This is a genomic window from Nonomuraea sp. NPDC049695 (genome assembly GCF_040674955.1).
Classification (GTDB): domain Bacteria; phylum Actinomycetota; class Actinomycetes; order Streptosporangiales; family Streptosporangiaceae; genus Nonomuraea; species Nonomuraea helvata.
The window spans coordinates 55,269-111,824 of sequence record NZ_JBFANV010000004.1; the positions used below are offsets into that span (position 1 = coordinate 55,269).

Below are 56,556 nucleotides of genomic sequence, written 5' to 3' on the forward strand. Positions count from 1 at the left end.
GCTGCGTCACGGGTCGCCCGAGGTGGTGCCGGTGGGCCGCGCCTGGATGGGCCGGTCCGACTGGCGGCGCTCGTGGCTGCCCTGGCTGCGCGGCACCGCGCTGGGCTTCCCGTTCGGCGCGCTGCCCGGGGGCGGGGCGGAGATCCCCACGTTCCTGTCGTACGCGGCCGAGCAGCGGCTGGCGCGCGGGGTCGCCAAGGAGGAGTTCGGCAAGGGGGCCATCGAGGGCGTCGCCGGGCCCGAGGCGGCCAACAACGCCTCGGCGGCGGGCACCCTGGTCCCGCTGCTCACGCTGGGCCTGCCCACGTCGGCGACGGCCGCGATCATGCTGGCCGCCTTCCAGCAGTACGGGCTCCAGCCGGGCCCGCAGCTGTTCGACCACAACCCGGCGCTGGTGTGGGGCATGATCGCGTCGCTGTTCATCGGCAACGCGATGCTGCTGGTGCTCAACCTGCCCCTGGCGCCTCTGTGGGCCCGCGTCCTGCGCATCGAGCGCCCGTACCTGTATGCCGGGATTGTCCTGTTCGCCGCCCTGGGCGTCTACGCCCTGAACGGCACCGTGGTCGACCTCGTCGTCCTGTACATCCTGGGCCTCCTGGGCTACGCCATGCGCCGCTTCGGCCTCCCCGTGGCCCCGGCGGTGATCGGCATGATCCTGGGGCCGATGGCGGAGATCCAGCTCCGCAGGGCGCTGGCCATCGGGGCGGGCGACGTGACGGTGCTGGTGAAGAGCCCCGTGGCCGTCGGGCTGCTGGTCCTGGCGGTCCTGGCCCTGCTCGCGCCGGTGTTCAGGAAGCTGTCGGCCCGCGGGCGCGCGGTCACACCGGTCGAGTGAGCGACGTCGGAGAGGGTTCCGCCGGCACGGCGGAACCGCTCTTCGTGGACCGTGGGGCGATCGCCAGCCCGGCGAGCGCCATGACGAACGCGGCGGCGAACACCGCCCAGTAGCCCGACCCGGCGGCCGCGAACAGCGCGCCGGTGACGGCCACCGCCACCACCGAGAACACCGACTCGCCCACCTGCAGCGCCGAGCTGTTCTTGCCCTGCTCGCCGGGCGCCGACAGCTCCAGCGTGAGGACCGACAGCGTCGGGTACACGAGCCCGATCCCGAACCCGGTGACGATCCACGCCGGGTACGCCAGCGCCACCGGCACCGCGGTGAACGTCACCGCGCCCATCAGCAGGATGCCGAGCGCGATCGCGGCCGAGCCCAGCCGCAGGTTCGTCATCTGGCTGAAGATCTCGCGGCCCTGCAGCCACGACGCGAACGACCACGTCAGGGAGCCGCCCATGAGGGCGAACCCGGCGGTCAGCGCGGACAGGCCGCGCTGCTCGATCAGCATGAGCGGCACCATCACCTCGGCCGCGAAGAACGCCCCGGCGGCCAGGCCGCGCAGCCCCACCACGGCGGGCAGCCCGCGAACGGCACGCAGCGTGCCGGCGGGCAGCAGCCTGGGCAGCGCCACGGCCAGCACGACCAGGCCCGCGATCAGGAGAGGCAGCCGCCCGTCGCTGCCGTACTGCATGAGCCCCGCCCCGACGGCGGTCACGGCCGCCCAGGCGACCTTGCCGGGCAGGCCGGGCGCAGGCTCGGCCTGCCCGCCGCTCAGCGGCTGCCCGGCCAGCCCGCGCAGCAGCACCAGGCCGCCGGCCACAGTCAAGATCGGCACCATCAGGAACACCCAGCGCCAGCCGAGCGTGTCGGTGACCACGCCCACGATGGCCGGCCCCACCATCGAGGGCACCACCCACGCCGTCGCGAACAGCGAGAAGATCTTGGGGTGCAGGCTCTCGGGATAGACCCGGGCGACCACCACGTACATCGCCACGCTGATCAGCGCACCGCCGAACCCCTGCAGGAACCGTCCGGCGATCAGCACCTCCATGCTCGGCGCCAGCCCCGCCACCGTCAGTCCGCCGACGAACCCGGCGACGCCGGTCCACAGGGGAGCCAGAGGGCCGCGCACGTCGGCCCACCGGCCGCCGAGCACGGTCCCGACCACACTGGCGGCCATCGCGCCGCTGAACGCCAGCCCGTACAGCTCCAGCCCGCCGAGGTCCTTGGCCACGACCGGCATGGCGATGGCGACCGCCATGTACTCGAAAGCCACCAGCGACACCATCGCCACCAGGCCCGCCGTCAACGCGCTCCTCGTCATGCGGCGAACCTACGGCCACCGGCCTCTGCCCACATCCAGCGGGGGCCCTACTTCGCCACCGGCAATTGGACCTAGGACCCCCATGGGGGGTGCGTCCGCCGTCCGGCACAGCACGAAGGCCCCGCCACCCATGGCGGCGGGGCCTTCCTGCGACAGCGGCGACTACTCGGAGACGCCCAGCTTCTCCAGGATCAGCTGACGGGCGCGGGCCGCGTCGGCCTTGCCCTTGCTGGCCCTCATGACGCCGCCCACCAGGGCGCCCGCCGCGGCGATCTTGCCGGATCTGACCTTCTCGGCCGCGTCGGCGTTGTCGGCCAGGACCTGGTCGATGATCGCCAGCAGCTCGCCCTCGTCGCTGACGATCTGCAGCCCGCGCTTCTCGACCACCTCGTCGGGCGTGCCCTCACCGGCCAGCACGCCTTCGAGCACCTCGCGCGCCAGCTTGTCGTTGAGCGCGCCCGAGGCCACCAGCTCGGTCACCCTGGCGATCTGGGCCGGGGTGATGGGCAGGTCGGCCAGCGGGGTGCCGGTCTCGTTGGAGCGCCTGGCCAGCTCGCCCATCCACCACTTGCGCGCGTCCGCCGCCGGGGCGCCCGCCGCGACCGTGGCCTCGACCAGCTCGATGGCGTCGGCGTTGTGCATGGCCTGCATGTCGAGGTCGGACAGCCCCCACTCGGCCTGCAGCCGCTTGCGCTTGACCGACGGCAGCTCGGGCAGCGCCGCCTTCAGCTCGGCCACCCAGGCGGGGTCGGGCTCGATCGGCACCAGGTCGGGCTCGGGGAAGTAGCGGTAGTCCTGCGCCTCCTCCTTGGACCGGCCGGACGTGGTGGTGCCGGTGTCCTCGTGGAAGTGCCTGGTCTCCTGGATGATCTTCCCGCCGTCGGCCAGGACGGCCGCCTGCCGCTCGATCTCGCTCCGCACGGCCCGCTCGACGCTGCGCAGCGAGTTGACGTTCTTGGTCTCCGTACGGGTGCCCCACTCGGACGAGCCGCGCGGCATGAGCGACACGTTGACGTCGCAGCGCAGCGAGCCCTCCTCCATGCGCACGTCGGAGACGCCGAGCGAGCGCATGATCTCGCGCAGCTCGGTGACGTACGCCTTGGCCACCTCGGGCGCGAGCCGGTCGGTGCCCGGGATGGGCTTGGTCACGATCTCGACCAGCGGGATGCCGGCGCGGTTGTAGTCGACGATCGAGTAGTCGGCCCCGTGGATGCGCCCGGTCGCGCCGCCCATGTGGGTGGACTTGCCGGTGTCCTCCTCCAGGTGGACCCGCTCGATCTCGATCCGCACGGTCTCGCCCTGGACCTCGACGTCGATGTAACCGTCGAAGCAGAGCGGCTCGTCGTACTGCGAGATCTGGTAGTTCTTCGGCATGTCCGGATAGAAGTAGTTCTTCCGGGCGAAGCGGCACCACTCGGCGATCGAGCAGTTCAGCGCCAGGCCGATGCGGATGGTCGACTCGATGGCCATGGCGTTGGCCACCGGCAGCGATCCGGGCAGCGCCAGGCAGGTCGGGCAGACCTGCGTGTTGGGCGGCGCGCCGAAGGCGGTCCTGCACCCGCAGAACATCTTCGACGTGGTGCCCAGCTCGACGTGCGTCTCCAGGCCGAGCACCGGCTCGAACCGGTCGAGCGCTTCGTCATAGACCATGGTCATAGCGACGGGGCCTCCTTCAGCAGCGGGCCGCCCCAGCGGCTCTCCAGGGCCTTCTCGACGGCGGCGCCGACGCGGTAGCAGCGGTCGTCGGCCAGGACCGGCGCCATGATCTGCAGGCCGACCGGCAGGTTGTCCTCGTCGGCCAGGCCGACCGGCACCGACATGGCCGCGTTGCCGGCGAGGTTGGACGGGATGGTGCACAGGTCGGCGAGGTACATCGCGATCGGGTCGTCGGCGCGCTCGCCGATCGAGAACGCCGTGGTCGGCGTGGTCGGCGACACCAGGACGTCCACCTGCTGGTAGGCGGCCTCGAACTCCCGGGAGATGACCGTGCGGACCTTCTGTGCCTGGCCGTAGTAGGCGTCGTAGTAGCCGCTCGACAGCGCGTACGTGCCGAGCATGATGCGCCGCTTGACCTCGGCGCCGAACCCGGCGGCCCTGGTCAGCGCCATGACCTCCTCGGCGCTGCGGGTGCCGTCGTCGCCGACGCGCAGGCCGTAGCGCATGGCGTCGAAGCGCGCCAGGTTGGACGAGCACTCCGACGGCGCGATCAGGTAGTACGCGGGCAGCGCGGTCGTGAACGACGGGCAGGAGACCTCGACGACCTTGGCCCCGAGCGACTCGAGGAGCTGGACGGCCTCGTGGTAGCGGGCCAGCACGCCGGCCTGGTAGCCCTCGCCGGCGAACTCCTTGACGACGCCGATCCGCATGCCGGCGACGTCGGCGTGCTTCGCGGCCTCGACCACGCTCGGCACGGGCGCGTCGACCGAGGTGGAGTCCATCGGGTCGTGCCCGGAGAACGCCTCGTGCAGCAGCGCCGCGTCGAGCACGTTACGGGCGAACGGGCCCGGCGTGTCGAGCGAGCTGGCGAACGCGATGAGCCCGTAACGGGACGAGCCACCGTACGTCGGCTTCATGCCCACGATCCCGGTCACCGAGGCGGGCTGGCGGATGGAGCCGCCCGTGTCGGTGCCCGTGGACAGCGGCGCCTCGTACGCGGCCACGGCGGCGCTCGAGCCGCCCGACGAGCCGCCCGGCACCTTGGACAGGTCCCACGGGTTGCGGGTGATCTGGTAGGCGGAGTTTTCCGTGGAGGAGCCCATGGCGAACTCGTCCAGGTTCGTCTTGCCGAGGAAGACCAGCCCGGCCTCGCGCAGCCGCGCGGTGACGGTCGCGTCGTACGGCGGGCGCCAGCCCTCGAGGATCTTGGACGCGGCCGTCGTGGGCATGTCGCGCGTGGCGAAGATGTCCTTGTGCGCGATCGGCACGCCGGCCAGCGGCCCGAGCTTCTCGCCCGCCCGCAGCCTGGCGTCGACGGCCCGCGCCTGCTCCAGCGTCGTCTCGCGATCGACGTGGAGGAACGCCTGGATCTTGGGCTCCACCTCGGCCATGCGGTCGAGGTGCGCCTCGGCCACCTCGACGGCCGACACCTCGCCACCGGCGATCATCGATCCCAGCTCGGCGGCGGTCTTGCGAATCAAACTCATGCCTCCTCCCCGAGGATGCGCGGCACCCGGAAGCGGTCGTCCTCGACGGCGGGCGCGCCGGAGAGCGCCTGTTCGGGCGTCAGGGACTGTCGCACCTCGTCGGCACGGAAGACATTGGTCAGCGGAAGCGCGTGCGACGAAGGCGGCACATCCTCGGCGGCGACCTCAGCCACCTTCGCGACCGCCTCGATGATGGCATCGAGTTGGGTGGCGTAGTGGTCGAGCTCGTCGTCGGTGAGCGCCAGCCTGGACAACCGGGCCAGGTGTGCGACCTCGTCGCGGGTTATGGCGGACATGAGTCGGTTAACCCGTTTCGTGGATGGAGTCTTTGGACACTGCCATCCTAGGGGGCTTGACGTAGCGCGCCCGAACCATTAACCCCTCTTAGGGCAGCCCCCGCGTCAGGCCGAGCGGCTGACCTCCGGCCGGTAGCTGTACTCGATGCCGGGTCCCGCGCCCGCGTGCTCCCTGAGCCAGACCGTGGCGTCGGCGGCGGGCATGGGCCGGCCGAACAGCCACCCCTGCCCCATGTCGCACCCCATTTCCGCCAGCCTCATCGCCACCTCGTCCGACTCCACGCCCTCCGCGACCGAGCGCAGGCCGAGCGAGCGGACCAGGTCGACGATCGAGCGGACGATCCGGTCGTCGTCCTCCGACTCGGCGATCCGGCGTACGAACGAGGCGTCGATCTTGACCTCGGACACCGCCAGGCGCTGGAGCCTGATGAGCGACGAGTAGCCGGTGCCGAAGTCGTCGAGCGCCAGCGGCACGCCCAGCGTGGCCAGGGCCTTGATCGTCTCCTGGGTGTACGCCTGGTCGCCGGTCAGGATGCGCTCCGTCACCTCCAGCTGGATGGCCCCGGGCGGCAGCCCGTAGTTGGCCAGGCCCTCTTCCAGCCGCTCCGGCAGTGCCGAGTCGAGCAGGTCGCGGGCCGAGATGTTGACGGAGATCGGCACCCGCATCCCCTGGTGCCACCAGCGGGCGCCCTGCTCGAGCGCCTCCTCGATGACGTACGCCGTGAGCGGCCGCATCAGGTATGACTGCTCGGCCAGCGGCACGAACTCCGACGGAGCGATCGGCCCGCGCACCGGGTGGTGCCAGCGCAGCAGGGCCTCGACCCCCTGGACGGCGCCCGTCTCCAGGCTGACCTTGGGCTGGAAGTGCAGGCGCAGCTCGCGGCTGTCGATCGCGCGGCGCAGGTCGCCGAGCAGGTTGAGGCGCTCCGGCGAGTTGCGGTCCTTGTCCGGCTGGTAGAGCTCCACGCCGCTGCGCCCCTCCTTCGCCAGGTACATGGCCACGTCGGCCCGCTGCAGGAGCAGCTCGAAATCGGGGGCGTGGTCCGGATAGAGGGCGATCCCCACGGAGCCGTCCACGTCGAAGGTCATGCCCTCCAGCCGGACCGGCTCGGTCAGCGCCGCACGCAGCCGGGCCGCGACCTCCCTGGCCGCGTGCGCGTCCCTGATCGAGGGCAGCAGCACCGCGAACTCGTCGCCGCCCAGCCGTGCCACGACGTCGCCCGGCCGTACGGAATGGGTGAGCCGGTGCGCGACCATCTGCAGCAACCGGTCGCCCACCGGATGCCCCATCGTGTCGTTGACCTCCTTGAACCGGTCGAGGTCGAGCAGGAACAGACCGACCCGGTCCTCCTGCCTGGCCTCGGCCAGCGCCTCCTCCGTGCTGACGATGAGCATCTTGCGGTTGGGCAGGCCGGTCAGCTCGTCGTGCAGGGCCTGATGGTCGCGGCGCATGGAGAGCGTGGCGGTGAAGTAGACGGCGGTGAGCGGGGCGACGAACAGGGGCACCAGGCCGGGCGAGTGCTCCATGACCACGACGACCAGAGGCGCCAGGCCGAGCAGCCCGGCGTACACGAGAGCCTGTGGGCCCACCGTGGCCTTGAGCACGCGGGCGATCGAACGCCGCTCGTGCAGCGCGACCGCGCCGCACACGAGGGTGGCCCTGGTGGCGAAGTACGCGACCCCGGCCAGCGCGATGGCCGGCAGGTCGCCGCCGCCCGGCACCCAGGGCACGGCCGGGCTCGGCACGATGCCGAACAGCCCCAGCACCACGGCCGCCGCGGTGAGCGCGAGCGTCGATTGCGCGATGTTGAACATGACCCGATGCCACGACTTGCGCGTCACCACCCCGTTCATGGCGACGGCGACGGCCTGCATCAGCACCGCGACGGGCAGCCCGTAATGCAGCAGCACGGCGAAGGTGAACATCGTGGACGGGTACGTGCCGCCCACGGCGGTGGCCGAGGACACCATCACGGGCCTCAGCTCGCCCAGGATGGTCAGCACCGACAGCATCCAGAACAGCGACGTGCGGGCAAGCCCCAGCAGCCCGGCTGCGTCCAGCCTGAGCATGGCCACCACGAGCGCGGTGAAGCCGATCACGGTTATGCCCGCGAGGAACGCCCACAGCGGCGTGCCGACGCGTGGTCCGGTGTCGCGGGTGTCGGTTGGGCCAGTCATCGGTAACAGAACCCCCATTAGGTCACTATGGGAGGGTACGACCTTCACCCCACTTCGCGAAACCAAGCGCGTACGTTCCGTCACTTCTCCTTTCCGACATATACCCAAAAACCACCCTAAGTAGCAAGCCGCACACGCTGCCGTCACGGCGCGGCCCTTCGAACCGCGCCACCCCGGCCGTACTTCGCCACGGCCGCCGCCGCCGCTACATGGACGCGGCACCACGCCGCCGCTCACCCGACGCCGGGCCTCTGGCGCCGCACCTTCACTCCCGGGGCGCCGCGCTCACTGCCGGCGCCGCACACCATGCACCGGCGAAGCGCCGCACACCAGCGCCGGACTGCGCACACGCCATTCACCGCACACCAGCGCCGGGAAAGGGAATCTCGGCCGCCGGCACCGGCGGCCGAGGGTCAGGCCTCCGGGGTGATCGCGGCCGCGGCCGCCGCCTCCGGGCCGTCCTTCAGCAGGAGCTCGAACCCGGCCCCGTCCAGGATCGGCACCCCGAGGCTCACCGCCTTGTCGTACTTCGACCCCGCGTTCTCCCCCGCCACCAGGAACGACGTCTTCTTGGACACCGACCCCGACACCTTCCCGCCCTGGCTGGTGAGCGCGTCGGAGGCCGAGTCGCGGGTGTAGCCCTCGAGCGTCCCCGTCACCACGAACGTCAGCCCCGCGAGGGTCTGCGGCCCCTTCTCCGGCGCGGGCTCGTCCTCCATGCGCACTCCGGCGGCCCGCCACCGTTCGATGATCTCGCGGTGCCAGTCGACGGAGAACCACTCCCGGACCGTGGCCGCGACCCGGGGCCCGATGCCCTCGACGGCGGCCAGCTCCTCTTCCGAGGCGTTCATGATGCGGTCGATCGACCGCATCTCGTCGGCCAGCGCACGCGCGGTGGGCGGGCCGATGTGGCGGATGGAGAGGGCGACCAGCAACTGCGCGAGCGGCACCTGCTTGGCCCGCTCCAGCTCCTCCATGAGCTGCAGCGCGTTCTGGCTGGGCTTGCCGTCGATGTTGGAGAAGAAGGTGACGACCTTCTCCTCCCCCGTCTTGGGATCGAGCTTGGGCAGGCCGGTGTCCTGGTCGCGCACCACCGACTTGATCGGCAGCAGCTGCTCCAGCGTCAGGTCGAACAGGTCGGCCTCGGTGCGGACCACGGGCTCCTGGGGCGGCAGCGGCTGGGTGAGCGCGGTGGCCGCGACGTAGCCGAGCCCGTCGATGTCGAGCGCGCGCCGACCGGCCGCGAAGAAGATGCGCTCGCGGATCTGGGCGGGGCAGCCGCGCGCGTTGGGACAGCGCAGGTCGGCGTCGCCCTCCTTCTCGTACGCCAGCAAGGTGCCGCACTCCGGGCAGTGGGTCGGCATGACGAACTCGCGCTCCGACCCGTCGCGCAGCGCCGTCACCGGCCCGACGATCTCGGGGATGACGTCGCCCGCCTTGCGCAGCACCACGGTGTCGCCGATGAGCACCCCCTTCTTGACCACGATGGCGGCGTTGTGGAGGGTGGCCCGCTCGACGGTCGAGCCCGACACCGACACGGGCTCCATCACCGCGTACGGCGTCACGCGCCCCGTGCGGCCGACACCCACCTGGATGTCGAGCAGCTTGGTGTTGACCTCTTCCGGCGGGTACTTGTACGCGATCGCCCACCGCGGCGCCCGCGACGTGGAGCCCAGCTCCCGCTGCGTGCGGAAGTCGTCGACCTTCACCACCACGCCGTCGATCTCGTACGCGGGATCGTGCCGGTGCACCCGGTAGTGCTCGATGAACTCGTTGATCCCGGTCAAGTCCGGCAGCACCTTGTAGAGGTCGCTGACCGGCAGCCCGAACTCCCGCAGCCGGTCATAGACCTCGGACTGCGCCTTCGGCACGGGCGAGCCCTCCCAGATGCCGATGCCGTGCACCAGCATCCGCAGCGGGCGCTGGGCCGTGATGCGCGGGTCCTTCTGCCGCAGCGTGCCCGCCGCGGAGTTGCGCGGGTTGGCGAACGGCGGCTTGCCCTGCTCGATGAGCTGCTCGTTGAGCTTCTTGAAGTCCTCGACCGGGATGTAGACCTCGCCGCGCACCTCGACCAGGCTGGGGATGTCGTCGCCCTTGAGCCGATGGGGGACGCCCTTGATCGTGCGGACGTTGGCCGTCACGTCGTCGCCCGTGCGCCCGTCGCCACGGGTCGCGCCCCGCTCCAGCTTGCCGTCGCGGTAGACCAGCGCGATCGCCAGCCCGTCGATCTTCAGCTCGCAGAGGTACGGCCCCGGGTCGCCCTCGGCCAGCCGCTCGGCCCGTTGCATCCAGGCGGCCATGTCGGCCTCGTTGAAGGCGTTGTCGAGGCTCTCCATCCGGTTGAGGTGCTGCACCTTGGCGAAATCGCCCGACACCGGCGCGCCCACCTTCTGTGTGGGCGAGTCGGGCGTCTGGAGCGTGGGATGTGCCTCCTCCAGCGCCAGCAGCTCCTTGAACCACCCGTCGAACTGGGCGTCGCTGACCGTGGGCTGGTCGAGCACGTAATAGCGCCAGCGAGCGTCCTCGACCAGCTCGCTCAGCTCGGCATGCCGCTTGAGCGCGGCCACCGGCACGCCCGCAACCTCGGCGCCAGGCTCACTCACGCGCCCTCCTCCGTCGGTCGCGTGAGTGAATCACTGCTGCGTCTGATTGTTCGCTCGCTACGCTCACTCACGAGGGTCTCCTCTCGTCCAACGCCCCTGAGCAAACGCTACCGCCGAGCACCGACAAGCTCAGCCTCCCTGGGCCCAGACTCCTTCCCAGGTCGAGCACTTGCCGGTGGCCTTCGTGGACGTGCCACGGCACACCTTGCCCTCGATGGAGAGCATGTATCCGGTCGGGAAGGAGAACTCCAGCGGCTTCGTTCCCGAGCAGTTGTGGTACGTCTTGTACCCCTTGCCGCCCTTCTCCTTGACCCACCGGAACGTCAGCCAGGAGCACCCCTTACGGCCCGGGAAGTCGTACAGCTTCCCGTTCACCACGAACCCCGGCCGGTCGTGCATCACCTTCCCCTTGGCCTTGCCCGCCCGGTCGGCCGAGTAGATGGACCCCCAGTTCCACACTTCCGGGTTCGCCAGGGCGGGCGACGCGGATGCCATCAGAACGGCGGCGGCCACCGCCACAGTGCGAAGAATCATGTACCGGAGGCTACTCAGCCGCCTTGCATCCCACTTGCAGGATCGTCCCTGAGCACCAGGGCCGCTCTCCGGCAGGCCGCCAGCGCCGCACGGGCGTACCGCGGCGACGCCCCGGCCAGCCCGCACGAGGGAGTCAGCACGACCTGCTCGGCCAGCCGGTCGGGCGCGAACCCGAGCCGCCGCCAGAGCTCCAGCGCCGGCTTGGCGACCACCCCGACGTCCGGCAGGCGGGTGTCCGTGCCGGGCACGACCCCCAGCAGGAACGTCAGGCCCGCCTCGACGCACTCCCCGAGAGCCTCCTCGTCCCTGCGCCGCAGCAGCGAGGCGTCCACCGACACCCCGCGCACCCCGGCCCTGCGCAGCAGGTCGAACGGCACGGACGGCGCGCAGCAGTGCACGATCGGGCTGTCGAAGGACCGCAGCGACTCCTCGACCCGCCACTCCTCGACGGCGGCCAGCCGCCCGAACCCCGACGCGGTCGGCACCGTCCCCGCCAGCACCCCGGGCAGCCTGGGCTCGTCGAGCTGCAGCACGATCTCCGTCACCCCGGGCAGCCGCCGCCGCACCTCGGCGCAGTGGTCGGCCACCCCCTGCGCCAGCGAGGCGGTCACATCGCGTACGGCCCCCGCGTCGGAGAGCACCTTGTCCCCGTGCTTCAGCTCGATCGACGCGGCCAGCGTCCACGGCCCGCAGACCTGCAGCTTGAGCGGCCCCGCGTAGTCGTGCCCGATCTCCTCGAGCCCGTCGAGATCCCGCCGCAGATGATCGACGGCCCGCTGGTGATCGCGCCCCGGCCGGTCGGTCAGCCGCCACCCGGAGGGCTGCACCTCGACGGGCAGCTCGACGAGCATCCCGGCCGTCCTGCCGATCATGTCGGCGCCGACGCCCCTGGCCGGCAGCTCCGGCAGGTACGGCAGCGCGGGCACCTCGCCGAACACGACCCTGATCGCCTCGAGATGATCCTCGCCCGGATGCGACCCGACCCCGGTTGCTTCCCACGTAGACATGGGCACAAGCGTAGGCTCTGTCCAATGGAGTTGACGAAGTACGACCACGCCTGCGTACGCGTGGAGAAGAACGGCAAGGTCCTGGTCATCGACCCGGGGACGTTCACGAAGAATCCGGTGCTCGACGGCGCCGACATCGTGCTGATCACCCATGAGCACGCCGACCACGTGGACGAGGAGAAGCTGAAGACCCTCTCGCCCGGCGTGGAGATCTACACGTGCGAGGGCGTCGCCGCCGGGCTGGCGGACGTCGCGGCGAAGGTCCAGGTGGTACGGCACGGCGACAGCTGGGAGGCGGCCGGTTTCCGCGTGCGGGCCTTCGGCGAGTGGCACGCCAAGAACCATCCCGACGTGCCCGTCGTCCAGAACATCGGCTTCCTTGTCGACGACGAGATCTTCTACCCGGGCGACGCGTTGACCGTCCCGGAGGCGGAGGTGGCGACCCTGCTGGTCCCGACCGGCGGGCCGTGGCTGAAGCTCGGCGAGATGGTGACGTATCTCCGCACGATCCGTCCCGCCAGGGCGTTCTCCACCCATGACGGCCTCTACAACGAGATCGGCCTCGGCCTGGTGGACAACTGGCTGAGAGGGGAGGCGGAAGAGCTGAAGGCCGACGTCCGCCGCCTGGCGGTCGGCGAGTCGGTGACGATCAGCTAGCGGAGACGATCGTGGCCGACCCGATCACCGTGTCGCCGGAGTAGAGCACCGCCGCCTGGCCCGCCGCCACCCCGGTGGCCGGGCGGTCGAGCTCGATGCGGAGGCCCCCAGCCAGATGCTCGCCGATCTCCTCGAAGCGGCACGCGTACACCTCTCCGTGGGCCCGCAGCTGCACGGTCAGGTCGTCGGACGCGGACGGGCCGTTCCAGACCGGGGTGCCGCACGTGATCGAGGTGACCTCGAGCGCGGAGCGCGGGCCGACCGTGACCGTGTTGGAGACCGGCTCGATCGACAGCACGTAGCGGGGCCTGCCGTCGGGCGCGGGGCGGTCGATGTGCAGGCCCTTGCGCTGCCCGATCGTGAAGCCGTGGGCGCCCTGGTGGCTGCCGACGACCTCGCCGCCCTGGTCGACGATGGGCCCCTCGGCCGAGCCGAGCCGCTTGGCCAGGAAGCCCCGCGTGTCGCCGTCGGCGATGAAGCAGATGTCGTGGCTGTCGGGCTTGTCGGCGACGGTCAGGCCGCGCCTGGCGGCCTCCTCGCGCACCTCGGCCTTGGTCGAGCCGCCCAGCGGGAAGATCGCGTGGCTGAGCTGCTCGCGGGTGAGCACGCCCAGCACGTACGACTGGTCCTTGCCCTGGTCGACGCTCCTGGACAGCACCCCGTCGACCAGCTTGGCGTGGTGGCCGGTGGCGACCGCGTCGAAGCCCAGGGCCAGCGCCCGGTCGAGCACCGCCGAGAACTTGATCTTCTCGTTGCACCGCAGGCACGGGTTGGGCGTGCGGCCCGCGGCGTATTCGGCCACGAAGTCCTCGACGACGTCACGCTGGAAGCGCTCGGCCATGTCCCAGATGTAGAACGGGATGCCGATCACGTCGGCGGCGCGGCGCGCGTCGCGTGAATCCTCGATCGTGCAGCAGCCCCTCGCCCCCGTGCGATGGGATTGGGGGTTGGCCGACAGCGCAAGGTGGACACCAGTGACGTCGTGACCGGCCTCGGCGATCCGAGCGGCGGCCACGGCGGAGTCGACGCCGCCCGACATGGCGGCAAGCACACGCAGTCCCATGACCTTTCCAGCGTACTGTCCTGCCGGGGGTGCGCGACCATGGCCGGCATCTGCGAGGATTCAGCCCATGCGACTGTTCGGGCGCAAGGACGCGGACGACGAAGAGACCGGCGACGGGATCGCCGAGTTCTGGGCGTGGTGGCAGGAGGCCAGGCCGGGGCTCGACTCCCTGGTCGCGGAGGGCGAGGCCGAGGGGCTGGAGGAGCGGCTCGCCCCGGCGGTCGCCGCGATCCATCCGGGTCTGGTCTGGGAGGTGGCCCCGGGCAAGGGCGCCGCGCACGCCCTGGTGGTCACCGCCGCGGGCGATCCCGAGCTGCGCTCGCTCGCGCACCGCTGGGCCAAGGCGGCGCCGCCGTCGGACCTGCTGTGGGAGTTCCATCCGTCGCGGCAGGCCAATCCGCAGGCGATGGAGCTGACCCTCGACGTGGGCGGCTACGAGTTCGCGCTCGACAAGGTGATGCTGGGCCTGCGGGTGCCGAGGGACCAGCCGCGCGTCGACGTGACCGCGTACCACCCGATCTTCGGCGAGCTCGACGACGACACCAGGATGGAGGCCACGCTGCTGGCCCTCGACTGGCTGCTCGGCGAGGACGACGTGGCCAGGTGGGTCGGGGAGATCACGCCCGCCACGTTCCAGCCGATCGACTCGGTGGCCGCCGCCCACCTGCCCGCCGTGGTCGCCGACCTGGCCTCGGGCTACACCGAGGAGGAGTGGGTGCTGCTGGAGGGGCAGACGGCGAGCGGCGCGCCGCTGGTCGCCACGGCCCGCCATCCGCTGCGGCCGGTGGACTATCCGCTGTTCGACCAGCACATCGCGATCACGCTGCCGTACGCGCACCGCGATGAGAACGGCCTGCCGGTCGGCGACTCGCTGACGGCGCTGCGCGACTTCGAGGAGCGTCTGGCCGCGCGGCTGCTCAAGCTGCGTGACGACGCGGTGCTCGCGGCGCACCTGAGCGCTGAGGGGCACCGGATCATCCACGTGTACGCCGACCCGACCGGCGACGCGGCGATCCACGCCAAGGAGCTGATCGTGAGCTGGGAGGAGGGCGAGCCCCGGGTGGACGTGGCCTCCGACCCCGCCTGGACCGCCGTGGTGGCCTTCCTCACCTGAGCCCGGCCCCGCCTGCCGGACCTCACCTGAGCCCGGCCCCGCCTGCCGGACCAGGACCTCAGCTGAGGCCGGCTCGCCTGGCGCGCTCGACGGCGGCGGGCAGCACCTCGATCAGGCGGTCGACGTCGTCGCGGGTCGAGGTGTGCCCCAGCGTGAACCTGAGCGAGCCCCGCGCCGCCGCCGCGTCGGCGCCCATGGCCAGCAGCACGTGGGACGGCTGCGCCACGCCCGCCGAGCAGGCCGAGCCCGTCGAGCACTCCACGCCCTTGGCGTCGAGCAGCATGAGCAGCGCGTCGCCCTCGCAGCCGGGGAACGAGAAGTGGGCGTTGCCGGGCAGCCGGTCGTCGGGGTCGCCGTTGAGCACCACGTCGGGGACGGCCTCGCGGACGCGCTGGATGAGCTCGTCGCGCAGCGACGTCAGGCGGCGGCTCAGGGCCTCCTGCTCCTTGACGGCCGTGGCGACGGCGGCGGCCAGCCCGGCGATGGACGGCGCGTCGAGCGTGCCCGAGCGCACGTCGCGCTCCTGCCCCCCGCCGTGCTGGACGGAGACCGGCGTCAGCCCTCTGGCCAGCAGCAGCGCGCCGACCCCCATCGGGCCGCCGATCTTGTGCCCGGTCATCGTGAGCGCGTCGACCCCCGAGGCGGAGAACGACACAGGCAGCTGCCCCACCGCCTGGACCGCATCGGTGTGGAGCGGGATGCCGTGGTCGTGGGCGATCGCGGCCAGCACGCGAACGGGCTGGACCGTGCCGACCTCGTTGTTGGCCCACATGACGCTGACCAGGGCCACGCTGCCGGGATCGCGCTCGATGGCCTCGCGTAGACTGTCGGGCTGGACCCGGCCGTACGCGTCCACGTCGAGCAGCTCCACCTCCGCGCCCTGGCTGTCGGCCAGCCACCGGGCGGGGTCGAGCGCGGCGTGGTGCTCCACGGAGCTGATCAGGATGCGCCGCCTCGGACGGCGCGACCAGTAGAGGCCCTTGATCGCGAGATTGTCGGCCTCGGTGCCGCCCGAGGTGAACACGACCTCACTGGGGCGCGCGCCGAGCGCGTCGGCGATCGTCTCGCGTGACTCCTCGACCACTCTGCGCGTACGGCGGCCCGCGGCGTGCAGCGACGAGGCGTTGCCGACACGTTGGAGCTGCTCCGTCATGGCCTCGATCGCCTCGGGCAGCATGGGCGTCGTCGCCGCATGATCAAGATAGGCCGACGGTCTGGTCACCCGATCAGCGTATCTCGTTTGCAACTGTACCGTCCGGACGGTACAGTTGGCGGCATGCGAAGGGACGAGCTTTTGGACGCGGCGGAGGATCTCCTCTGCGACCAGGGCTCCGCCGCGCTCACCCTGGCCGCCGTGGCGGACCGGGCAGGCGTCAGCAAGGGCGGTCTCCTCTATCACTACGGCTCCAAAGAGGCCCTGATCAAGGGCATGGTGGAGCGCCTGATCGAGGACTTCGACCAGCTCATGGCCGCACAGACCGGCGAGACCTACACCGAGCGCTACCTGGGCGCCACCCTGGCCGCCGTCCGCTCCGGGCGGCTGCGACGATGGGCCGTGGTCACCGGGGCCTCCGGCAACCTCTTCCTGCTCGCGCCGCTGCGTGACGCGATGGCCCGCTGGCATCGCGAGGGGCTGGCCGAGGAGCCGGATCCGCGGGCGTCGCAGATCGTACGGCTGGCGTGTGAGGGGCTCTGGGACGTGGCCAGCCACGACCCGGAGCTGAACTCGGAAGAGGACCTCCAGGCTCTCGAGGCCCGGCTGGGAACGCTGCTCAAACCCCCCTCCTGACCGGCCCGCCGCCGGCCCCTGCGTCCGGCGGCCTCCCCCACCGGCCCACCCCGACCTGTCCGGCCGGGCTTCGGGCCGCGCCGACCCGGTCTCCCCTGATCCGACATGTCCCGGCTTCTCGCCCACTGTGCCTGCGGGTTCTCCCCTGCCGTGGGTGCGGCAAATTCTGCTTTGTGTGAGGTGTGCTTATGTCCCCTGCCCTGAGGAGTGCTCGTTACGGGGCGATCCTGACCTTCGTGCTCGGCGGCCTGATGGTGGGCACCATGACGGTGCGCATCCCCGCGTTGACCGACAAACTAGGCCTTTCCGAGTCGACGGTCGGCACGATCCTGCTCGTCTGGGGCCTGGGCGCGCTGGTGACCATGCAGTCCATGCGGAAGGTGATGGCCCGCGCAGGCAGCAGGGCCGTGCTGCGGATCGGTGGGCCGCTCACCGCGCTGGGCCTCGTGGCCGTGGCGTTCGCGCCGAACCTCCCGCTGCTCCTGGTGGCCGTCGCGTTCTTCGGCATGGCGTTCGGCATCGTGGACGTGGCCATGAACGCCCAGGGCTCGACGGTCGAGCAGGCGTACGGGCGACCGCTGATGAACGGCATGCACGCCGGCTGGTGCGTCGGCGCCATCGCCGCAGGCGCGCTGGGCAGCCTGGCGATCGCCGTGGGGCTGCCGTTCACCGCCAACGTGGCGCTGATCGGGCTGGTCTCGCTGCCTGTCATGGTCGTGCTCGGCCGTACGTACCTGCCCGAGCCGCCGGCGACCGGGACCGTGACGGCGGCCCGCCGGCGCCTGCCCCCGATCGTCTACCTGCTCGGTGCGATCATGTTCTTCGCGTTCATGGTGGAGGGCACCGTCGCCGACTGGAACGGCCTCTACATGCGGAACGAGCTGGGCGCCCCCGAGGCGCTGGCGGCCCTCGGCTACCCCGTGTTCGAGGTCGGCATGCTGGTCGCCAGGCTCACCGGTGACCGGTTGCGTACGAGGTTCGGCGTCCGGGGCATGCTGACCGTGTCGGGGGTGGCGACGGCGGGGTTCTTCGCGGTGGTGCTGCTCGCGCCGGCGGCGGTGGTGGCGGTGTTCACGATGTTCTTCGTCGGGCTCGGCGTGGCGACGATCTCGCCGCTGACGCTGTCGCTGGCCGGGACCGCGACCGACACGCCGGGTCCGGCGATCGCCCAGGCGGGCGCCATGGGCTACGCCGGCCTGCTGCTCGGCCCCGTGGTGATCGGCTTCCTGTCGGACGCCACCTCGCTGCGTACCGCGCTCGGTATCGGGGTCGTCCTCGGCGCGCTGATCGCTTTCGCCTCGCGGCTCCTCCCGCGGAGGGAGGCCGCCGCGGTCGTCCCGGCTCCGGCCGTCGAACGCGAGCCGGCGGAGCTCGCGGCCTGACATTTGTCACCATTCAGTCTCGTACGTCCGGCACTGCCCCAGCAGAGCGGGCTGTGCGAGGCTGATCCCGTGTTCAAGCCCTATGCCACCGCGGCGACCTTCGCGATCACGGCGGTCCCCAGCCTCCTCCAGTTCGTGATCCCCGGCCTGGAGCCGGCCCTGATGCGGGATCCGGCCGCGATCCGCGGCGGCGAGTGGTGGCGGCTGGTGACGGCCCTGGTCGTGCAGGACGGCGGCCTCTGGGGCACCCTGTTCAACCTGGCCTCGCTCGCCGTGCTCGGCTACTGCGCGGAGCGGTCGTTCGGTCCGGCCCGCTGGCTCGCCCTCTACGCGGCCGGCGCGCTGGCCGGGGAGATCTCCGGATATCTCACGAACGACCCCGGCGCGGGCAACTCGATCGCCGTCTGCGGCCTGGCCGCCGGCCTCGCGCTGGCCGCCGCGGAGCGGCTGGACCGCTCGCTGGGCGCGTTCTACGCGGTCGTGCTGGCCGCCTCGCTCCTGTCCGACCTGGGCACGTGGGGCGTCGTCGCCATGATCGCCCTGCTGGCGGCCGGCGCGCAGCTCGTCGGCCGGCGCGAGCGCGTCCCGCTCTGGCTCCTCGTCGCCGTCCCCGTCGCCGTGGCCGCCGTCCTGATCGCCCGGTTGGACCTCCACGGGTTCGCGCTGCTGGGCGGCATCGTCGTGGGATGGACCTTGCAAGCTACGTACTCTTCGACGTCCAGGCGTACGGAGCCGCTCGTCTGAGAGTTCTCTGTGGATCCAGGCGGAACGGCGTAGCGCGGCCCCACGTGGCGGCGCCGCCGCTCACAGAGACCTCACAGACTCCCCCAGAACTCCTCCAACCCGCCGCCCCACATGATCCGGCTCAACGGACTGACCAAACGCCACGGCGAGGTGCTCGCCGTGGACGATCTCACCTTCACGGTGCGGCCAGGTCTCGTCACCGGCTTCCTGGGCCCGAACGGCGCCGGCAAGACCACGACGCCAGGCACGACTTCGCCGCGCTCGACCCGTCCAGGCCCATCGCCTTCACCGGACCCTCCGGCGGCCCGGCGGCGAGCGCCCCCGTACTGGGCGACGAGGCCCGGCTGCGCCAGGTGGTCAGCAACCTTGTCGGCAACGCCGTCACCCACACGCCCGCGGGCACGCCGGTGCGGATCGGCGTCGGCACGGAGGGCGGGGAGGCGGTGCTGACGATCGCGGACGAGGGGCCGGGGCTCAGCGCCGAGGAGGCGGCCAGGGTGTTCGACCGGTTCTACCGGGCGGACGGCTCTCGTACCCGCACGACCGGAGGCGCGGGGCTCGGGCCGGCCATCGTCCGCTCCATCGTGGCCGCCCACGGCGGCCACGATGGAGGTCCGTTCGGCGCCTGGGGAGGGAGCGGCGTTCCAGGTCCGCCTCCCGATCGCCGACCCGCGCTCAACGACCCTGCCGAGGCCCGAGCCCGACTGAGGCGGGCTGCGAGATATCAGCCGTGCCACGCTCCGGCGGCGGCCGCGTCCTTCACGAATCGGGCAAAGTCGCGAGGCGGACGGCCGAGCGCGCGCTGCACTCCGTCGGACAGGTGCTCGTCCATGCCATGTCGGATCGGGGCGAATGCGTCGGCATAGGCCACGGCATCGATCTTCGGCCAGCCCTCCTCTTCCAGATGGGTGACGAACTCCTCGACGGTCAGCGGCACGTAGCGCACCATGCGGCCGGTGGCCTCCGAGATCAACTCGAGGGCCTCGGCGATGGTCAGCGCGCGGGGGCCGGACAGCTCGTACGTCTGCCCCTCATGCCCGTCCTCGGTCAGCGCCGCGACCGCCACCGCGGCGATGTCTTCGGCGTCGACGAAACTCACCGCACCGTCACCGGCCGGCAGGCGCACCTCACCGGCGAGCACCGCGTCGCGGAAGAAGCCTTCGCTGAAATTCTGCGCGAACCAACCAGGCCGCAGGATCGTCCATGCCAGGCCGCAGGAGCGCACCGCGTCCTCACCGTCGACATGGGTCTTGCCTGCCACGTTGTCGTCGCCCGCATAGCCGGGCACGTCCACCCCGCGCCCCGAAAGCAGCACGATGCGCTCGACGCCGAGGTCTCTCGCCTGCTGAACGAACGGCCGTGTCAGCAGTTCGCCGTCGTGCGGCACGATGAAGACAGTCCTCGACCCGTGCAGGGCGGGCATCCAGGTGTCCTGGTCGGTCCAGTCGAAGCGAGGGGCACCGGAGCGAGAACCCACGCGGACGGCCACGTTCCCGCGCCGCAGTCGGGACACGATCCGCGTGCCGACCTTGCCGGTACCGCCGGTGATCAGAATCGGTTGTTGCGTCATGCGTCCACTCAACCCTGATGCGGTGAGCGGGGCGATGGCCACAACGCTCACTTCGATGTTCGAGCGTCTAACCTTGGGCTCGTGGACACGCTGACGGACCTGCTGGAGGGGGTGCACGCACGAGCGGCCATCATCCATCGGTCGATCATGACCTCGCCGTGGTCCCTGCGTTTCGCCGGCGGCGCCCCGCTGACCCTCCTGACCATGCTGGACGGACAGGGCTGGATCATCCCGGCCGACGGTGAGGCGTTGGCGATCGGCCCCGGCGACATCGCGGTCGTCCGCGGCCCCGCCTCGTACACCGTTGCCGAAGACCCCGCCACCCCGCCCCGGCACGTGATCACCAGCGACTACTACTGCGCGGCCACCGCGCGGACGGTCGAGAAGGGCGGAGCGGTCCCGGATCCACGTACCTGCGGCGTCGCAGAAGGCGGCTCCGCCGTCCTGCTCAGCGGTGCCTACCAGGGCCGGGCCGGGATCAGTGACCGCCTGCTCGACGCCTTGCCGGACATCCTCGTCATCACCGACGACGAACGTTGTTCTCCCCTGCTCACGTCGATGGCGGCGGAAGTCGTACAGGACAGGCCGGGCCAGCAGGCGGTGCTCGACCGCCTGCTCGACCTGATGCTCGTCACCACGTTGCGCGCCTGGTTCGACCGCTCGCAGCGGCACGCCCCGGTCTGGTACCGCGTGAAGGACGACTCCGTCGTGGGCACGGCACTCCGCCTCATGCACGGCGACCCTGCTCACCCCTGGACGGTGGAGAGCCTCGCCGCCAAGGTCGGCGTCTCCCGAGCCGCCCTGGCACGCCGGTTCACCGCCGAGGTGGGCGAGCCCCCCATCACCTATCTGTCCCATTGGCGCATCGCCCTCGCGGCCGACCTCCTCCGCAGCACCGACGCCACCGTCGGCTCCATCGCACACAAGGTCGGCTACTCCGGCACCTTCGCGCTCAGTGTCGCGTTCAAGCGCCGGCTCGGTACCACCCCAAGCCAATACCGGATCACCATCCTGTCGCCCTGATAACGAGTGGGCGTTCCGGAACCGACCTGGAACCATCACAGCCATGAAACGAGTCGTGCTCCTCGGGCGGGGCGGTTCAGGAAAGTCGACCCTCGCCGCCCGTCTGGGGGCGCTCACCGGACTCCCCGTCATCGAGCTGGACAAGCACTTCTGGCGACCAGATCTTGAAGCGACGCCTCCCGATCAGTGGGCCGCCGTCCAAGGTGAACTCGTCCGGGGCGAGGGCTGGATCATGGATGGCGACCTCGGCCCCTACGACGTCCTCGAGGTCCGGCTCAAAGCAGCGGACACCGTCATCCTGCTGGACTTCTCGTTCTGGCGCTGCGCGTGGCGAGCGATCCGACGCTCTCGGGAACGCGCCGACTTCTGGATCTGGGTCTGGACCTACCGGCGCCGGAGCCGACCGCTGCTCCTGTCGGCGATCGCGACCCACGCCGGGGATGCGACGCTGCACGTGATCCGGGATCCGCACGCGCTGAGACGCTTCCTGGCGCAGGTCACGACCGGCCGGACCCCGGGCTGAGGCCACAGGAGATCGCGGGAATCCAGGTGAGACATCAGCCATGATCGATAATGTGCCGGGATGAGTGAAGCGTTTCCTCGGCATGTGCTGTGCGTGCTCGGCTCCGGGCTGGGCCTTTCGGAGATGGAACGGATCGCGGCCGGCTTCGGTGGATTCGTCCTCGACCGCGAGTACTCCGAGGCCGAACCCGACCCTCGGATGCCGGAGGCGTTCAAGAGCAGTATGGCGGCGGCCTCGTTCGAGGATACGGACTGGGCCGCGGTGGAGTCCCACGACACCGTCGGCTACCTGCTGTCCGCGCCGATGATGCGAGACTTCGCGTTCGACACCTCCCGGCGGCTGCTGGCGGCGACAGCCGCTCTGTTGCGGTCCGGCGCTGTGGCGGTGAAGAACGAGAGCAGCGGAATCACGCACGGCCGGGACCGCTGGCTCGCGCTTGCCGGCCAAGCAGCCGACGCCACGGACGAGGCCCTGGCAGCCGCGCTCGTCGCCGCCTGGGTGAAGCGGCCGATCTACGACGGTCAGGCGCTCTACAGCTGCGGCATGCATCTGCTCGGCGCGCCCGAGGTGGAGATCGAGGTCGGCGAGGAGCCTCCGACCGAGGACCTGCTGCTTGACCTGGTCGCGCACCTGGACACGCTGGCGATCTACCTACTGACCGATCCCCGCGCGGAGGAGATCGAGGACGGTGCGGGGTTCCGGATGACCGAGGACGCGCCCCGCTGGGTGCTGCGCACCGGCGCCTGCGACCGCTACGACGAGGACGATCTGTTCTTCAACCCGTACGGATCCATCCGGTTGACTCATGCCGAGCACCGGACGCCCGACCAGTGAAGCCGCCGCCCGGTCCGGCGCCCCGGCAAACCGGCGGCCGATCACCTCGGCCTCGGCGGAGCGGACGATCATGGATTCGGTGAAGCGCGGGCGATGAGGGACATGCGATGAACTCCTTGCGTCGGTGCGTTCTCTGGCTCAGACCAGGAAGAGCAGGACGGCGCTGACCAGGATCGCCACGGCGGTGGCGAAGTGGACGCCGAAGGCGACCGCCTTGGCGCCGCCGTTGCGCAGGACGATGACGGTGTCCATGAGCGGGATGATCGCGACCACGAGCATGAACCACGCCTCGGCGCGTGCCCCCACGAAGAACAGCAGGGCCAGGCCCACCAGGCCGTAGGGCGCGTCACGCGATCCCTTGATCGTCAGGTAGGCGGCGTCCCCGTCGTCCTTGGCCGGGACGCCGTAGCCGGCCGCGGCGGCGCGGGGCCGCACGAAGAACTGGGCGCCGATGAAGAGGAAGAGCAGGTCGAGCACGACGGCGAGCCCGTAGGCGATGGGGGACAGCATGGCGATCTCCGTTCAGGATTTCTAGCACCGCTAGGAACAAGAACGACGCTATCAGACCATGGACAGGAACGCTAGCGGTGCTAGAGTCGAGAGCATGTCGATACAGGCGCGCCGAGAGCGCGAGCGTGCGGAACGTGAGCGACTGATCATCGAGGCGGCCCGGGAACTCGCCGAGGCCGAGGGCTGGGAGGCGGTGACGACCCGCCGCCTTGCCGAGCGGGTGGAGTACAGCCAGCCGGTGCTCTACAGCCACTTCAAGGGCAAGGACGCCATCATGGCGGCGGTCGCGGTCGAGGGCTGCGCCGACCTCGCCGCCGACATGCGCGCCGCCCGCCTCGCGGCCGGCGGCCCCAAAGAGGCCCTGGCCGCCATCGCCGACGCGTACACGTCGTTCGCGGAGCGGCGGCCGGCGCTGTACGACGCCATCTTCAGCCAGCGCGTGGACCTGCCGTTCGCGACCCCGGAGGCGCCGGCCGCCCTGCAGGCCGCCTTCGGCGAGCTGCTGGAAGCCGTGCGGCCCATAGCGGGCGACGACGACCTTGGTCTGCTGACGGAGACGTTGTGGAGCGGCCTGCACGGGCTGCTGACGCTCATGCGGGACGGCAGACTGCCGCGCGAGGCCCACGCCCGCCGCGTCGCCATCCTCCTGGACCGCTTCGCCCGCTGAGCCCAAGCCCACCAGACCGGACACCGGAACGCCGGGGGCCGCACCTCACCAGACCGGACACCGGAACGCCGGAGGCCGCACCTCACCAGGCCTCACCTTTCAGCCGCCTTCAGGCCGCACGTCTCGGCCGCGCATCTCACGCCGGACGAGCATCGCCCGCCGTGACCCCGCCCGCACGGCTCCGACCTGGGGGTCAGCGATCGGCCGACAGATCCCCAACCGCGTCGGCGTAGTAGGCCGATTCGGCCAGGTGGAACGCGATCTGCCGAAATGTCCAGCCCGCACCGGGCGACCGGTCGAGCTGGTCCGGGGTGAGCGCGGTCAGTCGGCCGGCCCAGATCCGGCTGAGCCGCGTGAGCCGGCTCCTGGCCTCGTCCAGGTCCTGGTCAGTGAAGGGCGCCAGATCGGCAGGAGTCGTGCTCAGCGGCCACCGAGCCGCGCGTGGCTCGTGAGCCAAGTCGATCGAATCTGTGACCGAATGGTGTCACACTGTGACGGTGACCAAAGTCAGGTACTTCAACACCACCGGACCGTGCGACCCCCGGCTCCACTACGTGTTGCCGTCGCAGCCCCGGTTGCCGGAGGCGCGCGAGTTGATCGACATGGATCGCTTCTTCGTGCTCCATGCTCCGCGTCAGTCGGGCAAGACGACCATGCTGCATTCCCTGGAGCATGAGCTCACCAAGGAAGGCGCCGCCGTGGCGGTGACGATCTCCTGCGAGGAGGCCTCCGTGGCGGGCGACGACTACGAAGCCGCGGAGTCGATTCTGCTGGACGAGCTCCGGCGGACCACCGACTCGGCGCCCACCCCCTGGCCTGAGGCCCCTCCAGGTAAACGGCTGGGCGCCGCTCTCGAGGCGTGGGCAGCCCAATGCGATCTTCCGCTCGTGTTGCTCATCGACGAGATCGACGCGCTGTACGGCGAGAGCCTGATCGCGGTCCTGCGGCAACTACGCCGCGGCCACAACAATCGCCCCAGAGGTGTTCCGTTCCCCAACTCCGTGGTGTTGTGCGGACTGAGGGACGTGCGAGACTACAAGATCGCCTCAGGTGGCGACCCCTCCCGGCTCGGCGCGATCAGCCCCTTCAACATAGCGGTCAGGTCGCTTCGCCTGGGCGACTTCACCCTGGAGGACGTCAGGGAGTTGTACGGCCAGCACACCGCCGAGACCGGACAGGAGTTCACCAAGGAAGCCCTCGCTGCGGCCTTCGACTTCACCCGCGGACAACCCTGGCTGGTCAACGCCCTGGCTTGGGAGATCACCTTTGAGATGCGGATCCCTCCAGAGGAACCGATCACCGCCGGGCACATGGAGCAGGCCAAGGAGCGACTCATCCGCGCCCGCGCCACCCACCTGGATTCTCTTGTCGCCAAGCTGCACGAACCCCGGGTCAAGCGAGTGCTCGAACCGGTGCTCGCGGGCACGCCGACCGACCACGACGAAACCTTCGAGGACGACTGCTCCTACGTGCGTGATCTTGGCCTGGTGGCCCGGGGGCGCGTGCTCGAAATCGCCAACCCCATCTACCGCGAGGTCATCCTGCGCGTGCTGGGCAGCCGTACGGAAGCCATCATCTGGGACGATTCGCGGTCTTTCATCCTCCCCGACGGCCGTCTGGACCTGCTCAAGCTGTTGCGCGAGTTCACCGCCTTCTGGAAGCAGCACGGCGAGACGCTGGTCCGTGGCACCAACTATCACGAGGCCGCGTGCCAGATCATCCTCATGGCCTACCTGCACCGGATCGTCAACGGAGGTGGCTTCCTCGACAGGGAGTACGCGGCGGGCACCGGGCGGCTGGATGTCTACCTGCGCTGGCCGTACGGCGAGCGGCAGGTGCAGCGGGAGGCCATGGAGCTCAAGGTGTGGCGGCCTGATCAGCGGGATCCGGTGGACGAAGGGCTTGCGCAGCTCGACCGCTATCTGGACCGGCTGGATCTCGACACCGGCTACCTGGTGATCTTCGATCGCCGTTCTGAGGCGTCTCCGATGGAGGAGCGCGTCCGCTTCGATCAGGACCAGACCCCGGCAGGGCGGCAGGTCACCGTTCTGCGGGCGTGAAGGTGTCGGTCCTAGGCCAGGACGGATTCGGCGCCCAGGGCGACCTCCATGGAGTCGGCGGAGATGGTGCGGGGACGACGCCGGCCACCTGGGCTGCCACACGCGCCTGAGGCACGCCGAGCCTGAGCTCGCCAAGCGTCACCACCGAGACGCCCCACTCATGGTCCGCGAACCGGTCGGCATCGAAGAGCTCTGCTTCCAGTCCGATGAAGACCGAAGTGGCATTCAATGCGCGCTTGCGCTCTACCCCGGGAGATCTTCCGTCGTCTCGGTGAGCGTCTGCCGCAGTTCGCCGGCAAGGCCGGTGGTGTCGGCTCCGAGACAGCTCAGCTCGGCACCGACTTCGACTGCGGAGATCCATTGGTGGCGATGAGGAAGCGAGACGATCTTCGCAACCGGTCGATTGCCTCTGAGAGCTTCGATTTCCTCGCCGGATTCAACGCGCCGTAGCACCTCAGCGGTGTTGTCGCACGGCTCTCGGGCAGGGATGGCGGTCATGCCACGAGTGCTCCAGGCGTTGAAATACGACGCCGTAACCGGCCGACGAATTGGCGAAGCGGTCTTCAGGCGGAGGTTCGGGGGGCCGCGCCCCCCGATGTCACAGACCGAGCCCCGAGGCGCCCCCCATCGCGAGGACCGCGCTTTTGAGCTGGGGGTTCGGGGGGCCGTGCCCCCCGATGTCACAGCCTGAGCTCTGTGCGCGAAGCGCTCTCCGGCGAAGGCCATGCGTTTCCCCCGAGGCCCCGCGCCTACTTGCGCTTGTTGACCTCTTCGGTGAGCTGCGGCACCACCTGGTTCAGGTCGCCCACCACGCCATAGTCGGCCAGTTCGAAGATCGGCGCCTCCGGGTCCTTGTTGATCGCCACGATCGTCTTGGCGGTCTGCATTCCAGCCCGGTGCTGGATGGCCCCCGAGATGCCGGCCGCGATGTACAGCTGCGGCGACACGGTCTTGCCCGTCTGGCCCACCTGGAACTGGTGCGGATACCAGCCGGCGTCCGTGGCGGCGCGCGAGGCGCCGACGGCGGCGCCGAGCGAGTCGGCCAGCTGCTCGATGATCGAGAAGTTCTCGGCCGAGCCCACGCCGCGGCCGCCGGAGACCACGATCGCGGCCTCCGTCAGCTCGGGGCGGGCGCCCTTCTCCTGCTTGACGCGCTCGACGATGCGGGCTGCCTTGGCGGCGTCGGACAGCGTGACCGACACCTCCTCCTCGGTCCCGGCCCCGGCCGCGGGCTCGGGGGCGGTCGAGTTGGGGCGTACGGCCACGATCGGCGTGCCCTTGCTCACCTTGGACTGCACGTTGATGCCGCCGCCGAAGATGGACTGGTCGGCCACGAAGCCCTCGCCCAGGCCCACCGCGTCGGTGATGACCCCGGAGTCGGTCTTGATGGCCAGGCGCCCGGCGATCTCCTTGCCCTCGGGCGTGGCGGCCACGAGCACGGCGGCCGGCGACTTGTCGGCCACGAGCTGGGCGAGCAGCTCGGCCTTGGGCGCGACCACGTACTCCACGATGTCGCTCGACGGAGCGACGTAGATCTTGTCAGCGCCGTACTCGGCCAGCCTGGCCTTGGCCTCCGACGTGATGCCGGGGCCGGCCCAGACGGCGGCGGGGGTGCCGAGCGAGCGGGCGAGGGTCAGCAACTCGAGCGTGACCTTCTTGACCTCGCCTTCGACCTGCTCGACGAGAACGAGAATCTCCGACATTTCAGTAACTCTCCCGCTCTCAGATGAACTTCTTGGACGCGAGGAATTCGGCGGCCTTCGCGCCACCGTCGCCCTCGTCCTTGACGATCGTGCCGGCCGCGCGCGGCGGGGCCGCGGCGAAGTCGACGACGGAGGACCAGGCGGCGGTCAGGCCCACCTGGGCGGCGTCGATGGACGCGTCGCCGATGGCCAGCGTCTCGACCGGCTTCTTCTTGGCCGCCATGATGCCCTTGAACGACGGGTAACGCGGCTCGTTGATCTTCTCGACCACGGAGACGACGGCCGGGAGCGTGGCCTCGACCTTGTCGAAGCCGTAGTCGGTGATGCGCTGGACGGTGATCGAGGTGCCGTCGACGTCGACCTTGTTGACCAGCGTGAGCTGCGGCGTGCCGAGGCGCTCGGCCAGCATCGCGGCCAGCACGCCGGTGCGCGCGTCGGTGGACTCGGAGCCCAGGATGACCAGGTCGAACCCGATCTTCTTGAGCACCTGCGCCATCGCGTACGAGGTGGACAGCGCGTCGGACCCGTGGAGCGCGTCGTCGCTGAGGTGGACGGCCTTGTCGGCCCCCATGGCCAGCGCCTTGCGGATGGTCTCGGTGGCCTTGCCTGGACCCATGGTGAGCACGGTCACCTCACCCTCGTGGGCCTCCTTGAGCCGCAGCGCTTCTTCGACCGCGTACTCGTCAAGCTCGTTCACCACGCCGTCGGCGGCGTCTCGGTCGAGCGTCTTGTCATCGGACCGCAGCTTGCGCTCGGTCGCAGTGTCGGGGACCTGCTTCACGCAGACGACGATGTTCATGGCCGGCGGCCGACCTCCCGTGTTCGCGTGCGCCACCGCCTCGCTGCGATGGACGCCGAATGCAATGCTGTCCAGACTGCCAGGTGCCCGACGGGCCCCCGACAGAGGGTGTCTTCAGTTTTCCGCGAGTCATGTTACCCGTGGGTAGCTTAACCGCAAACCTACAGCTACCCACTATACAGAACTTTGTTCGGTCTAGGCGGACAGCAGGAAGACGATCCCCACCACCAGCGCCGTGCCCGCGAACAGAGCCAGCGTGAACGTGCTGAACAGCGCCGCCAGCCCGAAACACAGCCCCACGGCCCCCGCCACGCCGGCCAGATCCGCGATCATCCGGCTGCGCCGGTAGGGGCTGCGCGAGAACAGCGCCACTCCGGCGTCGGCCACCACGGCCAGCGCGTACGCCGCCAGCAGGAACAGCGCCACCTCGGGCAGCGGCTCCCTCGCGGCGGCGGCCAGCAGCGACACGAACAGCCCCGAGCCGATCAGCCAGCGCCTGCGTACCTTCTCCCGGTGCCTGGCCCTCGACTCCTCGACCGACCTGCGAGGCCGCTCCTTGCCCGGCCGCCACTCCCTGGTGGCCAGGTGGTCGGCGGCGCGCGCCCGGACATGCGGGACAGGTGCGGCACCGAGCCTGGCACAGAGCTGCGCGGCCGTCGGCCGCGCGGACGGGTCGGTGGCCAGGCACTCACGTAACAGCGCCGCCAGCCACTCGGGAACGTCCTCCAGGTCAGGCTGGTGATGCACCACCCGGTACGCGACCGCGGAGGCGGGCCCCTGCCCGTACGGCTGCCGCCCCGTCGCCGCGTAGGCCAGCGTCGCCCCGAAGGAGAACACGTCGGCCTCGGGCCCCGCGCTCTTGCCCTCCAGCACCTCAGGGGCCAGATAGCCGGGCGTGCCCACCACCGCGCCGGAGGCCGTGACCGACAGCGAGTCGAACGCGCTGGCGATGCCGAAGTCGATGACGACGGGCGCGCCCTCCGCGATCATCACGTTGGCCGGTTTGAGATCGCGGTGCACCACCCCGGCCTCGTGCATGGCGAGCAGCGCGTCGGCCAGGCCGGAGGCGAGGGTGCGCAGGTCCGCGACGGGCACGGGCACGGCGCTGAGCGGGCGGCCCTGGACGTAGCGGGTCACAAGGTACGGTCGGGTGCCCTCCAGCGAGGCGTCGAGCACCTCCGCCACGTGCGGCCCGCCGACCCGACGCATGGTCTCAACCTCGCGTGCCAGCCGGGCCAGCGCCCCACCGTCGGCGGCGACGTGAGGATGGAGCACCTTGACCGCGACCGTACGGCCCTCGGGGTCGAGCGCGAGGTGCACCTCGCCGAACCCTCCTGCCCCGAGCCGGGAAAGGAGCTCATATGGGCCGAGGCGCTCACTCATACCCTCATCTCTCCCCCCGAGAGCCCGCGGGGACACTCAGGACCAGGGAGTCAGGAACCCCAGCCCGAGGTCGCTGAGCAGGCTCTCGATCATCCCGGTGATCAGCCCGATGGTGCTCTGCTTGGCGTCGCTCGCCAGGTCGTCGATCACCGACTCCGGCGCCCGCCACGGGTACCACACCGCGTCCTGCCCCAGCGCGAACATCACCGCGAACAGCGCCGCCGTGCTCACCAGCACGACCGCGACCAGCGCGGCGCCGGGGCTGCGCAGCACGCCGGTGAGCGTGCGGGTGACGGCCTTGCGCGGCGCACCGCCGCCCGGCAGCACGAACAGGCCTGCCGCGAACGCGCCCGCCGCGAACGAGGCCGCCTCGTTGACGCTCATCTTGCCCGCCCAGTAGAGCGCGCCCCAGACGCACATGCCGAACAGCAGTGCCAGCGGCACGTGCACGGCCGTCACGAGCGCGGACTTCACCAGCGCCCAGGGAGTGCCGACCACCGCCAGCAGCGGATCGGCCGAGCTGTTCCCGCGCATCTGGCGCCGCTTGACCAGGTCGCCGAAGAGGTATTCGCCCAGGCGCAGCACCAGGGCGAGCGCGACGGCGACCACGCCGACCATGACCGGCATCATGACGGTCAGCGCCACCAGCGTGACCAGCAGGAGCAGGCCGACGACCTGGCTGCCGAACAGGTACTTCTTCCGCTCGGCCGGCGGCTGGTACTGGGGCGGCGGCGTATAGGGCCTGGCCTGCGACGGCGCCGTGGGCTGCGGCGCCGGGTAGCCGGCGACCCGCTGGTCGGTGCGCGGCACCGGCGGCCTGGCCGCGACCGGCGCGGGCACGTAGGGCGGCGGCCTCTCCTCCCGGTAGGGGGGCGGCCTCTCCTCCTTGTACGGCCTGTCCTCCTTGTACGAGGGCGGCCTGTCCTCCTTGTGCGGGGCCGGCGCCGCCCTGCCGTACTCGACCGGCGGCAGCAGGTCGGAGAAGGTGTCCATGGTCCGCGTGCGGTCGGCCATGCGCTTGGTGCCCGTCGGCCCCTCGAAGGAGGCCTCGTGGAACGTGGTCACCGACGGATCGAGCGCCCTGGCCATCCGCAGCAGCTCCTGCGCGCTGGGCCGTCCCGCCGGGTCCACCTGCAGCGCCCTGCTCAGCCAGCCGCGCAGCCACGCGGGCGACTTGTCGAGCTGGGCCCGCCCTTCCATGATGTTGAAGCAGACCGCCTCGAACGTCCCCGTGCCGAACGGCGGCGCCCCCGTCGCGGCGAAGAACACCGTCGAGGCCAGCGCGTGCACGTCGGCCGCCTGGGTGATGTCGGAGTCACGGATGATCTCGGGCGCCAGATAGCCGGGCGTGCCCACGAACATGCCGGTCTGCGTCAGCCTGGTGGCGTTCACCAGGTGGGCGATGCCGAAGTCGATGACCAGCGGATCGCCGTTGACCAGCATGACGTTGGACGGCTTGAAGTCGCGGTGGATCACGTCGGCCGCGTGGATGGCCACCAGCGCCTGGCAGAGCCCCTGGGCGAGCCTGATGAGCTCGCGTGCCTCCAGGGGCCCCTCCGACAGGACGGTGTCCTCCAGCGTGCGTCCCGGCGCGAAACGGGTCACCACGTACGGCTGGCCGCCCACGAGCTCGGCGTCGATGACCTCGGCGACGTGCGGGCTGCGTACCCGGCGCATGGTCTCGACCTCGCGGGTCAGCCGGTCGCGGGCCTTGAGGTCGGCGGCCACGTGCGGGTGGAGGACCTTGATGGCTACCTCGCGGCCCTCGCCGTCGAGGCCGAGGTGGACGACCCCCATGCCACCTTCGCCGATCTTCCTGACCAGCCGGTACGGGCCGAGGCGTTCTGATGCCTGGGTGTTCATCGCCACCTTCCCCGCGTCATCCCCCGGAGCTCCCCCTTAGGCTTTCCAGCTGCTTCACCACTGTTTTGACGTTCACCGGAGTCCATGTGGCCCCCCTTGATGGCTCTTCCCCGAACGTGCCGGCAGCGAGGATCAGCGAGAGCGCGGCACCCGCCGCGAGGACTCCTGCTGTCACCATCGCCGCTGTTCTCGAGGGTACGAGCGATGAGAGCGTCCTGCGCATCTGTTTGCCAGGACCCTCCACTCCCGGACCCGCGCACACGGTCCACAGCGCGACCGCGGCGCCCCAGGCCAGGGCATTGGACGGGTCCATTCTGGCCACCACGGTGAGCAGCAGGGTCACCGGCAGGCCGAGGATGAGCGCGTAGAGCACCAGCGCCAGCGTGATGCCCACCGACTTGGCCAGCGCCTGCGGATAGGCGAACACCTTGACCAGGTCGGCGGCCGCCGGCCCGGCGCCCCTGCGGGCGGAGAGCTGGGGCTGGGCCAGATCGGCCGCGCGCAGCAGGATCGCGATCGGGATCGCCAGGACCGCGACGAGCACGGGCACGAACACCGCGGCCACGATCATCAGGACGAGCAGCATCGCGCTCGCCACGCCGTACGACCTGGAACGCTGCACCCCGTTGCCCGGGTGGACCGCGGGGACGTACGGCTCGTGCTGCGGGTACTGCGGCGGGATGTACGGGGGCGGCTGGAGCGGGCTCGGCGAGGGCCTCAGCTCGGGGCTCTGGACATTCGGCACCCGCCCGTTCGGCATCGGCCCGTTCGGAACCGGCGTGTGGATCCGGCCGTAGTCGGGCGAGTCGGGGCGCACCCGCCTGGTGGGCACGTCACCCTCACCGGGCGGGGCCGCGACGCCGTGGTTGTTGACCGGCTGCTGCCAGGGCGGGGTCATCCCGTTCTCGCGCTGGATCCGCCGCAGCTCTTCGGGCGTCACCCTGCGGGTGGGCCACGGGTCGGGCTGGTTGGGCAGGAGCGAGACGAACTCCTGCTCCGGCGGCGACGCGGCGGGCCGCTCCTGCGACTCGAGCAGGCTCTTCGGCGTCACCGGCGGCGTGGAGATCTCGTACGACGGCTTGTCCTGCACCGGCGCGAGGTCGGGCACGACCTCCTTGGGGCGCGGGACGGTCAGGATGTCGTCGGGCGAGAACGCCTTGGGCTCGGGCCGGATCCTGGCGGTCTTCTCGGTCAGCTCGGCGGCGCTGGGTCGCTTGTTCGGATTGCGCTGGAACGCCGCCTTGAGCAGCGGCTGCAACGGCGCGGGGACGGCGCTGATGTCGGCCTTGCCCGCGGTGATGTTGTAGAAGATCATCTCCAGCGTGCCCTTGCCGAAGGGCGGCGAGCCGGTGGCCGCGAACAGCAGCGTGCCCGCCCACGCGTGGATGTCGACCTCGGGCCCCGCCTCCTGCCCCTCGATGATCTCGGGGGCGAGGTAGCCGGGCGTGCCGATGAACATGCCGGTCTGCGTCAGCCGCGTCGCGTCCACCGCCTGGGCGATGCCGAAGTCGATCAGGACCGGCTGGCCGTCGAGGATCAGCACGTTGCCCGGCTTGAGGTCGCGGTGGATCACGCCCACCGAGTGCACGGAGGCCAGCGCGGACGCCACCCCGTGTGCGACCTTGACCAGCGCGGGCAGGTCGAGGGGCCCGTCGTCCTTGACGATCTCGTCGAGGGGACGGCCGGGCACGTAGCGGGTGACGATGTACGGGCGATGACCGGTGACGTCGGCGTCGAGCACCTCGGCGATGTATTCGCTCCGCACCCGCCGCATCGTCTCGACCTCGCGCGAAAGCCGCCGCCTGGCGACCTCGTCGCCGGCGACCTCTCCACGCAGGACCTTGACCGCCACCTGCCGCCCCTGGGGGTCGACAGCGAGGTGGACAACGCCCATCCCGCCTTCACCTAGCCGCCTGAGCAGCCGGTAAGGGCCTAGTCGGTCATCGTTCATGGCATGAAGCACCATACCGGCTTAATCCCCGCCCACGAGATGAACCATGAGGCCACATTCCCACTCGTACAACGTCCAGAAAGGCCCCATCGGTTTCCCATCCAACGGTCTCGAATCGGCTTCAGTTTGCTCTCAGCCGGCCAGCGGCAGCACCTCGGCGGTCTTCAGCCCGGCCAGCGCGGCGCCGGAGACGGCCAGCTTCGAGCTGCGCAGGCCACTCCCGATCACCACCCTCGAGTGCTCGGCGACGTGCGTGTCGACGAGGATCGGCCAGTCGCCCGGCAGGCCGAGCGGGGTGATGCCGCCGTACTCCATCCCGGTCAGCTCGACCGCGTCGGCCATCGGCGCGAAGCTCGCCTTGCGGGCCTCGAGGTGCCTGCGCACCACGCCGTTGACGTCCACCCGCATCGTCGCGAGCACCATGCAGGCCACGTAGCGCGTCTCGCCGCCCCGTTTGGCGGCCACGACCACGCAGTTGGCCGACTCGTCGAGTGTCACGCCGTACCGCTCGCAGAACGCCGCCGTGTCGGCCAGCTCGGGGTCGATCTCGGCCACCTCGGCACCCTCTACGTCCGCCACGGCCTGCGCCACCGGATCGGCCAGCAGGTCGGTCCGTTCGGTCGCGGGCACCCAGTGCAGCTCCATCTCATCTCCTCGATCGCTTTCTCCCAGGACCCTAACTCGGGTCTCGGGAGCAGCGTGCGGCGTCACGCGGACTGCAGCACTCGCTGGTGCAGCTGGGTGACGACGCCGCGGGCGGACTCCATGGCCCCCGCCTGCCAGGCGATCAGATGGGTGAGCCAGTCGCCCGCGAAGTAAACCCTTCCGGCGGGGCGTTGCAGAAAAGTGAAGGACGAATCAAAGTCCGGCCAGCGCACCCAGCCGCCCTCGATGTGCTGCTGGCGATGCCAGGCGACGGAGACGCTCGCGAGGAGGTTCTGGCGGTACTTGTCGCCGTGGATCTTCTTGCCCTGGGTGAGCGCTCTGCGCCTTCTGTCCTCGGGGGTGAGGGCTCCGTACAGCTCGGCGTCCTGCTCGGTGTTGTAGTAGCCGACGAGGAGGCCGCGTTCGGAGTGGTAGCCGTAGGACGGGTACCAGATGTGGGTGATGTCCAGGTCGGTCTCGGTGATGCCGCCGTAGATGCGGTCCTCCAACTCCCACCAGCGCCTGCCGTACTCCAGGCCGATCTTGCCGGCGGCCACCGGGATCGGGGTCCTGAGCGCGGTGGTGACCTGCGCGCCGAGGTTGTGCGGGATCTTGGCGAGGAGGTGGGGCGGGAGGGCGGCGATGCAGTAATCGGCCTTGACGCTGCCGCCGTCATAGAGCACCTCCACGCCGTCCTGGAGGTTGGTGATCTTGGTGACTCTGGCGCCGGTCCTGATCCTGTCCCGGCCCACGGCCTCCGTCAGCTTGGTGACGATGGCGTCCATGCCGCCGACGGGCTGGAACATGGGGGTGGCCTGCTCGTAGCCGAAGTCGTTGGTGATGGCCCGGCCGGTGCCCGCGGCGAGGACCTGGTGGAGCGAGCCGGGGGCGTCCAGCGGGGCCCCGACCTCTATTGCCGGAAATTTCGTGAAACCGCGCCGCGTGGAGCCTTCGTACTCGAGCTTGGGACCCAGGTCGCCGAACCTTCTGAGGAACTCGAGCAGTCTTTCCTGGTCGTCTTTGGTGAGGACCTTATTGAGCTTGCCAACATTTGTCGCTTTTGCGAGTAATTCCGCAATATAGCCGTACATATCGGCTCGGGCGGTGCGTGCCCGCATCGTCTGGCCGTTGGTGTGCACGTACGCGGCGGCGTTGTTGTTGATGAAGGTCTCGATGGGGATGCCCAGCTCGCGGCAGTAGTCCAGGGTCACCATCCAGGGGGCGATCCGGCCGGGGCCGGCGTTGAAGTAGACGCCCTCGCCGAACCTCACGTCCTGGGCGGGGCCGTTGAGTTCGGCCAGCCGGTCGCCGCCGCGTAAGGTGAGGTTCCGCCCGCCCGCCCTCTCCCGGGCCTCGAGCAGCGTGCAGTCGTAGCCGGCCTTGCCCAGCTCGTACGCGGCCGTCAGCCCCGCCACCCCGGCGCCGAGGATCACGACCTTGGCCGCCCCTTTGCCGCGCAGGCTGAAATCGCCCGGCCTGGGAGCGACGAACTGCTTGTCCTGCTCGGACGGCGCCAGGCCGAGCGCGCCCATGGCGGCGTACATGGCTCCCGCGCCACCCACCGCCCCGATCCCGACGAGCAACCCCCGCCGGGTCAGCGCCGCCCCTTCCACTTCTCCGCCTCCTCGCTCCCCGGGCCTCAGCCGTACGGGCCGCTGCCGCAGGCGATTTGGCCGCCGATGGTGGCGAAGATGCCGAACAGCGCCATGATCTGGGTGAAGTCGTCGGTCGTGAACTCCGTGTGACGCGACCCCACCGTCTTCACGCCCGGGACGAGCGCCACGGCGGCGGCGATGGCAGTGGAGTTCCACTCCACCCCAAGTGTGTACGGCGCCGGCACCTCGTACGGCGTGAAGTCGGTCAACCGGCCGAGCGCTCGCGCCGTGGCCTCACGAATCCTGGCCTGGGCGACACTGGGCGGCAGCAACTCCGCCGAGAACTTGTCGATCCCCTTCTTCACCGCCACCGTCTCGACGTCGCCCAGCAGCTCGCGCGCCTCCTCGCCGACGGCCTGGTCCCCGGTCACCAGCACGACCGGCACCCCGTGGAACCCGGCGCACGCGGCGACGAGCCGCGTCTCGCCGCACAGGTCGCCGTTGAGGTAGACGTTCTGGATCTCCTTGCCCATCCAGGTGTGGTTCAGGACGCCGTCCGGGACGCCCGCGCGGGCGTGGTAGCCCACGAAGCACGCGGCCTGGAACGACCCGTCGAGCCCCTGAGCCATCCGCTGCGCCTTCCCCGGGCCGCGGATGAGGCTCGCCCTGGGGTCGAGCAGGTCGATCCGCAGGTTCTTCGTGGACCCGTGGGCGTCGTTGACCAGCACACTGGCCGCCCCGGCGTCGAACGCCCCCTCGACGGCGGCGTTGGCGTCGGCGGTCATCAGCTCGCAACCGCGCTCGTAACCGCGCTTGCCGGCGTGCATCTCCTCGGGGTCGGTCAACCCCGTGACGCCCTCCATGTCCACCGACAGATAAACCTTCACGCGTGCTTACTCCTCAACTGCCTCGGGGCTGGGTCAGGAGCCCCATGTCTCCACCTGGCGGACCTGGTCCTGCGTCATCAGCCCCACGTGCTCGCCGACGAACGCCGTCGCCTCGTCGCGCCACTGCGCGGGGATCTCCTCGAGGGCCCGCGGGTAGCAGCGCTCCAGCCAGCTCGTGGACTCCTCCGTGACGTCGAAGTAGTCGAGCGTCCCCGCGAAGAGCGTGTTCTCGATGCCGGGCACGCGCGCCAGCCCGTACTGGATCATCTCCATCCCCCCGTACGGCGGCTTCCTGAGCCACTTCCGGGCGACCGGGCGATCGGCGGTGATGGGCGTGTCGAGCGGGCGGCGCTCGACGGCGGCCTGGATGAGCTCCTTGTACAGGCACTTCCCGCAGGTACGGCAGGGGCCGTCGGTGCCGCGCAGACACCAGCGCACGTAGTCCTTGAGGTCGGAGCTCAGGGCCAGGCGCATCGTGGTCGCCTCGCTCACCCCGCCCACGGGCAGCACGATGTGCACGCCGGCGGCGGCGAACAGCCTGCCCCACCTGCCGTGCGGCGACCACATGGGGTTGTCGGGCGTGTAGCGCCACAGGTAGCGGCCACCGCCGAGCCAGCGCGAGCCGAGCTCGTAGCCGAAGCCCAGGCCGCCGAGGTCCAGCTGGTCGGCCAGCAGCAGCGCGCCCGCCGCGACCGCGTGGTGCTCCGGGTAGCCGGGGCGGGGTTCGGCGAGGGTGAACTCGAGGTCTGAGGTGACCGTGCTCAGCTCGCGACTCGTCTTCGCGGCGAGCTTGGCCAGGACGTCCGACCGGTAGTGGGACCAGCGGTTGGGGACGCGCGGATGGGGCACCCGCCGGAAATGGACGAAGGGCGCCTCGGGGTAGATCGTGGCCGCCGCCACGGAGTCCGCGCCGCCGCTGTACGAGATCGCGAGCCTGCCGCCGGCCGGCCGCGGCTCCGCCCCCACCGGGCCGGCCTCGATGCCCCAGCCGGCGTGCAGCGCCTCCGCCACCTGGGCCGAGACGGCGCGGTCGAAGGAGATGCGCTTCCTGGTCCACGGCGCCACGACCGTCCAGGCGGCGACGGCGAAGAGGTCGGGGTGGGCGTCGTCAGGGACGCCGCCGATGGAGCAGGAGTTGGTGGCGAGCTTGATGGGGTGCTCGTCGGAGGCCTTGCCCGTGATCTCGTCCTCCGCGTCGAGGCGGAAGGTGAGACCCGTGCCGGCCCAGCTCACGCGCACGGCCGCTCCCCTGGTTTCTCAGCGGTACGGCCGGCGCGGAGGTCGTCGATCGCCTGCCAGACCAGGACCTCGTTCTGGAGCACGCCGTCCAGCGCCTTCGCCGTCTCCTGGGCGAGCCGGTGAGCGTCGTCGATCTTCGCCTTGTCGGCCCTGCCGATCACGGGGTCGCTCACCGGCGGGCGGGCGTTCCTGAGGCGCTCGACCTCGCTCTGGAGCGTGGCCATCTCCCGCCGGAGCGTCTGGACCTCCCAGAGCGCGTCCCTGATGTCCTGACGGTGATCGGAAATGGAGATGTAGCGTGAGTCGAACCACGTACGCACGGCCTTCCGGAGCCGCACGGGGACCAGGACGCGCATCATGAAACGTCACCATACTGGCAAACCCGCGCCCGAAAGGACGAGCTAACTGAATGGGTCGAATTTCGCGCTAACGCCCTGTGAATTTGGGCTTCGCCTTCTCCGCGAACGCCCGCATGCCGATCTTGGCGTCGTCCGTGGCGAAGAGACCGGAGAACTGCAGGCGCTCGACCTCGAGACCGGTGTCGAGATCGACTTCCAGGCCCCGGTCGATGGCCTGCTTGGCGGCGCGGAGCGCGACCGTGGGGCCGCCGACGAACGTGGCGGCCCACTCCAGCGCGGCCGTGTAGACCTGCTCGTCGGGCACCACCCGGTCCACCAGGCCCATCGCGAGCGCCTCCGGGGCGGCCACGTGGCGGCCCGTGAAGATCAGGTCCTTGGCCCGCGCCGGGCCGATCAGGCGCGGCAGGCGCTGGGTGCCTCCGGCGCCGGGGATGATGCCGAGCAGGATCTCCGGCTGGCCCAGCTTGGCCGACTCCCCCGCGACCCGGAAGTCGGCGCAGAGGGCGAGCTCGCAACCGCCGCCCAGGGCGTATCCGGTGATGGCGGCGATGACCGGCTTGCCGATCTGGGCGACCGCCGTGAAGCAGGCCTGGAGCGTGCGGGAGTGGGTGGCCATGTCGGCGTAGGACATGTCGGCCATCTCTTTGATGTCGGCGCCCGCGGCGAAGACCCTCTCGCCGCCGTACACGATGACCGCCTGCACCTGCGGGTCGGCGTCCACCTCGCGGGCCGCCTCGGCGATCTCCCGCTGGACCTGGCTGTTGAGGGCGTTCATCTTCGGACGGTCAAGACGGATCGTGGCGATCTGGTCGGCCACCTCGACGCTCACAAACTCACCCATGGACCCGAACCTAACAGTTCAGGATGGGATGGTCAGTGAGCGGCGGCCATCACCTCGTCCACCGTTTTCTTGCTCCGCGACACCCGGACGAGCGCCGCCGACAGCCGGGCCAGCTCGTCGTTCGAGTGGGCGAGCCGGGCCAGCGGGCGCTCCTGGCGCGGCAGCCCGAGCTTCTCCGCCCCGTCCAGCACCCGCTTGTCCAGGTGCGGCGCCACCTGGGGCCACACGGCCTGGACCTCGCGCAGAAAGATGTCGGCCCCCGTAGGGCCGATGCCGGGGAACTCCATCAGCAGCTGCGTGATCCTGCGGGCATCGCCGCCGGCCTCGTCGCGCAGGCGGCGCAGGTCGCCCTTCCAGCGGTCCAGGAGCAGCTCGGCGGCCTTGCCCAGCATGGTCGAGGTGCGCTCGTCGTAGCGGCGGTAGTGGCCGCGGCCCAGCGCGTCCACGCGGTCCTGCCAGCTCGCCTCCCGCATGGCCCTGGGCGTGCTGTACCCCGCCTTGAACAGCTCTTTGGCGGCCGCGACCGCGACCTCGGCCGAGATGCGGGCGCTGAGCAGGAGGGCCAGGACGAGCAGCTGGTACAGCGGCTTGGGCTGGTCGGCGAGCTTGATACCGGCCTCTTTGGCGAACGTCCGGCCGTAGCGGTCGAGCAGGACGTCGAGGACGGCCTTGTCGGTCTTACCCATGTCTGCTCCGCTACCCGTGACCTGCGGTGACATGCCCTGGTTTGGGACGAGGGTCGTGGGGGAGGCGAAGGGTTCGTCGATGGCGAAGGAGTTCGCTGTGCTGACATTGACTGAGAACGCCGTCGTGGCGATCCGTGATCTGATGGTCGGAGAGGACGTGCCCGCCGACGCGGGCCTGCGCATCTCCCCGAAGCCCGATGAGGCGGGGACGCTCGAGCTGTCTCTGGCGAGCACGCCGCACGCGGGCGACCAAGTGGTCGAGAAGGAGGACATACGCGTCTTCGTCGCGGAGGATGTGGTGCAGATCCTCGACGACAAGTCGCTCGACGCTCAGCCGGGCGTGCCGGGACAGCCCAACTTCCGCCTGAACCGGCGGTAGTCAGCCCAGGTCGGACTCGCTTTCGGGTGAGCGCACGTCGCCCAGCCCGAACAGGCCCACCAGCCTTCCGTTCATCTGGGTGACGACGACGTGGTCCAGCTTGGCCCGGTCCATGCGCTGGATCAGCGGTCCGAGCTGCTCGCTCGGCCGCACCGTGGTCACACCGACGCGCATGACGCGCTCGGCGGTGCTGTTCAGGTCGGCGCCCTTGAGTTCGCCCGACCCGACGACACCCTGGACCACGTCGTCCTCGTCCACCACGACGGCGAGCCCGGCCGGGTCGGCGATGATGCGCTCGGTGAGCTCGTCGAGCGGGTCGTCGAGGCCGGCCGTCACGGGGTCGCGGCGCACGTTCCGCGACACCAGCTCGGCGCTGCCCTCGTACGGCAGGTCCGCCGCGAGCCAGTCCATCTTGCCCGGCCGGTAGTCGTGCACCTCGCCGAACCCGAGGCGATCGAGCCGGTGGGCGGCGCGCGGGCTCAGGTCGCAGAGCCAGTCGTGGCAGTAGACGATGACGGGCCGCTCAGGGTCCAGCTCGCCGGCCGCCGTGCCCATCGCGGCCAACGGCAGATTCGCGGCGCCGGGCAGGTGCGCCCACGCGTACTCGGCCTCCGGCAGCACCTCGACGAGCTGGGCCCGCCCGTCGGCGACCAGCTCCTGTACGGCGTCGCGATCGATGATGTTCGTCATGGCGTCCCCGTACCCCCAGAGGGCGATTCGTGTCACGATGCTCCAGGGGTGTCAGATGTGTGACGATCCGTTGCTTCCCGCACCTGTGGCCCGTGCGCTGGCCGAATACCGTGCGCTGCGTGACGAGCATGGCCCCTGCTGGGGCGAGCCGCCCATCCCGTACGTCGTCCAGGCCTGGGCCACCGTCTTCCTCGACCGCCGCTACGACTACTGGCAGGCGGCGCTGCGGCAGCTCGGCGAGCGCCATCCCCCGGAGCAGGTCGAGCAGCACCTCGACGAGGTGGACGTGGAGCGGGCGGTGCGCGACGCGCTCGCGGGCGACGTGCTCGACAACCTGGCGGCGCTGCGCCTGACGCCCGAGGGGTTCGCGCTGGAGGCCGACACGCAGGTGGTGCTGGACGACCGGCCCTTCCGTACGTCGCTGCTGCTGGACTCCAGCACGGACGAGCCCGTCACGGTGGTCGTGGACGGCACGCCGTACGAGGTGGCGGCCCATGGGGCCAAGGTGGTGGCGCTGGAGCGGGACGTCAGCGTCGGCGGGCAGCCTGTCGATCTGTCGCCGCTGCGCAGGCGGGCGGAGGCTGCCGCGATCCGGGTGCGGGCGGGGTTCCCGTGCCGGTGGAGCGTGACGGGCGCGAACGGGCAGGGCTGGTATCCGGACGGCGCCCCGCCCAAGGTGGACTCCCAGCGCAGGCCGTACTTCCACGGCGACGACCTCGTGGTCGCGGTGCCCGCCGAGCCGATCACGGTGACGGTGGCCCGGGGCATGGAGTACACCACGTCCGAGCTGATCATCACGCCGGAGCCGGGCGCGGAGACGCTGGTGGAGCTGGCGCCCGAGCGCCTGTACGACGCCGCGGCCCGCGGCTGGTACGGCGGCGACCTGCACGTGCACATCAACTGGATGGGCGAGGAGCCCGCCGCGCCCGCGCTGGCCGCGGCGGCGCAGCACGGCGAGGACCTGCACGTGCTCAACCTGGTGGCGGGCAACGTCTCGAGCGAGCGCGTCTACGACGTCGAGGCGCTGGCGCACTGGGCGGGCGAGGACCTGCCGTGGTCCGACGACCGGCACGTGGCCAGGATGGGCGTGGAGTACCGCAACGACCTGGTCGGGCACGTGACCGCGTTCGGGGTGCGGAAGCCGCCGCGGCGCTACCACACGGGCTTCGAGGGCACGGTCGACTGGCCACCCAACGCGGTGGCGCTGGAGGAGCTCCGGGCGCTCGGCGCGGTGACGGGGTACGGGCATCCGTTCCACACGGCGTTCACCGACGACGACCCGCCCGACGTGGTGCTCGACAGCGGGCGCGACTGCTCGGCCAGGGAGATCGTGGCCGACGCCGCGCTCGGCCTGATCGACACCCTCGACGTGCTCAACCACTCCTCGCTCGCCGGCACCGCCGGCGTCTACCGCCGCCTGATCGGCGCGGGCAACCGGCTCGCGGTCACCGCGGGCACCGACGCCGTGCTCTCCTTCTGCCGCCGCGGCACCGCCTCCAGCCCGCCGGGGTGGGGACGGGTGTACGCGAACGTCGCGGGCCCGCTCACCGCCGAGTCCTACACCGAGGCGATCCTGCTCGGCCGCACCTTCGCCACCACCGGGCCGTGGCTGGAGCTCACCGTGAACGGCCACTGCCCCGGCGACACGCTGGAGCTGGCCCCCGGGCAGCGCGTGGAGATCGTGCTCTCCTCCATCGGGCCGGAGGTCGAGTCGCTGGAGATCCGCACCTCTGAGGGCGTGCTCGCGCAGGGCCCGCCCGGGCGGCTGGTCGCCACGACGACGGTGAACGAGCCGACGTACGTGGTCGCGGTGGCCTTGGGCGGCCCACATCCCCGTGCCACGCACCGGTCGGGCGCGTACGCGCACACCAGCCCGGTGTACGTGGACGTCGCGGGCGGACACGTGGCCAGGGAGGCGGACGTGCGCTGGTGCCTGGCCTGGCTGGACCGGCTGGAGGTGCTGCTGAGGGAGCACGGCACGTTCGGGAGCGCCGCACAGCTCGACGACCACCTGGACCTCTACGAGCGTGCCAGGGCCGTCTACCGCAAGCGGCTCACCCAGGCTTCCTGATCGTCCGGATCAGGCCTGCCTGGTCGCCCGGATCTGCGCGGTCGCGGTCGCCACGGCCACCGGCTCGCCGTCAGGCCCGAGGAGCTCGCCGGACATGAAGCACACCTGGCTGCCGCGCCGCACGACCCGGCCCCTGCCCACGAGCCGGCCCGGCCGGGCGGGGCGCAGGAACTGGACGTGTAAGTCGAGCGTCGGCGCGAACTGCCCCTCCGGCAGCGTCGCGACCAGCGCCGGGCCCAGGGTGTCGTCGAGCATCGCGGCCAGGAACCCGCCCTGGATCACGCCCACGGGGTTGACGAAGCGCTCGCTCGCCTGGAAGGCCACCTCGATGGTCCCCTGGTCGGGGTCGATGCTCAGCAGCTCCCAGCCCAGCGTCTCCGCCGCGGGCGGCGGAGCCATCCGGCCCGCGACCATCTCCCAGAACGGCCCTCGACGCGCCTGCGTTTCCATGCCGGCGATTCAACACCACGCCACCGACACTTCTCGCCCACGGCAGGGCTACGCGCCGATGGTGTCGAGTTCCGCGACCGCGTCCGCGGGCAGGACGAGGCCGGCCGCGGCGACGTTCTCGCGCAGGTGGGCCACGGAGGAGGTCCCCGGGATGACGACGATGGTGGCCGAGCGCCGCAGCAGCCAGGCCAGGGCGACCTGCTGCGGCGAGGCGCCCAGGCGGGCGGCCACGGCGGAGAGCGTCTCCGACTGGAGCGGGGTGAACCCGCCGAGCGGGAAGAACGGGGCGAAGGCGATGTTCTCGGCCACGCACCGGTCGACGAGGGCGTCGTCCTGCCGGTTGGCCAGGTTGTAGAGGTTCTGCACGGTGACGACGGGGGCGATGGCCTGCGCTTCGGTGAGCTGGGCCTCGGAGGCGTTGCTGAGGCCGAGGTGGCGGATCAGGCCTTCCTTGCGCAGCTCGGCCAGGGTGCCGAACTGCTCGGCGATGGAGCCCTCGGTGGTCTCCAGGCGCAGGTTGACCACGTCGAGCACGTCCGTGTCGAGGTGCTGGAGGTTCTCTCGTACCTGGGCCTTGAGGTCGTCGGGGTCCAGCGAGTGGATCCAGCTGCCGTCCGGCCCGCGGCGCGCGCCGACCTTGGTGACGATGTGCAGGCCCTCCGGGTACGGGTGAAGGGCCTCCCTGATGATCTCGTTGACCACGGTCGGCCCGTAGAAGTCGGCGGTGTCGATGTGGTTGACGCCCAGCTCGACGGCTTCGCGGAGCACGGCGACGGCCTGGTCGCGGTCCTCGGGCGGTCCGAAGACGCCGGGGCCGGCCAGTTGCATGGCGCCGTACCCCATGCGGTTGAGTGTGAGCCCTTCGGCGAGCGGGAGAGCCCCGCCGAGCACGTTGTTCGATGTCATGCGGACAGTGTCCGGCGTACCCGCCCCAGGTGGCAGTACCCCGCTGTTCCTGGGGGTGGCAGGGCCAGTCACCTGGGGGAGGATGGCGGCTACCGTGGATGGGGTGGATGGCACGAACCCGCTCGGTGAGTTCCTGCGCGCCCGGCGGGAGCTGGTGCGGCCCGAGGACGTCGGGATCAGGGGCGTGGGCCTGCGGCGGGTGCCCGGCCTGCGCAGGGAGGAGGTCGCGACGCTCGCCGGTATCAGCTCGGACTACTACCTCCGCCTGGAGCAGGGCCGTGACCGCAACCCCTCGGTCCAGGTCCTCGAAGCCCTCGCCGCCGTCCTGCGCCTGGACGCCGACGCGACCGCCCACATGATCGCCCTGGCACGGGAACGGTCCTCCCCGGCGCGGGCGACGCGGAAGCGGAAGCCTCCCAAGCCGGAGCAGGTGCCGCCGAGCATCCAGCAGCTCATCGACGGCTGGACGACGAACCCGGCGTACGTGCAGAACAAGCTCGCCACCGTCCTGGCGGCGAACCCGCTGGCGACGGCGTTGTCGCCGAACTGCGTCCCAGGGGTGAACATGCTCAGGGCCGTGTTCCTCGACCCCTCGGAGCGGGAGCTGAGGCGGGACTGGGAGGAACTGACGGAGGACGGAGTGGCCAGCCTGCGCGCCCGCGTCGGGGCGGACGTCGACGATCCGCGGCTGGTGGAGCTGGTCGGAGAGCTGTCGCTCCGGAGCGAGCGGTTCCGGATGCTGTGGGCCCGCCATGACGTGCACCTCCACACGGCCCGCGTCAGCCGGCTGCGGCATCCCCTGGTCGGCGACCTCGAGCTTCAGTCGAACAAGCTCGCCGTCAGCGGCACCGACGGTCTCCTCCTGATCGTCTTCCACGCCAAGCCCGGCAGCCGGAGCGCTGAGCTGCTGGGACTGCTGGGCAGCCTCACCGCCGGCGATTAGGGCGCACGCCTTGAGCACGGTTTGACATCAAGCAAGGTTGAGGTTGCAGCCTTGAAGCACGAGTTGACCTCTGTCTTCGGGAGAGCACCATGCATGCCGTCGTCCTGCACGCCTTCGGCCCCGCCGAGAACCTCCGCTACGAGACCGTCCCCGATCCCGTACCCGGCCCGGGCCAGGTGCGTATCGCTGTGAGAGCGGCCGGGGTGCACCTGGTCGAGGCGATCCTGCGGTCGGGGCGGGCCGGTGAGTCGCTGCCGCCGCAGCCCGAGCTGCCGACGATCTTCGGCGGCGAGGTGGCGGGACGCGTGGACGAGGTGGGGCCGGGGGTCGATCCGTCGTGGATCGGACGGGACGTGGTGACCGCGTACGGCGAGCCCGGCGGCTACGCGGAGCTGGCGGTGGCCGACGTGACGTCCGTTCACCCGATCACCATCGGCTATGAGACGGCCGTGGCCATGGTCGTCACCGGCGTGACGGCGCTGCAGTTCCTGGACGTGGCCGACCTGACGCCCTCCGACGTCGTGCTGGTGACCTCGGCGGCCGGCGGGATCGGGCGCCTGCTCATCCAGTACGCGCGCGGTATCGGCGCCAAGGTGGTCGGCGCGGCCGGCGGTCCCGCCAAGGTGGCGGCCGTACGGGAGCTCGGCGCGGACATCGCGGTCGACTACGACCAGCCCTCCTGGGAGGAGAGCGTCGCCAAGGAACTGGGTGGCCGTACGGTCACGGCGCTGCTCGACGGGGTCGGAGGCGACAAGGCGCGGGCCGCGTTCGAGCTGCTGGCCGACGGCGGCCGGTACGTGACCATCGGCAACGCCTCGCAGCAGGACTTCCTGCCCGACCCCCAGACGGTCAAGGAGCGGGACCTCACCGTGACCAACGCCCTGATGCTGCTGCTCAGCGGGCCGAACACGAGGCCGCAGTACGAGGTCCGCGCGCTGGCGGCGGCGGCCGAGGGCACGCTGGTGCCCGCCGTGCAGACGTTCCCGCTCGCGCAGGCGGCGGCCGCCCACGCCGCGCTCGAAACCAGGGCGACAACCGGCAAGGTCGTCCTCATTCCTTGACCGCGCTCCCGGCCTGACCCCCGGGCGCTCCGGCTTGGCGGCGCTGCCGCCTGGCCGGCCTACACGGCCTGTCGCCCCTTGAGCGCGCGTTCAACCGGCCAGACATCAGGACCGGAAACTCGGCAGCGGCCCGCGGCCGACGCCTCAAGCGCCCTCGGTCCAATATCTCTGAAGCCGGGCGACGGCATCCTCCTTGCTCATCGCCGCGACCTCGGCTTCGGCGAGACCCACTCTGGCGATCAGCAGGTGAACCAGATCGGCGGGCAAGGCGTTCGGCGGCGGCTCCGGCGTTCCGCGATCAGGCGGGGCGCCGTCCTTGACGCAGGCCCAGAACGTCGCCTCGTCCACCTGCAGCTGATCACGAAGAATGTGATCCCACATGCTCCGGCCATAGATGCTTCGATCGGGAGGATGAGAGATTCGAGTCCTCAGGATCCGGCCATCGGGAAGATCCAACTCGTAGGTGACGTGGTGGTTTCCCGCTCCTCCACGAGCATTCCGTACAGAACGCCAGCCTTCGATCTGGCAGAACCGTTCGTGGTCCTCACGTGCGGGCTGGGGCCAGGTCACCGTGCCTTCCCAACCAGCCATTCACGCAACTGATCGTCGTCGCTGAGGCTGATCAACTGCACCAATCCCCAGTTCTCACGGTGGTTCGGCGCATCGAGCAAGTGGTCCTGCCAGTCTTCGGCGTACTCACGCAGCGCGCCTATCATCTCTGTGACGGCCTCATTGAAGGTCCGGCCATCCGCGGCGATCGGCAGCCCAGGAACGAAGATGGACCAACCGCCGTCCTCCGCAACCGTCTGTGCACCAGGAGTGACGGCTGCGAGGGAGTGGCGCAGTCTCTCGACGTCCACGAGGGCAGTCCTGGCAGACTCACGACGCACCGTGGCCACACGGCCTCGTTCAGCCGCGTCCAAGAGCGCTTTCAGATGCGCGCGCGCCTCTGTGTAACTGTCGAAATGAACGGCGGACATGGCGGCACCTCCATTGGAGCGTATCCACAGGATGCCAACGCTAACAAGTACGTCAAGTACGTGACGTACCGATAATCGATCAGTGGAGCTGTTCGCCCGGTCGTAGCAGCAGGGCAGCGTCAGCCGATAACGCTTTCACCTCTCGGAGGCTGAACCCCTACCGTGTACGCCGTGACGACTCAGGTGATCGTGCTCAATGGCGGATCCAGTGCAGGCAAGTCCTCGATCGTCCGGCACCTGCAGGCCGTCTTGCCGCAACCATGGCTGGCCTTCGGGGTCGACTCGCTCATCGAGGCGATGCCCGCATCCATGCAGACATCGGATGGAGGCATCGAGTTCGCCTCCGATGGCGGAGTGGCTGTCGGGCCGGAGTTCGTAGCGCTGCAAGCCGCTTGGATGGAGGGGATCGCAGCGATGGTCCGTGCCGGGGCTCGGGTCATCATCGATGATGTCTTCCTCGGCGGAGGAGCGTCCCAGCAGCGGTGGCAGAGGGTTTTCGGCGGACTGGACGTCCTGTGGGCCGGCGTCAAGTGTGACAGCGCGATCGCGGCCGAGCGCGAGAGGGCCCGGGGTGACCGGGTCACGGGAATGGCCGCGAGGCAGGCGGACGCGGTTCACGAAGGTGTGGCCTATGACGTGGTCGTGGATACCACGCAGACCGAGTCCCTGGTGTGCGCGAAGATCATCGCCGATCATGCACGACAATCCGGCTAGTGGTGTTTGTCCTGGTCCGGCGGCCACTGTGTTAAGGGGTGAAGAATACCTTCGCAAAGATCTCGCGCGAGAAGGAAAATGTTGAGACGCTGATCCCACTTACGTGGCCCCCCAGTCCAAGGAGTGGTTCATGCGCCGCCTATTGGCGATCTCCGTGGTCGCCCTCCTGCCCTTAACCGCCGCCCCAGCGGCCAACGCCGAAGAGCCGGCCGACCGTCAGGAGGCCTTCGCGGCCGCCGCCCAAGAGTTCAAGGTGCCTGAGAGCGTCCTTCTCGGTGTGTCGTACCTCGAGTCGCGGTGGGACGCCCATGCCGGGCAGCCGTCCAACAGCGCCGGGTTCGGCCCCATGCATCTGACCGACGCCGCCGCCTTCGCCACGTCCAACCACCATGGCGACGGCGCCGAGGACGCGCGAGGGGACGAGAGCCGGCCTCTGCCCGCTCCCGAGCCTTCCGCCGCCCAGGCCGACATTCCCGCCTCCCTCCGCACCATGGAACGGGCCGCGGAGCTGACCGGGGAGAGCAACGAGCGGCTGCGTACCGACGATGCCGCCAACATCCGGGGTGGCGCGGCGCTGCTCGCCGACTACCAGAAGACGCTCGGCGCGCCGCTGAGCGAAGACCCGGGCGAGTGGTACGGCGCCGTCGCCAAGTACTCCGGGGCCGAGGAGTCCGGGGCGGCCAAGTTCTTCGCCGACGAGGTGTACGCGACGATCAAGGAAGGCGCCGCGCGGACCACCGACGACGGGGAGAAGGTCACGCTGCCCGCCGTGCCCGATCTCGAGAAGATCGAGAAGTGGCTCGAGAAGCTCGGTCTGCGCCACGAGCGGACCGATGGCGTCGAGTGCCCCGCCTCCGTCTCCTGCGAGTGGATCCCCTCCGCGTACCAGGAGCTGCCGGCCCCCAAGAACTACGGCCACTACGACCTGGCGAACCGGCCGTTCAGCCAGAAGATCGAGTACATCGTCATTCATGACATGGAGGGCTATTTCGCCCCCTCCATCCGCATGAACCAGGACCCCAACTACTCCGCCAGCTGGCAGTACTCCATCCGCTCCACCGACGGCCACATCGCCCAGCACGTCAAGGGCAAGGACGTCGCCTGGCAGGCCGGCAACTGGTACGTCAACGCCAAGTCCATCGGCATCGAGCACGAGGGCTTCCTGGCCGAGGGCAGCACCTGGTACACCGAGGCGATGTACCGGTCGAGCGCCCGCCTGGTCCGCTACCTGGCGCTCAGGTACGGCATCCCGCTCGACCGCGCCCACATCCTGGGCCACGACAACGTCCCCGGCACCCTGCCCACGACCGTGAAGCAGATGCACGAGGACCCGGGCCCGTTCTGGGACTGGACGCACTACTTCCAGCTGATCGGCGCCCCGCTGCACCAGTTCGGCGGCCCCAGGTCCGGATCGATCATGATAAAGCCGGACTTCGCGACGAATAAGCCGTACTTCTACGGGTGCGACCGCAAGAACCCGAACGCCGACTGCCCGCCGCTCCCCGCGAGCACCGTCTGGCTCCGCACCGAGCCGAGGCAGGACGCGCCGCTGGTCAAGGACATCGGCAAGCACCCGACCGGCGACTCCCTCTACAGCGTGTACGACCACAGCGCCCGCGCCACCACCGGCCAGCGCTTCGCCGTGGCCGACCGCCAGGGCGACTGGACGGCCATCTGGTACCTCGGCCAGAAGGCCTGGTTCTACAACCCGGCGAGCGCGCCGACCGCCGTCCCGTCCATGGGACTCGTGGTCACGCCGAAGCCGGGCAAGACCACGGTCCCGGTGTACGGCAGGGCCTACCCCGAGCAGGAGGCGTACCCCGCCGACATCCCGTACCAGGCGGTGACCCCGCTGCAGTACACGTTCTCGGCAGGCGAGAAGTACACGCTGGCCGGATCGGCGCCCGCCGAGTACTACCGGGCGGTCACGTTCACCATGGACCAGGACCACAAGGTGGTCCGGGGCAAGACGAAGTACCTGCAGATCCAGTTCGGCCACCGCGTGATGTTCGTCAAGGCTGACGACGTGCGGGTGACGTTCTCCGGGTGAACTCCTTGACGGCGCGCCTGGTGCTCGCGAGCGCCTCCTGAGAGGAGTCGTACGTGCGCTGGGCGACGCCGACGAACACGCAGTCGACGACGAGGAGCTGGCTGATCCTGCTGGCCAGGGCGCCGGGACGGAACTCCGTCTCGCGCCCGGCGGAGATCAGCACATGTTCGGCCAGCTCCGCGATGAACGAGCGCGGGTTGTTCGTGATCGCGACCGTGGTGGCCCCGGCCTCCTTGGCCCGGGTCAGCGGCTCGATCACGTCGGGCGTCTCCCCCGACGTGCTGATGCCGATCGCCACGTCGCCTTCCCTGAGCAGCACCGCGCTGGTCAGCGCCAGGTGCGCGTCCTGGAAGGCGTGGCTGGACAGCCCGATGCGCAGCAGCTTCTGGGCGACGTCCTCGGCCACCAGCCCGGAGGCGCCCACCCCGTACGCGTCGATCCGCCGCGCCCCCACGATGGCGTCCACGACGAGCCCCAGCCGCTCGGAGGTCAGCTGGGCGACGGTGTCGTTGATCGCCTCGGACTCGGCCCGCGCCACCTTCTGGATGACCTCCGACAGCGGATCGTCGGGCGCCAGGTCGCCGGGCACGAGCCGGTCGGGCTGCGCGGCGGCCGCCGCCAGGGCCAGCCTGAGCTGCGGATATCCCGCGAACCCGAGCAGCCTGGCGGTGCGCACGATCGTGGCCTCGCTCGTGCCGGAGGCGGCGGAGAGCTCCGTGATGGTGCTCCTGGCCACCGTCGCGGGGTCCTCCAGGATGAGCCGGGCGACGGTCTGCGCGGCCGGCGTCAGGGACGGCAGCACACCGCGGACCGTGGCTACCAGAGTGTCGGCCCGCAGGCCGTTGCCGCTGTCGTCCACGTCCTGATTATGCCGTCCGTTTACCGCAATGTGCCGTCGCCCCTGCCCCGCGTTTAACGCAATGTGCCGTTCGTCATGCCCACAGGCTCCTCCGGCACGGCGATAAGTCCCAATTCTGCGGGGGTTTCCATGAGCGGGTGGTACGGCACGGCCCGCACGGTGTATCCGAACGCTCCCGTACGGTCAAGCGGGACCTCGCCCGTGTAGTGAGCCCGCCCGTCGTCGTCCGTCGACACGACGGCGAGCTTCGCGTACGCGGGACGCACCAGCTCGTCGTGCGGCCCGACCTTGCCGTAGGCCACCTCGACCAGCACGTCGCCGGGCTCCAGCTCACCGAGCGCGACCGTGGCGCGCAGCTCGACGGAGGCGCCCACCTCCGGCGTGTCCCCCACGCCCGAGGCTTCGACGTGCTCGACGCGCACCCCCGGCCAGGCCTGGGCGACCCGGACCTTCCAGGCCGCGAACGCCTTGGCCGGCGCGTGCGACTCGGCCGACAGCGCGCGGGCGGAGGCGGCGGCCGGGCTGTAGAGATCGACCACGTAGTCCCGCAGCATCCGGCCGGCCAGCACCTTCGGCCCCAAGGAGGTGAGGGTGTGCTTGACCATCTCCATCCAGCGCCGCGGCTGCCCGTCGAAGGCGCGGTCGTAGAACCGGTCGGACACCTCGTGCTCGATCAGGTCGTACAGGGCGGCGGCCTCCAGCTCGTCCCGCCGGTCCGGATCCGTCACGCCGTCGGCGGTCGGGATCGCCCAGCCATTGGTGCCGTCGTACCACTCGTCCCACCAGCCGTCGCGGATCGACAGGTTGAGCCCGCCGTTCAGCGCGGACTTCATCCCCGACGTCCCGGACGCCTCGAGCGGGCGCAGCGGGTTGTTCAGCCAGACGTCGCAGCCCTGGGTCATGAGCTGACCGAGCGCCATGTCGTAGTCGGGCAGGAAGACGATGCGGTGGCGGACGGTCGGATGATCGGCGAACTTGACGATCTGCTGGATCAGCTTCTTCCCGCCCTCGTCCGCGGGGTGCGCCTTGCCGGCGATCACGATCTGCACGGGCCTGTCGGGGTCGAGCAGCAGCTCGGTCAGTCGCTTGGGATCGCGCAGCATCAGCGTGAGCCGCTTGTACGACGGCACCCGCCGGGCGAAGCCGATGGTCAGCACGTCGGGGTCGAGCGCGTCGTCGATCCAGCCGAGCTCGGCGTCGGACGCGCCTCGCTCGCGCCACGACCTGCGCAGGCGCACCCGGGCGCCCTCGACCAGCCGCTTGCGCAGCGTGCTCCTGATCTGCCAGATGTCGGCGTCGGAGATCTTCTGGATGCCCTCCCAGCCGCGGGCCCGCTCCAGCAGCGAGGGCACCTCACGCACGGCCAGCTCCATGAGCTCGCGGCCGACCCAGGTGGGGGCGTGCACGCCGTTGGTGATCGAGCCGATCGGCACCTCGTCGCGGTCGAAGCCCGGCCAGAGATCCTTGAACATCTCCCGGCTGACCTTGCCGTGCAGCTCGGACACGCCGTTGACGCGCTGCGCCAGCCGCATGCCCATGACCGCCATGTTGAACCGGCCGGGATCGGCCTCGGCGCCCAGCGCCAGGATCCGCTCGACGGGCACGGTCGGCCAGGCGTTCGAGCCGCCGAAGTGACGCTCGATCATGTCCACGGGGAACCTGTCGATGCCCGCGGGGACGGGCGTGTGCGTGGTGAACACCGTGCCCGCGCGCACGGCCTCCAGCGCCTCGTCGAACGAGAGCCGCGCCTCGGTCAGCTCGCGTATGCGCTCGAGGCCGAGGAATCCGGCGTGCCCCTCGTTCGTGTGGAACACCTCGGGCTCGGCGTGCCCGGTGATCCTGCAGTACGCCCTGATCGCGCGTACGCCGCCCACGCCCAGCAGCAGTTCCTGCATGAGCCGGTGGTCGGTGCCGCCGCCGTAGAGGCGGTCGGTGACGTCGCGGGCGGCGGTGTCGTTCTCGGCCACGTCGGAGTCGAGCAGCAGCAGCGGCACCCGGCCCACCTGGGCCACCCACACCTGGGCGTGCAGCTCGCGCTCGTCGGGCAGGGCGATGCGGACCTTGACGGGCTCGCCCTCGGCCTCCTTCAGCAGGCTGAGCGGCAGGCCGCCCGCGTCGAGCGACGGATAGTGCTCCAGCTGCCAGCCCTCGGGCGACAGCGACTGCGTGAAGTAGCCGTGGCGGTAGAGCAGGCCGACCGCGAGGATCGGCACGCCCAGGTCGCTGGCCGCTTTGAGGTGGTCTCCCGCGAGGATGCCCAGGCCGCCCGAGTACTGCGGCAGCGCGGCGGCGATGCCGTACTCCGGCGAGAAGTACGCGATGGCGCGCGCCGCGTCGGGCAGCGTCTGGTACCAGCGCGGCGATGTCATGTATTCGCGCAGGTCATCGGCTGCGTCGGCGAGGCGTCGCAGGAAGCGGCGGTCGGAGGCGAGCTCGCTCAGCCTGGCGGGACTGACGGCGCCGAGCAGGGCCACGGGATCGTGCCCAACCTGCTCCCAGAGCTCGGCATCGACCTCCGAGAAGAGGTCCGTAGTCTCCGGATGCCAGGACCAACGGAGGTTGTGCACGAGCTCGCCGAGGGCGGCCAGCTCCGCGGGCAGGACGGTGCGGACGGTAAACCGGCGGATAGCTCTCACGTTTCTGCACCCTACGGGCTAGGAGGGACCTCTGAGTCCTTCACCCTCATCAAGACCGTTCAAACCCCTTCCGGGACAAGGCATGAAGGCGGACGTTTGGGGCAACTTTCCTCATTGTTGGCTGTCCCGCGGGCACACTCGGGAGGTCTATCCACTGCTGTCCACAATTTACATGCAAGGATCGTTCCTATGGCGGGACGCGACCAGCGGCCCACCCGAGCTGCATCGACACGGAAAGCCTCCGGCGGCACCGAGCGCGCCGCCGCAAACCCTTGAATGCGATGATCGGACGAATTCCCATCACGGACATCTCCCCCGTCGTCGACTGCGGGCAGTGGCCCGCCAAGGCGGTCGCCGGCGAGACCTTCCAGGTCTCCGCGACCGTGTTCAGAGAGGGCCATGACGCCGTGGCCGCGGGCGTGGTGTTCACCTCGCCCGACGGCCAGCGCGGGCGTCTGAGACGAATGCGCGAGCTCGCCCCCGGCACCGACCGCTGGGGCGTGGACGTGTGCCTGCCCGCCGAGGGTGACTGGCTGTTCCGCGTTGAGGCGTGGAGCGACCCGATCAGCACGTGGCTGCACGATGCCGAGATCAAGATCCCGCGTGGCATGGACGTCGACCTCATGTGCGAGGAAGGCGCCCGGCTGTTCGAGCGGGCCGCCAAGGCCGTACGGGCGGCCGACTGCCCGAACGGCCAGTCCAAGAACGGCTCCAACAGCCCGCCCAGGAACGGCCCCAAGACGCAGAACGGGAACGGCGCCAAGGGCCAGAACGGCAACGGCGACAGCGCCTGCGGGCACCGGGCCGCCCTGCTCTCCGTCTCCGCCACGCTGCGTGACGAGGAGCTGGACCCCAGGGCCCGGCTCTCGATCGCGCAGCTGCCGGAGACGGCCGCGCTGCTGGACTCGCACCCGTTCCGGGAGCTGGTGACCAGGTCCAAGTCCCACAAGGTCAGGGTGGACCGGCGCAGGGCGCTGTACGGCTCGTGGTACGAGTTCTTCCCCAGGTCGGAAGGCTCGGTCGTCAACGAGCTGGGCATTTCCAAGTCCGGAAATTTCCAGACTGCTGCCAAGCGGCTCCCGGCCATCGCCAAGATGGGCTTCGACGTCGTCTACCTGCCGCCCATCCACCCGATCGGCACGCAGTTCCGCAAGGGCCGCAACAACACGCTCAGCCCCGAGCCTGATGAGCCTGGCTCGCCCTGGGCCATCGGCTCCGAGGACGGCGGCCACGACGCCGTACACCCCGATCTTGGCACCCTCGAGGACTTCGACGAGTTCGTGGGCCGCGCCAAGGAGCTGGGCATGGAGATCGCGCTCGACTTCGCGCTCCAGTGCTCGCCCGACCACCCGTGGGTCAAGGAGCACCCCGAGTGGTTCACGATCAGGGCGGACGGCTCCATCGCGTACGCCGAGAACCCGCCGAAGAAGTACCAGGACATCTACCCGATCAACTTCGACAAGGATCCCGAGGGCATCTACGCCGAGGTCAGGCGGGTGCTGCGGCACTGGATGGACCACGGCGTGCGGATCTTCAGGGTGGACAACCCGCACACGAAGCCGGTCGGGTTCTGGGAGCGGCTGCTGGCCGACATCCACACGACCGACCCGGACGTGATCTTCCTGGCCGAGGCGTTCACCCGGCCGCCGATGCTCCGTTCGCTGGCCAAGGTGGGCTTCCACCAGTCGTACACGTACTTCACGTGGCGGAACACGAAGGTCGAGGTGGAGACGTACCTCACGGAGCTGGCCCAGGAGACCTCCGCCTACCTGCGGCCGAACCTGTTCGTGAACACGCCCGACATCCTGCACGAGTTCCTGCAACACGGCGGCGTGCCCGGGTTCAAGATCAGGGCGGTGCTGGCCGCGCTGGCCTCCCCCACGTGGGGGGTCTACTCGGGGTACGAGCTCATCGAGAACATTCCGGTACGCCCAGGAAGCGAGGAATACCTAGATAGCGAGAAATATCAGTACAAACCTCGTGATTGGGTTACGGCCGAACGTGAAGGGTGGAGTCTTGCGCCCTTCATCACCCACCTGAATTTGTTCCGAAGAGCTCATCCCGCACTACAGGAATTGCGTAATCTACGGTTCCACAGGGTCGACCAAGGGGACATCGTCTGCTTCTCGAAGCGACTTCCCGGCGCCTATGACCCGGCCACTCGCAGGCACGGTCTGGGCGACGTGGTTCTGGCGGTCATCAACCTGGATCCGCACCACACCCATGAGGCGACTGTTGACCTTGACCTACCAGCACTCGGACTGGACTGGAACGCAGAGTTCGTCGTCGACGACGAGCTCTCCGGCGAGTCCTATCGCTGGCGGCAGAGCAACTACGTACGCCTCGACCCACACATCCAGCCTGCCCATATTCTCACCGTCCGAGCCGCGCCACGGTAGAACTGAATTCAGCGGGGAGTCTTCAACGTGTGTGAAAGCGCCTCCGTCATGAGCCCCTCGTGGGGTGGCTCATGAGCTCCACCACACCCATTCCCAACACCTTCGACGAGGAAAAGCCGCGCGACCCCTACTGGTACAAGCGCGCGGTTTTCTACGAGGTCCTGATCCGGGGCTTCGCCGACTCCAACGGCGACGGCACCGGCGACATCAAAGGGCTCATCAGCAAGCTCGACTACCTGCAGTGGCTGGGTGTCGACTGCCTGTGGCTGTTGCCGCTGTACGAGTCGCCGCTGCGTGACGGCGGTTACGACATCGCGGACTTCACGAAGATCCTGCCCGACTTCGGGGATTTGGGGGACTTCGTGAAGCTCGTCGACGAGGCACACAAACGCGGCATGCGCGTCATAGCCGACCTCGTCATGAACCACACCAGCGACGCCCACCCATGGTTCCAGGCGTCCCGGCACGACCCGGAGGGGCCGTTCGGCGACTTCTACGTGTGGTCCGACACCGACGAGAAGTACCAGGACGCCCGGATCATCTTCATCGACACCGAGACGTCCAACTGGACCTACGATCCGGTGCGTGGCCAGTACTACTGGCACCGCTTC

Annotated in this window: 52 protein-coding genes and 2 pseudogenes (2 of these 54 running past the window's edge); 21 read left to right on the forward strand and 33 right to left on the reverse strand. The window is 70.3% G+C overall.

Going from position 1 to position 56,556, the window contains the following annotated elements:
* Window positions 1–835, forward strand: partial view of a tripartite tricarboxylate transporter permease gene (locus AB0J64_RS05100; protein WP_364020855.1) — the 3' portion only. Its footprint begins 674 nt before the window's first position; the window shows 835 of its 1,509 coding nt (coding positions 675–1,509); its start codon lies off the left edge, out of view; it ends in the stop codon at window positions 833–835.
* Here AB0J64_RS05100 and AB0J64_RS05105 read toward each other — a convergent pair.
* The 8 genes from AB0J64_RS05105 to AB0J64_RS05140 form a co-directional block, all read right to left on the reverse strand.
* Window positions 819–2,159: an MFS transporter gene (locus tag AB0J64_RS05105; RefSeq protein WP_364020858.1), complete on the reverse strand. Its 1,341-nt coding sequence runs from the start codon at window positions 2,157–2,159 to the stop codon at window positions 819–821. The two genes, AB0J64_RS05100 and AB0J64_RS05105, sit on opposite strands and share 17 nt — an antisense overlap.
* A gap of 162 nt (window positions 2,160–2,321) precedes the next feature.
* Window positions 2,322–3,809, reverse strand: a complete 1,488-nt coding sequence (gene gatB, locus AB0J64_RS05110; protein WP_364021400.1) for an Asp-tRNA(Asn)/Glu-tRNA(Gln) amidotransferase subunit GatB — start codon at window positions 3,807–3,809, stop codon at window positions 2,322–2,324.
* A gap of 2 nt (window positions 3,810–3,811) precedes the next feature.
* Window positions 3,812–5,302: an Asp-tRNA(Asn)/Glu-tRNA(Gln) amidotransferase subunit GatA gene (gene gatA, locus AB0J64_RS05115; protein ID WP_364020862.1), complete on the reverse strand. Its 1,491-nt coding sequence runs from the start codon at window positions 5,300–5,302 to the stop codon at window positions 3,812–3,814.
* Window positions 5,299–5,598 carry an Asp-tRNA(Asn)/Glu-tRNA(Gln) amidotransferase subunit GatC gene (gene gatC, locus AB0J64_RS05120; RefSeq protein WP_139632249.1) on the reverse strand — a complete coding sequence of 100 codons (300 nt, stop codon included), beginning with the start codon at window positions 5,596–5,598 and terminating at the stop codon, window positions 5,299–5,301. The genes gatA and gatC overlap by 4 nt, the downstream gene beginning before the upstream one ends.
* Before the next feature lie 105 nt (window positions 5,599–5,703).
* Window positions 5,704–7,776 (reverse strand): EAL domain-containing protein, encoded by a 2,073-nt coding sequence (locus AB0J64_RS05125; protein WP_364020866.1) that lies wholly within the window; start codon window positions 7,774–7,776, stop codon window positions 5,704–5,706.
* Window positions 7,777–8,189: 413 nt separating this feature from the next.
* Window positions 8,190–10,379: an NAD-dependent DNA ligase LigA gene (gene ligA / locus AB0J64_RS05130; RefSeq protein WP_364020869.1), complete on the reverse strand. Its 2,190-nt coding sequence runs from the start codon at window positions 10,377–10,379 to the stop codon at window positions 8,190–8,192.
* Between the two features lie 129 nt (window positions 10,380–10,508).
* Entirely contained in the window at window positions 10,509–10,913 is a 405-nt protein-coding gene (locus AB0J64_RS05135) for a hypothetical protein (RefSeq protein WP_364020872.1), read from the reverse strand.
* Between the two features lie 14 nt (window positions 10,914–10,927).
* Entirely contained in the window at window positions 10,928–11,920 is a 993-nt protein-coding gene (locus tag AB0J64_RS05140) for a methionine synthase (protein WP_364020875.1), read from the reverse strand.
* 24 nt (window positions 11,921–11,944) lie between these two features.
* On the opposite strand from AB0J64_RS05140, the gene AB0J64_RS05145 reads away from it, so the two are divergent.
* Window positions 11,945–12,577: an MBL fold metallo-hydrolase gene (locus tag AB0J64_RS05145; RefSeq protein WP_364020878.1), complete on the forward strand. Its 633-nt coding sequence runs from the start codon at window positions 11,945–11,947 to the stop codon at window positions 12,575–12,577.
* Here the strand turns inward: AB0J64_RS05145 and mnmA are convergent.
* Window positions 12,570–13,640: a tRNA 2-thiouridine(34) synthase MnmA gene (gene mnmA, locus AB0J64_RS05150; RefSeq protein ID WP_364020881.1), complete on the reverse strand. Its 1,071-nt coding sequence runs from the start codon at window positions 13,638–13,640 to the stop codon at window positions 12,570–12,572. The two genes, AB0J64_RS05145 and mnmA, sit on opposite strands and share 8 nt — an antisense overlap.
* 67 nt (window positions 13,641–13,707) lie before the next feature.
* On the opposite strand from mnmA, the gene AB0J64_RS05155 reads away from it, so the two are divergent.
* Window positions 13,708–14,754, forward strand: a complete 1,047-nt coding sequence (locus tag AB0J64_RS05155; protein ID WP_364020884.1) for a DUF695 domain-containing protein — start codon at window positions 13,708–13,710, stop codon at window positions 14,752–14,754.
* A 58-nt stretch (window positions 14,755–14,812) separates the two neighbouring features.
* On the opposite strand, the gene AB0J64_RS05160 is transcribed toward AB0J64_RS05155, so the two are convergent.
* On the reverse strand, window positions 14,813–15,976 hold the full coding sequence (locus AB0J64_RS05160; RefSeq protein WP_364020887.1) for a cysteine desulfurase family protein: 1,164 nt from the start codon (window positions 15,974–15,976) through the stop codon (window positions 14,813–14,815).
* Between the two features lie 54 nt (window positions 15,977–16,030).
* On the opposite strand from AB0J64_RS05160, the gene AB0J64_RS05165 reads away from it, so the two are divergent.
* The 5 genes and pseudogenes from AB0J64_RS05165 to AB0J64_RS05185 all read left to right on the forward strand — a co-directional run.
* Window positions 16,031–16,543: a TetR/AcrR family transcriptional regulator gene (locus AB0J64_RS05165; protein WP_364020890.1), complete on the forward strand. Its 513-nt coding sequence runs from the start codon at window positions 16,031–16,033 to the stop codon at window positions 16,541–16,543.
* A gap of 188 nt (window positions 16,544–16,731) precedes the next feature.
* Window positions 16,732–17,925, forward strand: a complete 1,194-nt coding sequence (locus tag AB0J64_RS05170) for an MFS transporter (protein ID WP_364020893.1) — start codon at window positions 16,732–16,734, stop codon at window positions 17,923–17,925.
* 69 nt (window positions 17,926–17,994) lie between these two features.
* Entirely contained in the window at window positions 17,995–18,669 is a 675-nt protein-coding gene (locus tag AB0J64_RS05175) for a rhomboid family intramembrane serine protease (protein WP_364020896.1), read from the forward strand.
* 111 nt (window positions 18,670–18,780) lie between these two features.
* Window positions 18,781–18,909 (forward strand): annotated as a pseudogene (locus AB0J64_RS05180) (ATP-binding cassette domain-containing protein); the annotation flags it as partial.
* A gap of 113 nt (window positions 18,910–19,022) precedes the next feature.
* Window positions 19,023–19,214 (forward strand): annotated as a pseudogene (locus tag AB0J64_RS05185) (sensor histidine kinase); the annotation flags it as partial.
* A gap of 179 nt (window positions 19,215–19,393) precedes the next feature.
* On the opposite strand, the gene AB0J64_RS05190 reads toward AB0J64_RS05185, so the two are convergent.
* Window positions 19,394–20,239, reverse strand: a complete 846-nt coding sequence (locus AB0J64_RS05190; protein WP_364020900.1) for an NAD(P)H-binding protein — start codon at window positions 20,237–20,239, stop codon at window positions 19,394–19,396.
* Window positions 20,240–20,320: 81 nt separating this feature from the next.
* On the opposite strand from AB0J64_RS05190, the gene AB0J64_RS05195 reads away from it, so the two are divergent.
* Genes AB0J64_RS05195 through AB0J64_RS05205 form a run of 3 tightly spaced genes read left to right on the forward strand, consistent with a single transcriptional unit; the run spans window position 20,321 to window position 22,619 of the window.
* Window positions 20,321–21,262: an AraC family transcriptional regulator gene (locus AB0J64_RS05195; protein ID WP_364020903.1), complete on the forward strand. Its 942-nt coding sequence runs from the start codon at window positions 20,321–20,323 to the stop codon at window positions 21,260–21,262.
* Window positions 21,263–21,305: 43 nt separating this feature from the next.
* Window positions 21,306–21,785, forward strand: a complete 480-nt coding sequence (locus AB0J64_RS05200) for a hypothetical protein (protein WP_364020905.1) — start codon at window positions 21,306–21,308, stop codon at window positions 21,783–21,785.
* 60 nt (window positions 21,786–21,845) lie between these two features.
* Complete coding sequence (locus tag AB0J64_RS05205; protein WP_364020908.1) at window positions 21,846–22,619, forward strand: hypothetical protein; 774 nt, start codon at window positions 21,846–21,848, stop codon at window positions 22,617–22,619.
* Between the two features lie 138 nt (window positions 22,620–22,757).
* Here AB0J64_RS05205 and AB0J64_RS05210 read toward each other — a convergent pair whose 3' ends face one another.
* On the reverse strand, window positions 22,758–23,129 hold the full coding sequence (locus AB0J64_RS05210) for a DUF4267 domain-containing protein (protein WP_364020910.1): 372 nt from the start codon (window positions 23,127–23,129) through the stop codon (window positions 22,758–22,760).
* Window positions 23,130–23,223: 94 nt separating this feature from the next.
* Here AB0J64_RS05210 and AB0J64_RS05215 point away from each other — a divergent pair, with 94 nt between their 5' ends.
* The gene (locus AB0J64_RS05215; protein ID WP_364020913.1) at window positions 23,224–23,796 is read left to right on the forward strand and encodes a TetR family transcriptional regulator; all 573 of its coding nucleotides are present in this window, start codon (window positions 23,224–23,226) and stop codon (window positions 23,794–23,796) included.
* A gap of 193 nt (window positions 23,797–23,989) precedes the next feature.
* On the opposite strand, the gene AB0J64_RS05220 is transcribed toward AB0J64_RS05215, so the two are convergent.
* Window positions 23,990–24,253, reverse strand: a complete 264-nt coding sequence (locus AB0J64_RS05220; RefSeq protein WP_364020917.1) for a hypothetical protein — start codon at window positions 24,251–24,253, stop codon at window positions 23,990–23,992.
* Window positions 24,254–24,293: 40 nt separating this feature from the next.
* Between AB0J64_RS05220 and AB0J64_RS05225 the strand changes: the two genes are divergently transcribed.
* Window positions 24,294–25,856, forward strand: coding sequence for an ATP-binding protein (locus AB0J64_RS05225; protein ID WP_364020920.1), 1,563 nt, complete (start codon window positions 24,294–24,296; stop codon window positions 25,854–25,856).
* Between the two features lie 243 nt (window positions 25,857–26,099).
* Here AB0J64_RS05225 and AB0J64_RS05230 read toward each other — a convergent pair whose 3' ends face one another.
* The 13 genes from AB0J64_RS05230 to AB0J64_RS05290 all read right to left on the reverse strand — a co-directional run bounded on the left by AB0J64_RS05230 (window position 26,100) and on the right by AB0J64_RS05290 (window position 39,807).
* Window positions 26,100–26,354 (reverse strand): type II toxin-antitoxin system Phd/YefM family antitoxin, encoded by a 255-nt coding sequence (locus AB0J64_RS05230; protein WP_364020923.1) that lies wholly within the window; start codon window positions 26,352–26,354, stop codon window positions 26,100–26,102.
* A gap of 251 nt (window positions 26,355–26,605) precedes the next feature.
* On the reverse strand, window positions 26,606–27,559 hold the full coding sequence (locus tag AB0J64_RS05235; protein WP_364020925.1) for an electron transfer flavoprotein subunit alpha/FixB family protein: 954 nt from the start codon (window positions 27,557–27,559) through the stop codon (window positions 26,606–26,608).
* Window positions 27,560–27,578: 19 nt separating this feature from the next.
* On the reverse strand, window positions 27,579–28,358 hold the full coding sequence (locus tag AB0J64_RS05240; RefSeq protein ID WP_364020928.1) for an electron transfer flavoprotein subunit beta/FixA family protein: 780 nt from the start codon (window positions 28,356–28,358) through the stop codon (window positions 27,579–27,581).
* 195 nt (window positions 28,359–28,553) lie between these two features.
* Window positions 28,554–29,741 carry a serine/threonine-protein kinase gene (locus AB0J64_RS05245; protein WP_364020931.1) on the reverse strand — a complete coding sequence of 396 codons (1,188 nt, stop codon included), beginning with the start codon at window positions 29,739–29,741 and terminating at the stop codon, window positions 28,554–28,556.
* Window positions 29,742–29,777: 36 nt separating this feature from the next.
* Window positions 29,778–31,604 (reverse strand): serine/threonine-protein kinase, encoded by a 1,827-nt coding sequence (locus tag AB0J64_RS05250; protein WP_364020934.1) that lies wholly within the window; start codon window positions 31,602–31,604, stop codon window positions 29,778–29,780.
* Between the two features lie 16 nt (window positions 31,605–31,620).
* Window positions 31,621–33,570 (reverse strand): protein kinase, encoded by a 1,950-nt coding sequence (locus AB0J64_RS05255; protein ID WP_364020937.1) that lies wholly within the window; start codon window positions 33,568–33,570, stop codon window positions 31,621–31,623.
* Window positions 33,571–33,687: 117 nt separating this feature from the next.
* The gene (locus tag AB0J64_RS05260) at window positions 33,688–34,200 is read right to left on the reverse strand and encodes a YbaK/EbsC family protein (protein WP_364020940.1); all 513 of its coding nucleotides are present in this window, start codon (window positions 34,198–34,200) and stop codon (window positions 33,688–33,690) included.
* A gap of 62 nt (window positions 34,201–34,262) precedes the next feature.
* Window positions 34,263–35,813 carry a flavin monoamine oxidase family protein gene (locus AB0J64_RS05265; RefSeq protein WP_364020943.1) on the reverse strand — a complete coding sequence of 517 codons (1,551 nt, stop codon included), beginning with the start codon at window positions 35,811–35,813 and terminating at the stop codon, window positions 34,263–34,265.
* Window positions 35,814–35,839: 26 nt separating this feature from the next.
* Window positions 35,840–36,682, reverse strand: a complete 843-nt coding sequence (locus AB0J64_RS05270) for a M55 family metallopeptidase (RefSeq protein ID WP_364020946.1) — start codon at window positions 36,680–36,682, stop codon at window positions 35,840–35,842.
* A gap of 33 nt (window positions 36,683–36,715) precedes the next feature.
* Window positions 36,716–37,921: a DUF6395 domain-containing protein gene (locus AB0J64_RS05275; RefSeq protein WP_364020949.1), complete on the reverse strand. Its 1,206-nt coding sequence runs from the start codon at window positions 37,919–37,921 to the stop codon at window positions 36,716–36,718.
* On the reverse strand, window positions 37,912–38,280 hold the full coding sequence (locus tag AB0J64_RS05280) for a hypothetical protein (RefSeq protein ID WP_364020952.1): 369 nt from the start codon (window positions 38,278–38,280) through the stop codon (window positions 37,912–37,914). Before AB0J64_RS05280 ends, AB0J64_RS05275 begins: the two co-directional genes overlap by 10 nt.
* 67 nt (window positions 38,281–38,347) lie before the next feature.
* Window positions 38,348–39,121, reverse strand: a complete 774-nt coding sequence (locus AB0J64_RS05285; RefSeq protein WP_344991822.1) for an enoyl-CoA hydratase-related protein — start codon at window positions 39,119–39,121, stop codon at window positions 38,348–38,350.
* A 32-nt stretch (window positions 39,122–39,153) separates the two neighbouring features.
* Entirely contained in the window at window positions 39,154–39,807 is a 654-nt protein-coding gene (locus AB0J64_RS05290; protein WP_364020955.1) for an endonuclease, read from the reverse strand.
* A 97-nt stretch (window positions 39,808–39,904) separates the two neighbouring features.
* On the opposite strand from AB0J64_RS05290, the gene AB0J64_RS05295 reads away from it, so the two are divergent.
* Window positions 39,905–40,186: a Fe-S cluster assembly protein HesB gene (locus AB0J64_RS05295; RefSeq protein WP_364020958.1), complete on the forward strand. Its 282-nt coding sequence runs from the start codon at window positions 39,905–39,907 to the stop codon at window positions 40,184–40,186.
* On the opposite strand, the gene AB0J64_RS05300 is transcribed toward AB0J64_RS05295, so the two are convergent.
* Window positions 40,187–40,912, reverse strand: coding sequence for a rhodanese-like domain-containing protein (locus AB0J64_RS05300; protein ID WP_364020960.1), 726 nt, complete (start codon window positions 40,910–40,912; stop codon window positions 40,187–40,189).
* A gap of 19 nt (window positions 40,913–40,931) precedes the next feature.
* Here AB0J64_RS05300 and AB0J64_RS05305 point away from each other — a divergent pair, with 19 nt between their 5' ends.
* Window positions 40,932–42,947 (forward strand): CehA/McbA family metallohydrolase, encoded by a 2,016-nt coding sequence (locus tag AB0J64_RS05305; RefSeq protein ID WP_364020963.1) that lies wholly within the window; start codon window positions 40,932–40,934, stop codon window positions 42,945–42,947.
* Window positions 42,948–42,956: 9 nt separating this feature from the next.
* Here AB0J64_RS05305 and AB0J64_RS05310 read toward each other — a convergent pair whose 3' ends face one another.
* Window positions 42,957–43,397, reverse strand: coding sequence for a PaaI family thioesterase (locus AB0J64_RS05310; protein ID WP_364020966.1), 441 nt, complete (start codon window positions 43,395–43,397; stop codon window positions 42,957–42,959).
* A 48-nt stretch (window positions 43,398–43,445) separates the two neighbouring features.
* Window positions 43,446–44,303 carry an oxidoreductase gene (locus AB0J64_RS05315; protein WP_364020969.1) on the reverse strand — a complete coding sequence of 286 codons (858 nt, stop codon included), beginning with the start codon at window positions 44,301–44,303 and terminating at the stop codon, window positions 43,446–43,448.
* A 103-nt stretch (window positions 44,304–44,406) separates the two neighbouring features.
* Between AB0J64_RS05315 and AB0J64_RS05320 the strand changes: the two genes are divergently transcribed.
* Both AB0J64_RS05320 and AB0J64_RS05325 read left to right on the forward strand, forming a co-directional pair.
* Window positions 44,407–45,246, forward strand: a complete 840-nt coding sequence (locus tag AB0J64_RS05320; RefSeq protein ID WP_364020972.1) for a helix-turn-helix transcriptional regulator — start codon at window positions 44,407–44,409, stop codon at window positions 45,244–45,246.
* An 89-nt stretch (window positions 45,247–45,335) separates the two neighbouring features.
* A complete protein-coding gene (locus AB0J64_RS05325) occupies window positions 45,336–46,307 on the forward strand; it encodes a zinc-binding dehydrogenase (protein ID WP_364020975.1) in 972 nt (323 codons plus the stop codon).
* Window positions 46,308–46,451: 144 nt separating this feature from the next.
* On the opposite strand, the gene AB0J64_RS05330 is transcribed toward AB0J64_RS05325, so the two are convergent.
* On the reverse strand, window positions 46,452–46,877 hold the full coding sequence (locus AB0J64_RS05330; RefSeq protein ID WP_364020978.1) for a cytotoxic translational repressor of toxin-antitoxin stability system: 426 nt from the start codon (window positions 46,875–46,877) through the stop codon (window positions 46,452–46,454).
* Window positions 46,874–47,287, reverse strand: coding sequence for a prevent-host-death protein (locus AB0J64_RS05335; protein WP_364020981.1), 414 nt, complete (start codon window positions 47,285–47,287; stop codon window positions 46,874–46,876). Before AB0J64_RS05335 ends, AB0J64_RS05330 begins: the two co-directional genes overlap by 4 nt.
* Window positions 47,288–47,458: 171 nt before the next feature.
* Between AB0J64_RS05335 and cpt the strand changes: the two genes are divergently transcribed.
* Together cpt and AB0J64_RS05345 are read left to right on the forward strand one after the other, a co-directional pair.
* A complete protein-coding gene (gene cpt, locus AB0J64_RS05340; protein WP_364020984.1) occupies window positions 47,459–48,001 on the forward strand; it encodes a chloramphenicol phosphotransferase CPT in 543 nt (180 codons plus the stop codon).
* Window positions 48,002–48,131: 130 nt separating this feature from the next.
* On the forward strand, window positions 48,132–50,051 hold the full coding sequence (locus AB0J64_RS05345) for an N-acetylmuramoyl-L-alanine amidase (protein WP_364020986.1): 1,920 nt from the start codon (window positions 48,132–48,134) through the stop codon (window positions 50,049–50,051).
* On the opposite strand, the gene AB0J64_RS05350 is transcribed toward AB0J64_RS05345, so the two are convergent.
* Both AB0J64_RS05350 and glgP read right to left on the reverse strand, forming a co-directional pair.
* Window positions 50,014–50,910, reverse strand: a complete 897-nt coding sequence (locus AB0J64_RS05350) for a MurR/RpiR family transcriptional regulator (protein WP_364020989.1) — start codon at window positions 50,908–50,910, stop codon at window positions 50,014–50,016. The two genes, AB0J64_RS05345 and AB0J64_RS05350, sit on opposite strands and share 38 nt — an antisense overlap.
* A 53-nt stretch (window positions 50,911–50,963) precedes the next feature.
* The gene (gene glgP / locus AB0J64_RS05355) at window positions 50,964–53,546 is read right to left on the reverse strand and encodes an alpha-glucan family phosphorylase (protein WP_364020991.1); all 2,583 of its coding nucleotides are present in this window, start codon (window positions 53,544–53,546) and stop codon (window positions 50,964–50,966) included.
* Window positions 53,547–53,827: 281 nt separating this feature from the next.
* Here glgP and AB0J64_RS05360 point away from each other — a divergent pair, with 281 nt between their 5' ends.
* Window positions 53,828–55,945: an alpha-1,4-glucan--maltose-1-phosphate maltosyltransferase gene (locus AB0J64_RS05360; protein ID WP_364020994.1), complete on the forward strand. Its 2,118-nt coding sequence runs from the start codon at window positions 53,828–53,830 to the stop codon at window positions 55,943–55,945.
* A gap of 71 nt (window positions 55,946–56,016) precedes the next feature.
* Window positions 56,017–56,556, forward strand: partial view of a maltose alpha-D-glucosyltransferase gene (treS, locus tag AB0J64_RS05365; protein WP_364020997.1) — the 5' end (the start) only. The gene runs 1,164 nt beyond the window's last position; 540 of the gene's 1,704 nt are visible here — the first part of the coding sequence; the start codon lies at window positions 56,017–56,019; the stop codon falls past the right edge of the window.

Bases quoted from the DNA above. Each gene is read 5' to 3' on its own strand.
- AB0J64_RS05335 (WP_364020981.1), bottom strand. From the start codon at position 47,287: ATGTCCGCCGTTCATTTCGACAGTTACACAGAGGCGCGCGCGCATCTG.
- AB0J64_RS05105 (WP_364020858.1), bottom strand. From the start codon at position 2,159: ATGACGAGGAGCGCGTTGACGGCGGGCCTGGTGGCGATGGTGTCGCTG.
- AB0J64_RS05255 (WP_364020937.1), bottom strand. From the start codon at position 33,570: ATGGTGCTTCATGCCATGAACGATGACCGACTAGGCCCTTACCGGCTG.
- AB0J64_RS05310 (WP_364020966.1), bottom strand. From the start codon at position 43,397: ATGGAAACGCAGGCGCGTCGAGGGCCGTTCTGGGAGATGGTCGCGGGC.
- AB0J64_RS05210 (WP_364020910.1), bottom strand. From the start codon at position 23,129: ATGCTGTCCCCCATCGCCTACGGGCTCGCCGTCGTGCTCGACCTGCTC.
- AB0J64_RS05285 (WP_344991822.1), bottom strand. From the start codon at position 39,121: ATGGGTGAGTTTGTGAGCGTCGAGGTGGCCGACCAGATCGCCACGATC.
- AB0J64_RS05215 (WP_364020913.1), top strand. From the start codon at position 23,224: ATGTCGATACAGGCGCGCCGAGAGCGCGAGCGTGCGGAACGTGAGCGA.
- AB0J64_RS05245 (WP_364020931.1), bottom strand. From the start codon at position 29,741: ATGAGTGAGCGCCTCGGCCCATATGAGCTCCTTTCCCGGCTCGGGGCA.
- gatB (WP_364021400.1), bottom strand. From the start codon at position 3,809: ATGGTCTATGACGAAGCGCTCGACCGGTTCGAGCCGGTGCTCGGCCTG.
- gatA (WP_364020862.1), bottom strand. From the start codon at position 5,302: ATGAGTTTGATTCGCAAGACCGCCGCCGAGCTGGGATCGATGATCGCC.
- mnmA (WP_364020881.1), bottom strand. From the start codon at position 13,640: ATGGGACTGCGTGTGCTTGCCGCCATGTCGGGCGGCGTCGACTCCGCC.
- AB0J64_RS05260 (WP_364020940.1), bottom strand. From the start codon at position 34,200: ATGGAGCTGCACTGGGTGCCCGCGACCGAACGGACCGACCTGCTGGCC.
- AB0J64_RS05165 (WP_364020890.1), top strand. From the start codon at position 16,031: ATGCGAAGGGACGAGCTTTTGGACGCGGCGGAGGATCTCCTCTGCGAC.
- AB0J64_RS05360 (WP_364020994.1), top strand. From the start codon at position 53,828: ATGATCGGACGAATTCCCATCACGGACATCTCCCCCGTCGTCGACTGC.
- AB0J64_RS05155 (WP_364020884.1), top strand. From the start codon at position 13,708: ATGCGACTGTTCGGGCGCAAGGACGCGGACGACGAAGAGACCGGCGAC.
- AB0J64_RS05325 (WP_364020975.1), top strand. From the start codon at position 45,336: ATGCATGCCGTCGTCCTGCACGCCTTCGGCCCCGCCGAGAACCTCCGC.
- AB0J64_RS05205 (WP_364020908.1), top strand. From the start codon at position 21,846: ATGAGTGAAGCGTTTCCTCGGCATGTGCTGTGCGTGCTCGGCTCCGGG.
- AB0J64_RS05305 (WP_364020963.1), top strand. From the start codon at position 40,932: ATGTGTGACGATCCGTTGCTTCCCGCACCTGTGGCCCGTGCGCTGGCC.
- AB0J64_RS05345 (WP_364020986.1), top strand. From the start codon at position 48,132: ATGCGCCGCCTATTGGCGATCTCCGTGGTCGCCCTCCTGCCCTTAACC.
- AB0J64_RS05250 (WP_364020934.1), bottom strand. From the start codon at position 31,604: ATGAACACCCAGGCATCAGAACGCCTCGGCCCGTACCGGCTGGTCAGG.
- AB0J64_RS05190 (WP_364020900.1), bottom strand. From the start codon at position 20,239: ATGACGCAACAACCGATTCTGATCACCGGCGGTACCGGCAAGGTCGGC.
- AB0J64_RS05235 (WP_364020925.1), bottom strand. From the start codon at position 27,559: ATGTCGGAGATTCTCGTTCTCGTCGAGCAGGTCGAAGGCGAGGTCAAG.
- AB0J64_RS05170 (WP_364020893.1), top strand. From the start codon at position 16,732: ATGTCCCCTGCCCTGAGGAGTGCTCGTTACGGGGCGATCCTGACCTTC.
- AB0J64_RS05230 (WP_364020923.1), bottom strand. From the start codon at position 26,354: ATGACCGCCATCCCTGCCCGAGAGCCGTGCGACAACACCGCTGAGGTG.
- AB0J64_RS05200 (WP_364020905.1), top strand. From the start codon at position 21,306: ATGAAACGAGTCGTGCTCCTCGGGCGGGGCGGTTCAGGAAAGTCGACC.
- AB0J64_RS05315 (WP_364020969.1), bottom strand. From the start codon at position 44,303: ATGACATCGAACAACGTGCTCGGCGGGGCTCTCCCGCTCGCCGAAGGG.
- AB0J64_RS05125 (WP_364020866.1), bottom strand. From the start codon at position 7,776: ATGACTGGCCCAACCGACACCCGCGACACCGGACCACGCGTCGGCACG.
- AB0J64_RS05140 (WP_364020875.1), bottom strand. From the start codon at position 11,920: ATGTCTACGTGGGAAGCAACCGGGGTCGGGTCGCATCCGGGCGAGGAT.
- gatC (WP_139632249.1), bottom strand. From the start codon at position 5,598: ATGTCCGCCATAACCCGCGACGAGGTCGCACACCTGGCCCGGTTGTCC.
- AB0J64_RS05290 (WP_364020955.1), bottom strand. From the start codon at position 39,807: ATGGGTAAGACCGACAAGGCCGTCCTCGACGTCCTGCTCGACCGCTAC.
- AB0J64_RS05240 (WP_364020928.1), bottom strand. From the start codon at position 28,358: ATGAACATCGTCGTCTGCGTGAAGCAGGTCCCCGACACTGCGACCGAG.
- AB0J64_RS05280 (WP_364020952.1), bottom strand. From the start codon at position 38,280: ATGATGCGCGTCCTGGTCCCCGTGCGGCTCCGGAAGGCCGTGCGTACG.
- AB0J64_RS05145 (WP_364020878.1), top strand. From the start codon at position 11,945: ATGGAGTTGACGAAGTACGACCACGCCTGCGTACGCGTGGAGAAGAAC.
- AB0J64_RS05135 (WP_364020872.1), bottom strand. From the start codon at position 10,913: ATGATTCTTCGCACTGTGGCGGTGGCCGCCGCCGTTCTGATGGCATCC.